The organism is Aquitalea sp. ASV15 (assembly GCF_016429115.1).
GTDB lineage: Bacteria > Pseudomonadota > Gammaproteobacteria > Burkholderiales > Chromobacteriaceae > Aquitalea > Aquitalea magnusonii.
In genome coordinates this window covers 1-57,047 of sequence record NZ_JAELTZ010000027.1, presented here as the reverse complement: position 1 = coordinate 57,047, position 57,047 = coordinate 1, and the positions used below count along the sequence as shown (strand labels likewise).

The 57,047-nt window shown below is 62.0% G+C and carries 54 protein-coding genes (1 of these 54 running past the window's edge); 19 read left to right on the top strand and 35 right to left on the bottom strand.

Annotation, left to right across the window (positions count from 1 at the left end; translation table 11 throughout):
- A protein-coding gene (locus JHD64_RS13230) for a CoA transferase subunit B (RefSeq protein ID WP_199053517.1) crosses the window boundary here: on the top strand, positions 1–302 show its end. It extends 379 nt beyond the left edge of the window; the window shows 302 of its 681 coding nt (coding positions 380–681); the start codon falls outside the window, past its left edge; its stop codon occupies positions 300–302.
- Between the two features lie 120 nt (positions 303–422).
- Here the strand turns inward: JHD64_RS13230 and ubiB are convergent, their stop codons facing one another.
- The 6 genes from ubiB to queA form a co-directional block, all read right to left on the bottom strand.
- Complete coding sequence (gene ubiB / locus JHD64_RS13225; protein ID WP_059285356.1) at positions 423–1,949, bottom strand: ubiquinone biosynthesis regulatory protein kinase UbiB; 1,527 nt, start codon at positions 1,947–1,949, stop codon at positions 423–425.
- A gap of 17 nt (positions 1,950–1,966) precedes the next feature.
- Entirely contained in the window at positions 1,967–2,545 is a 579-nt protein-coding gene (locus JHD64_RS13220) for an SCP2 domain-containing protein (RefSeq protein WP_110313385.1), read from the bottom strand.
- A 31-nt stretch (positions 2,546–2,576) separates the two neighbouring features.
- The gene (locus JHD64_RS13215) at positions 2,577–3,206 is read right to left on the bottom strand and encodes a LysE family translocator (RefSeq protein WP_199053516.1); all 630 of its coding nucleotides are present in this window, start codon (positions 3,204–3,206) and stop codon (positions 2,577–2,579) included.
- Positions 3,207–3,278: 72 nt separating this feature from the next.
- Positions 3,279–4,013, bottom strand: coding sequence for a bifunctional demethylmenaquinone methyltransferase/2-methoxy-6-polyprenyl-1,4-benzoquinol methylase UbiE (ubiE, locus tag JHD64_RS13210; protein WP_059287048.1), 735 nt, complete (start codon positions 4,011–4,013; stop codon positions 3,279–3,281).
- 2 nt (positions 4,014–4,015) lie between these two features.
- Positions 4,016–4,387, bottom strand: coding sequence for a gamma-butyrobetaine hydroxylase-like domain-containing protein (locus tag JHD64_RS13205; protein WP_059287047.1), 372 nt, complete (start codon positions 4,385–4,387; stop codon positions 4,016–4,018).
- Positions 4,388–4,412: 25 nt separating this feature from the next.
- Positions 4,413–5,444: a tRNA preQ1(34) S-adenosylmethionine ribosyltransferase-isomerase QueA gene (gene queA / locus JHD64_RS13200; RefSeq protein ID WP_199053515.1), complete on the bottom strand. Its 1,032-nt coding sequence runs from the start codon at positions 5,442–5,444 to the stop codon at positions 4,413–4,415.
- 300 nt (positions 5,445–5,744) lie between these two features.
- Here queA and aroQ point away from each other — a divergent pair, with 300 nt between their 5' ends.
- From aroQ to JHD64_RS13165, 7 genes are all read left to right on the top strand, one after another.
- The gene (gene aroQ / locus JHD64_RS13195; RefSeq protein WP_059287045.1) at positions 5,745–6,194 is read left to right on the top strand and encodes a type II 3-dehydroquinate dehydratase; all 450 of its coding nucleotides are present in this window, start codon (positions 5,745–5,747) and stop codon (positions 6,192–6,194) included.
- Positions 6,195–6,228: 34 nt separating this feature from the next.
- Entirely contained in the window at positions 6,229–6,690 is a 462-nt protein-coding gene (accB, locus tag JHD64_RS13190; RefSeq protein ID WP_199053514.1) for an acetyl-CoA carboxylase biotin carboxyl carrier protein, read from the top strand.
- A gap of 97 nt (positions 6,691–6,787) precedes the next feature.
- Complete coding sequence (gene accC / locus JHD64_RS13185; protein WP_059287043.1) at positions 6,788–8,146, top strand: acetyl-CoA carboxylase biotin carboxylase subunit; 1,359 nt, start codon at positions 6,788–6,790, stop codon at positions 8,144–8,146.
- Positions 8,146–9,042: a 50S ribosomal protein L11 methyltransferase gene (gene prmA, locus JHD64_RS13180; protein ID WP_199053513.1), complete on the top strand. Its 897-nt coding sequence runs from the start codon at positions 8,146–8,148 to the stop codon at positions 9,040–9,042. The genes accC and prmA overlap by 1 nt, the downstream gene beginning before the upstream one ends.
- The gene (locus tag JHD64_RS13175) at positions 9,039–10,199 is read left to right on the top strand and encodes a DUF3426 domain-containing protein (RefSeq protein ID WP_199053512.1); all 1,161 of its coding nucleotides are present in this window, start codon (positions 9,039–9,041) and stop codon (positions 10,197–10,199) included. The genes prmA and JHD64_RS13175 overlap by 4 nt, the downstream gene beginning before the upstream one ends.
- 124 nt (positions 10,200–10,323) lie before the next feature.
- Positions 10,324–10,899, top strand: coding sequence for a redoxin domain-containing protein (locus JHD64_RS13170; RefSeq protein ID WP_199053511.1), 576 nt, complete (start codon positions 10,324–10,326; stop codon positions 10,897–10,899).
- A 196-nt stretch (positions 10,900–11,095) separates the two neighbouring features.
- Positions 11,096–11,326: a hypothetical protein gene (locus JHD64_RS13165; RefSeq protein ID WP_199053510.1), complete on the top strand. Its 231-nt coding sequence runs from the start codon at positions 11,096–11,098 to the stop codon at positions 11,324–11,326.
- Between the two features lie 70 nt (positions 11,327–11,396).
- On the opposite strand, the gene JHD64_RS13160 is transcribed toward JHD64_RS13165, so the two are convergent.
- The 10 genes from JHD64_RS13160 to JHD64_RS13115 all read right to left on the bottom strand — a co-directional run bounded on the left by JHD64_RS13160 (position 11,397) and on the right by JHD64_RS13115 (position 21,037).
- Positions 11,397–12,401, bottom strand: a complete 1,005-nt coding sequence (locus JHD64_RS13160; RefSeq protein ID WP_110313370.1) for an NAD(P)H-dependent glycerol-3-phosphate dehydrogenase — start codon at positions 12,399–12,401, stop codon at positions 11,397–11,399.
- 3 nt (positions 12,402–12,404) lie between these two features.
- Entirely contained in the window at positions 12,405–12,851 is a 447-nt protein-coding gene (locus JHD64_RS13155) for an SH3 domain-containing protein (protein WP_199053509.1), read from the bottom strand.
- Positions 12,851–13,303 carry a protein-export chaperone SecB gene (secB, locus tag JHD64_RS13150; protein WP_059287677.1) on the bottom strand — a complete coding sequence of 151 codons (453 nt, stop codon included), beginning with the start codon at positions 13,301–13,303 and terminating at the stop codon, positions 12,851–12,853. Before secB ends, JHD64_RS13155 begins: the two co-directional genes overlap by 1 nt.
- Positions 13,304–13,451: 148 nt before the next feature.
- Positions 13,452–13,709: a glutaredoxin 3 gene (gene grxC / locus JHD64_RS13145; protein WP_110313372.1), complete on the bottom strand. Its 258-nt coding sequence runs from the start codon at positions 13,707–13,709 to the stop codon at positions 13,452–13,454.
- A gap of 29 nt (positions 13,710–13,738) precedes the next feature.
- The gene (gene dacB / locus JHD64_RS13140; RefSeq protein WP_199053508.1) at positions 13,739–15,160 is read right to left on the bottom strand and encodes a D-alanyl-D-alanine carboxypeptidase/D-alanyl-D-alanine-endopeptidase; all 1,422 of its coding nucleotides are present in this window, start codon (positions 15,158–15,160) and stop codon (positions 13,739–13,741) included.
- A complete protein-coding gene (locus JHD64_RS13135; RefSeq protein WP_199053507.1) occupies positions 15,160–17,334 on the bottom strand; it encodes a primosomal protein N' in 2,175 nt (724 codons plus the stop codon). The genes dacB and JHD64_RS13135 overlap by 1 nt, the downstream gene beginning before the upstream one ends.
- 489 nt (positions 17,335–17,823) lie before the next feature.
- Entirely contained in the window at positions 17,824–18,885 is a 1,062-nt protein-coding gene (gene hemE, locus JHD64_RS13130) for a uroporphyrinogen decarboxylase (RefSeq protein WP_199053506.1), read from the bottom strand.
- Between the two features lie 15 nt (positions 18,886–18,900).
- The gene (locus JHD64_RS13125) at positions 18,901–19,866 is read right to left on the bottom strand and encodes a fatty acid desaturase (RefSeq protein WP_110313376.1); all 966 of its coding nucleotides are present in this window, start codon (positions 19,864–19,866) and stop codon (positions 18,901–18,903) included.
- A gap of 89 nt (positions 19,867–19,955) precedes the next feature.
- Complete coding sequence (locus JHD64_RS13120; protein WP_233170484.1) at positions 19,956–20,480, bottom strand: chromate transporter; 525 nt, start codon at positions 20,478–20,480, stop codon at positions 19,956–19,958.
- On the bottom strand, positions 20,477–21,037 hold the full coding sequence (locus tag JHD64_RS13115; protein ID WP_059287455.1) for a chromate transporter: 561 nt from the start codon (positions 21,035–21,037) through the stop codon (positions 20,477–20,479). The genes JHD64_RS13120 and JHD64_RS13115 overlap by 4 nt, the downstream gene beginning before the upstream one ends.
- 76 nt (positions 21,038–21,113) lie before the next feature.
- Between JHD64_RS13115 and gcvA the strand changes: the two genes are divergently transcribed.
- On the top strand, positions 21,114–22,001 hold the full coding sequence (gcvA, locus tag JHD64_RS13110; protein WP_059287454.1) for a transcriptional regulator GcvA: 888 nt from the start codon (positions 21,114–21,116) through the stop codon (positions 21,999–22,001).
- Between the two features lie 12 nt (positions 22,002–22,013).
- Here the strand turns inward: gcvA and JHD64_RS13105 are convergent, their stop codons facing one another.
- From JHD64_RS13105 to JHD64_RS13090, 4 genes are all read right to left on the bottom strand, one after another.
- Positions 22,014–22,868 (bottom strand): hypothetical protein, encoded by an 855-nt coding sequence (locus JHD64_RS13105; RefSeq protein WP_199053505.1) that lies wholly within the window; start codon positions 22,866–22,868, stop codon positions 22,014–22,016.
- A gap of 135 nt (positions 22,869–23,003) precedes the next feature.
- Positions 23,004–26,120, bottom strand: coding sequence for an efflux RND transporter permease subunit (locus JHD64_RS13100; protein WP_199053504.1), 3,117 nt, complete (start codon positions 26,118–26,120; stop codon positions 23,004–23,006).
- Positions 26,121–26,129: 9 nt separating this feature from the next.
- A complete protein-coding gene (locus JHD64_RS13095) occupies positions 26,130–27,212 on the bottom strand; it encodes an efflux RND transporter periplasmic adaptor subunit (protein ID WP_199053503.1) in 1,083 nt (360 codons plus the stop codon).
- A gap of 51 nt (positions 27,213–27,263) precedes the next feature.
- Entirely contained in the window at positions 27,264–28,514 is a 1,251-nt protein-coding gene (locus JHD64_RS13090; RefSeq protein WP_199053502.1) for a murein transglycosylase A, read from the bottom strand.
- Positions 28,515–28,779: 265 nt separating this feature from the next.
- On the opposite strand from JHD64_RS13090, the gene JHD64_RS13085 reads away from it, so the two are divergent.
- Both JHD64_RS13085 and JHD64_RS13080 read left to right on the top strand, forming a co-directional pair.
- The gene (locus tag JHD64_RS13085) at positions 28,780–29,079 is read left to right on the top strand and encodes a BON domain-containing protein (RefSeq protein ID WP_233170483.1); all 300 of its coding nucleotides are present in this window, start codon (positions 28,780–28,782) and stop codon (positions 29,077–29,079) included.
- A gap of 416 nt (positions 29,080–29,495) precedes the next feature.
- Positions 29,496–30,611, top strand: coding sequence for a porin (locus JHD64_RS13080; RefSeq protein ID WP_199053501.1), 1,116 nt, complete (start codon positions 29,496–29,498; stop codon positions 30,609–30,611).
- 66 nt (positions 30,612–30,677) lie between these two features.
- Here the strand turns inward: JHD64_RS13080 and lysA are convergent, their stop codons facing one another.
- The gene (gene lysA, locus JHD64_RS13075) at positions 30,678–31,913 is read right to left on the bottom strand and encodes a diaminopimelate decarboxylase (RefSeq protein WP_059286818.1); all 1,236 of its coding nucleotides are present in this window, start codon (positions 31,911–31,913) and stop codon (positions 30,678–30,680) included.
- 118 nt (positions 31,914–32,031) lie between these two features.
- Here lysA and JHD64_RS13070 point away from each other — a divergent pair, with 118 nt between their 5' ends.
- The 4 genes from JHD64_RS13070 (at position 32,032) to JHD64_RS13055 (ending at position 38,162) form a co-directional block, all read left to right on the top strand.
- Positions 32,032–32,937 (top strand): LysR family transcriptional regulator, encoded by a 906-nt coding sequence (locus tag JHD64_RS13070; protein WP_199053500.1) that lies wholly within the window; start codon positions 32,032–32,034, stop codon positions 32,935–32,937.
- Between the two features lie 204 nt (positions 32,938–33,141).
- Positions 33,142–34,731: a PAS domain-containing methyl-accepting chemotaxis protein gene (locus JHD64_RS13065; protein ID WP_199053499.1), complete on the top strand. Its 1,590-nt coding sequence runs from the start codon at positions 33,142–33,144 to the stop codon at positions 34,729–34,731.
- 247 nt (positions 34,732–34,978) lie between these two features.
- Complete coding sequence (locus JHD64_RS13060) at positions 34,979–36,838, top strand: ATP-binding protein (protein WP_199053498.1); 1,860 nt, start codon at positions 34,979–34,981, stop codon at positions 36,836–36,838.
- On the top strand, positions 36,831–38,162 hold the full coding sequence (locus JHD64_RS13055; RefSeq protein ID WP_199053497.1) for a sigma-54 dependent transcriptional regulator: 1,332 nt from the start codon (positions 36,831–36,833) through the stop codon (positions 38,160–38,162). Before JHD64_RS13060 ends, JHD64_RS13055 begins: the two co-directional genes overlap by 8 nt.
- Positions 38,163–38,368: 206 nt before the next feature.
- Here the strand turns inward: JHD64_RS13055 and JHD64_RS13050 are convergent, their stop codons facing one another.
- Complete coding sequence (locus tag JHD64_RS13050) at positions 38,369–39,445, bottom strand: type II asparaginase (protein WP_110313380.1); 1,077 nt, start codon at positions 39,443–39,445, stop codon at positions 38,369–38,371.
- A 166-nt stretch (positions 39,446–39,611) separates the two neighbouring features.
- Entirely contained in the window at positions 39,612–40,880 is a 1,269-nt protein-coding gene (locus JHD64_RS13045; RefSeq protein WP_199053496.1) for a dicarboxylate/amino acid:cation symporter, read from the bottom strand.
- Positions 40,881–41,347: 467 nt separating this feature from the next.
- Here JHD64_RS13045 and JHD64_RS13040 point away from each other — a divergent pair, with 467 nt between their 5' ends.
- Positions 41,348–42,109, top strand: a complete 762-nt coding sequence (locus JHD64_RS13040; RefSeq protein WP_199053495.1) for a tyrosine-protein phosphatase — start codon at positions 41,348–41,350, stop codon at positions 42,107–42,109.
- Positions 42,110–42,615: 506 nt separating this feature from the next.
- Here JHD64_RS13040 and rpoD read toward each other — a convergent pair.
- From rpoD to gmk, 9 genes are all read right to left on the bottom strand, one after another.
- Positions 42,616–44,544, bottom strand: coding sequence for an RNA polymerase sigma factor RpoD (gene rpoD / locus JHD64_RS13035; protein ID WP_059284942.1), 1,929 nt, complete (start codon positions 44,542–44,544; stop codon positions 42,616–42,618).
- Between the two features lie 71 nt (positions 44,545–44,615).
- Complete coding sequence (gene dnaG, locus JHD64_RS13030; RefSeq protein WP_199053494.1) at positions 44,616–46,397, bottom strand: DNA primase; 1,782 nt, start codon at positions 46,395–46,397, stop codon at positions 44,616–44,618.
- 63 nt (positions 46,398–46,460) lie between these two features.
- Positions 46,461–46,907, bottom strand: a complete 447-nt coding sequence (locus JHD64_RS13025) for a GatB/YqeY domain-containing protein (protein ID WP_059284940.1) — start codon at positions 46,905–46,907, stop codon at positions 46,461–46,463.
- A 108-nt stretch (positions 46,908–47,015) separates the two neighbouring features.
- A complete protein-coding gene (rpsU, locus tag JHD64_RS13020; protein WP_059284939.1) occupies positions 47,016–47,228 on the bottom strand; it encodes a 30S ribosomal protein S21 in 213 nt (70 codons plus the stop codon).
- 130 nt (positions 47,229–47,358) lie between these two features.
- Positions 47,359–48,153, bottom strand: a complete 795-nt coding sequence (locus JHD64_RS13015) for a thiazole synthase (RefSeq protein ID WP_059284938.1) — start codon at positions 48,151–48,153, stop codon at positions 47,359–47,361.
- Positions 48,154–48,177: 24 nt separating this feature from the next.
- A complete protein-coding gene (thiS, locus tag JHD64_RS13010; protein ID WP_059284937.1) occupies positions 48,178–48,378 on the bottom strand; it encodes a sulfur carrier protein ThiS in 201 nt (66 codons plus the stop codon).
- Positions 48,379–48,381: 3 nt separating this feature from the next.
- Entirely contained in the window at positions 48,382–50,538 is a 2,157-nt protein-coding gene (locus JHD64_RS13005; protein ID WP_199053493.1) for a bifunctional (p)ppGpp synthetase/guanosine-3',5'-bis(diphosphate) 3'-pyrophosphohydrolase, read from the bottom strand.
- Positions 50,539–50,561: 23 nt separating this feature from the next.
- A complete protein-coding gene (gene rpoZ, locus JHD64_RS13000) occupies positions 50,562–50,768 on the bottom strand; it encodes a DNA-directed RNA polymerase subunit omega (RefSeq protein ID WP_059284935.1) in 207 nt (68 codons plus the stop codon).
- 68 nt (positions 50,769–50,836) lie between these two features.
- A complete protein-coding gene (gmk, locus tag JHD64_RS12995) occupies positions 50,837–51,466 on the bottom strand; it encodes a guanylate kinase (RefSeq protein ID WP_059284934.1) in 630 nt (209 codons plus the stop codon).
- Between the two features lie 167 nt (positions 51,467–51,633).
- Between gmk and JHD64_RS12990 the strand changes: the two genes are divergently transcribed.
- On the top strand, positions 51,634–52,932 hold the full coding sequence (locus tag JHD64_RS12990) for an NCS2 family permease (RefSeq protein ID WP_059284933.1): 1,299 nt from the start codon (positions 51,634–51,636) through the stop codon (positions 52,930–52,932).
- 99 nt (positions 52,933–53,031) lie between these two features.
- The gene (locus JHD64_RS12985; RefSeq protein ID WP_059284932.1) at positions 53,032–53,589 is read left to right on the top strand and encodes an adenine phosphoribosyltransferase; all 558 of its coding nucleotides are present in this window, start codon (positions 53,032–53,034) and stop codon (positions 53,587–53,589) included.
- Between the two features lie 139 nt (positions 53,590–53,728).
- On the opposite strand, the gene JHD64_RS12980 is transcribed toward JHD64_RS12985, so the two are convergent.
- The 3 genes from JHD64_RS12980 to JHD64_RS12970 form a co-directional block, all read right to left on the bottom strand.
- Positions 53,729–54,325 carry a hypothetical protein gene (locus tag JHD64_RS12980; protein WP_199053492.1) on the bottom strand — a complete coding sequence of 199 codons (597 nt, stop codon included), beginning with the start codon at positions 54,323–54,325 and terminating at the stop codon, positions 53,729–53,731.
- 129 nt (positions 54,326–54,454) lie between these two features.
- Entirely contained in the window at positions 54,455–55,285 is an 831-nt protein-coding gene (locus JHD64_RS12975; protein ID WP_199053491.1) for a DUF1700 domain-containing protein, read from the bottom strand.
- Positions 55,282–55,620, bottom strand: a complete 339-nt coding sequence (locus tag JHD64_RS12970) for a PadR family transcriptional regulator (RefSeq protein ID WP_059284929.1) — start codon at positions 55,618–55,620, stop codon at positions 55,282–55,284. Before JHD64_RS12970 ends, JHD64_RS12975 begins: the two co-directional genes overlap by 4 nt.
- 226 nt (positions 55,621–55,846) lie before the next feature.
- Between JHD64_RS12970 and JHD64_RS12965 the strand changes: the two genes are divergently transcribed.
- Positions 55,847–56,884 carry a patatin-like phospholipase family protein gene (locus JHD64_RS12965; protein WP_110313381.1) on the top strand — a complete coding sequence of 346 codons (1,038 nt, stop codon included), beginning with the start codon at positions 55,847–55,849 and terminating at the stop codon, positions 56,882–56,884.
- Positions 56,885–57,047: the final 163 nt, after the last annotated feature.

The window sequence follows — 57,047 nt, the reverse complement described above, 5'->3', positions numbered from 1 at the left end:
GTGGCGCCATGGACCTGGTGGCCGGCGTGGGCAAGGTGGTGGTGCTGATGGAGCACACCGCCAAGAAAAAGGACGGCAGCGAGGAAGCCAAGCTGCTGGAGCGCTGCAGCCTGCCGCTGACCGGCGTGGGGGTGGTCAGCCTGATCATCACCGACCTGGGCGTCATCCGGGTGGAGGCCGACGGCCTGCATCTGCAGGAGCTGGCGCCGGGTGTCAGCCTGCATGACATCTGCTCGCGCACCGCTGCGCCGCTGAAGCTGTCGGCCATGGTCAGCAGCGGACAGCCCGCCTTGGCCTGCTGAGCGGTATCAGCCGCGCCAGGCGACCGGCGCAGAAAAAAAGCACGCCGTCGGCAAAACGGGCGTGCTTTTTCTTGGCTGGAGCGGCGGGCAACAGCGCCGCAGGAGCTTGGTGAGTGGCGCTTACAACAAGGACTTGGCCAGCAAGACCGTCAGCAGGATGGCAATCAGCGTCAGCAGGAAGTTCTGCCGTTTCTGCTCGCGCATCAGCTGGATATAGCCTTCCACCAGCAGATCGCTCTTGGCCGCCGACAGCGCCTCGTTCAGCTTGCGCGGCAGCGTGGGCAGGGTGGTGGCCCATTGCGGAGCCTCCTGCTTGAGCGTGCGCAACATGCCGCGCCAGCCCATCTGCTCGTTCATCCACTTGGTAAGGAAGGGTTTGGCGGTGACCCACAAGTCCAGATTGGGGTCAAGCTGGCGGCCCAGGCCCTCGATATTGAGCAGGGTTTTCTGCAGCAATACCAGCTGCGGCTGGATTTCCACATTGAAGCGACGACTGGTTTCAAACAGGCGCAGCAACACCAGACCGAAGGAAATCTCCGACAAGGGCTTTTCGAAAATCGGCTCGCACACCGTGCGTACCGCCGCCTCCAGCTCCTCGGCGCGGGTTTCTTTCGGCACCCAGCCGGATTCGATATGCGCGGTGGCCACGCGGTGGTAATCGCGATTGAAGAAGGCCAGGAAATTCACTGCCAGATAATGCTTGTCCTCGTCGGTGAGGCTGCCGACGATGCCGAAGTCCAGCGCGATATAACGGCCATCCTCCGCCACGAAGATATTGCCCGGGTGCATGTCGGCATGGAAAAAACCATGGCGGAACACCTGGGTAAAGAAGATCTCCACGCCAAAGCGCGACAGCTTGCTCAAGTCCACACCCTGCTCGCGCAGGCGCTCGATCTGCCCCACCGGCGTGCCATGCATCCACTCCAGCGTCAGTACCTGACGGTTGGTGTAGTCGTAAAACACTTCCGGCACGATCAGCATGTCCGAACCGATAAAGTTGCGGCGCAGCTGCGAGGCATTGGCCGCCTCGTGCATCATGTCCAGTTCGTCGTGCAGGTATTTGTCGAACTCGGCCACCACCTCGCGCGGCTTCAGCCGTTTGCCGTCGATGAAGAAGCGCTCCACCCAGCGGGCCAGCGTGGCCATCAAGGCCAGATCCTGCTCGATCACCGGCTGGATGCCGGGACGCAATACCTTGACCGCCACTTCGCGGCCACGGCTGCCATCCGGCTGTTTCAGCCAGGCCTTGTGCACCTGTGCCACCGAGGCACTGGCCACCGGGGTGATCTCAAAATCCACATACAGGTTTTCCACCGGCTGGCCAAAGCTCTGTTCGATCACCTGCCGCGCCAGTGCGCCGTCAAACGGGGCCACGCGGTCCTGCAACTGCGCCAGCGCGTCGGCATAGTCCGGCGGCAGCAGATCGCGCCGGGTGGACAATACCTGGCCGAACTTGACGAAAATCGGCCCCAGGCTTTCCAGCGCCAGCCGGACACGCTCGGGTAGCGGTGCGCTGACATCACGCGGCAGCGGACACAGCTTCAGCAGCGTATGGACAAAACCCAGCCGCGAATGGCCTTCGAAAAAATCATCCAGACCATAACGGTACAGCGTGGAAACAATCTTGAAAAAACGCGAAATCCGCATAATGACCGGGCTAGCCCTTATTCCTTTGGTTTCACCAGCGCCGCTTCCAGCCGCGCCAGTCTTTTTTCGCTACGCGCCACATCGTCACGCAGGCTGTCCACGGCGGCCACAAAGCCGCCCACCGCCTGACGGCTGGCCAGCATGGGTGCTTCTTCGCGCAGGTGCTCCACCCAGTTTTCCAGCAGGCGCCAGGCAATTTCGCCCTTGAAGCCGAGCGAGGCGCGTGCCACGCGCTGCAAGCGGTGGGCCGCCGCATCGCCCATCACCCGCGACAGGTCTTCGCCGGCATCCCAGCGCAGACGCGCAATCAGCCGGCCGATGGCCGCGGCCAGCTCGGCGTCGCCTTCCAGGCTGACATCGCTCAGCGCCGGGTCGCGACCGCTCACCGCCGCCAGCGCGGCGGCATGCTGCAAGCGGATGGTGGCCTCCGGCTCGCCGGCGCAGGCGGCCAGCCAGCCTTCATCGGTAATCACTCCGCGCACCGTCAGCGGAGCCAGCACGATGCCGACACGACGGCCGGCGTGGGCCGCCAGCTCGGCCCGCACGGCAGGCTGCTGGTTCAGCAGATGATTGAATACGGCAATCTGGATACGCATCAGCAATGCTCCACAAACAAGCGGCCCGGCTTCAGGGTTTCAAGCGGGCAAACAAGAGATTGATACCCAGCAGGATAAACAGACCGCCACACAGCTGGTCCAGCCGCTGCGCCACACCCTTGCGCCGCAGCCACTCACCCAGCCGCGCCGACAGCAAGGCCAGCGCCGCACACCACAGCAGGCCGGTTGCCACGAAGGTAAGGCCAAGAATCACAAAGGACACGGCAGTGGCCCCCGGCTTGACGAACTGCGGCAGAAAGGCGAGGAAGAACAGCGCCACCTTGGGATTGAACAGATTGGTGAAAAAAGCCTCGCACAGGATCTTGCCGGGCCGTGCGGCTTGCAGCCGGGCGGCATCGCCAGCCACGCTGCTGCCGGGCTGGCGCAGCATCTTCACACCCAGGTACAGCAAATAGCCTGCGCCCAGCAGCTTGACCGCCAGAAAGGCCATGGCCGAGGCGGCCAGCAGCGCCGACAGGCCAAAGGCCGCCAGCAGGGTATGGCCAACACTGCCCAGGCCGATGCCCAGGGCCGACAGCAGGCCGACACGACTGCCCTGGGCCGTGCTGCGCCCCAGAATGTAAAAGGTGTCCGGGCCGGGCGTCAGGTTGAGCAACAAGCCTGCCGCCATGAAGGCCCACAGATTGGTGATGCCATCCATGGCGCTTTCCTTGTCATTGCCTTGCTCTGGTGAGCGGGGGAGCGCTGCCCGCGGGCAGCCTCCGCTGCCGGATCAGAGTTTGTAGCCCTTGTGCAGCGCTACCACGCCGCCGGTCATATTGTGATAGTCCACCTTGCCGAAGCCGGCTTCCTGCATCATGGCTTTCAGGGTTTCCTGGTCCGGATGCATGCGGATGGATTCGGCCAGATACTGGTAGCTGTCGGCATCGCCGGCCACCATCTTGCCCATCACCGGCAGCGCCTTGAAGGAGTAGAAGTCATAGAAGGGCGACAGCGGTTTCCAAACCTTGGAAAATTCCAGCACCATCAGCTTGCCGCCCGGCTTGAGCACGCGGCACATTTCCTTGAGCGCGGCGTCCTTGTGCGTCATGTTGCGCAGGCCAAAGGCCACCGACACCGCATCGAAGTAGTTGTCCGGGAACGGCAGCTTTTCCGCATCGGCCAGCGATACCGGCAGGATCAGGCCCTCGTCCAGCAGGCGGTCACGGCCCACGGTCAGCATGGAGCTGTTGATGTCGGTCAGCCACACTTCGCCCTTCTTGCCCACGCGCTTGGACCAGCCACGCGCCAGGTCGCCGGTGCCACCGGCGATGTCCAGCACCTTGTCGCCGGGCTTGACGCCGGAGGTGGTGAGGGTGAAATGCTTCCACACGCGATGCAGGCCACCGGACATCAGGTCGTTCATCACGTCGTACTTCTTGGCGACAGAGTGGAAAACTTCGGCCACCTTGCCGGCTTTTTCACTCTCGGCCACCGTCTTGAAGCCAAAATGCGTTTCTTGATCCATATTCACTCCCTGCTCGCGCCTGCGGCGGCGAGGCGATTCAGATAATCCTGCCAGTATGCCTGTTGCTGCGCACCCAGCTCGTAAAGATAAGTCCAGCTGTAAAGGCCGCTGTCGTGGCCATCATCAAAAGTGATCTTCAAGGCGTAGTGGCCCACCGGCTCCAGCGCGGTGATGCCGACATGGCGCTTGCCCACCTGCAGCACTTCCTGACCGGCACCGTGGCCACGTACCTCGGCCGAGGGCGAATACACCCGCAGATATTCGGCCGGCAGCTGGAAGCACGCACCATCATCAAAGCTGATTTCCAGCGTACGCGAAACGGCGTGCAGGGTGATTTCCTGCACCTGGGCACTATTGGGACTGATTCCTGCCATGTCTGCCTCGTCGTGTAATGGGGCCTTAGCCCTGCTCGTCCTTGCGTTCCAGCAGCATGGCATCGCCATAACTGAAGAAGCGGTATTCCTGCTGCACCGCATGGGCGTAGGCCGCACGCATTTCCGGGTAGCCGGCAAAGGCCGACACCAGCATCAGCAAGGTGGATTTGGGCAGGTGGAAATTGGTCAGCAAACGGTCCACCACGCGGAAACGATAACCCGGCGTGATAAAGATGTCGGTTTCGCCACGACCAGCCACCAGTTCGCCACTGCGTGCGGCGGATTCCAGTGCGCGCATGCTGGTGGTGCCCACCGCCAGTACCTTGTTGCCTCGCGCACGGGCGGCCTGGATCAGCTCGTAAGTGCGTTGCGGCACATCGTAGATTTCGCTGTGCATCTTGTGATCGGCAATGTTTTCCACCCGCACCGGCTGGAAGGTGCCTGCGCCCACATGCAGGGTGACATAGGCCAGTTCCACGCCCTTGGCCTGCAAGGCCGCCAGCATGTCTTCGGTAAAGTGCAGGCCGGCGGTGGGTGCTGCCACCGCGCCCTGTTCACGGGCATAGACGGTCTGGTAGCGCTCGTCGTCATCGCCTTCGGCACTTCTCTCTATATAGGGAGGCAGTGGCAGCTTGCCCGAGGCTTCCAGAATGTCGAAGACATTGTCTTCGGCCAGAAAGCGCAGCTTGAACAGCGCGTCGTCGCGCTCGACCATTTCCGCTTCCCAGCGTTCGGCAAAAATCAGCCGCGTGCCGGGCTTGGGCGATTTGGAAGAGCGCACATGAGCCAGCACGGTATGGGCATCCAGCACGCGCTCGACCAGGGCTTCTATCTTGCCGCCGCTGGCTTTTTCGCCAAATAGCCTGGCCTTGATGACGCGGGTATCGTTGAATACCATCACGTCACCGGCGCTGACGTGGGCGGCAAAATCGGCAAACTGCCCGTCGCTCAGGCTAGTGCCGGCAACATGCAGCAAACGGCTGGCACCGCGCACCGCGGGCGGATGCTGGGCAATCAGGTGTTCTGGCAGGTGGTAATCGAAATCAGACAGCAGCATGGCGTGAAGCTCGAATCAAAACCGGCAAATTATACCCGCGCCAGCCAGCCCCGGCACGGACTTGTTCTGCCAGACGCCGAATTTGAGCTTGATCAAGAGTGTGGCGCAAGGAACTGTAAAAAATTTGCCACCGTTTAAAATGCGGTTCACTGTAGTGTATTCGCTCGAAATGGCGGGCTTTCCGGCCAAATCCGGCGCAGCGGCCAAACATCAAACAACCGTTTGAAATACTGGAAAAGCTAGACATCGTGTCGCCATTTGCGGCAAACTCGCGCCCATGTTGAACTCAGGAGCAAAGCTTTGACCGGAAAAATCCTTGTGCTGCACGGCCCCAACCTCAATCTGCTCGGAACACGGGAACCACAGCACTATGGCCGGGATACGCTTGCCTCCATCAACCAGCGGCTGACCGAACAGGCCAGCGCCGCCGGTTTCGAGCTTGAGGCGCTGCAAAGCAACGCCGAACACCTCTTGATTGACCGCGTCCACGCCTGCATGACAGACGGAACGTCGTTCATCATCATCAATCCAGCGGCCTTCACCCACACCAGCGTTGCCCTGCGTGACGCCATTTCCGGGGTGAAGGTGCCATTCATAGAAGTCCACCTGTCCAACGTCCACGCCCGTGAACCCTTCCGCCAGCATTCGTATTTTTCCGATCTGGCGGTCGGCGTGATCTGCGGCCTGGGCGCGCAGGGCTATGAGCTGGCACTTGCGCACGCCATCCGGCGTCTGTCCGCGCAAGCCTGAGCATAATAAAGTACATCCCATCCGAAGGATTACCATGGATCTGCGTAAACTGAAGAAACTGATCGATCTCGTCGAAGAATCCGGCATTGCCGAGCTCGAGGTGACCGAAGGGGAAGAGAAAGTCCGCATCACCCGCGTATCGGCCAACACCCAGATCGCCTACGCCCAGCCGATGATGCAGATGCCGATGCAACAGCAAATGGCCGCACCGGCCGCCGCACCGGTCGCTGCCGCAGCCGAAGCACCGGCTGCCGCCAACAACGCCAATGCGCTGAAGTCGCCGATGGTCGGCACCTTCTACCGTTCGGCCAGCCCGGGCTCCAAGCCTTTTGTCGAAGTGGGCCAGAGCGTGAATGCCGGGGATACCCTGTGCATCATCGAAGCCATGAAACTGATGAACGAAATCGAAGCGGATCGTTCCGGCGTGGTGAAGGCCGTACTGGCCGAAGACGGCCAGCCGGTTGAATACGGCGAGCCGCTGTTCATCATCGAATAATTCTCTCTGCTTCGCTAATAGACGCCAGAGATGACAGGGCACGACGCAGCGTCTGTGCCCTTGTCGTTTGACGCGCCACTCAACGGACGTCCCTACCATGTTTGAAAAAATCCTGATTGCAAACCGCGGCGAAATCGCCCTGCGCATCCAGCGCGCCTGCCGCGAAATGGGCATCAAGACCGTGGTCGTGCATTCCGAAGCCGACCGCGAAGCCAAATACGTCAAGCTGGCCGATGAATCGGTCTGCATTGGCCCGGCCCCGTCGACCAAGAGCTATCTGAATGTGCCGGCGCTGATTGCCGCTGCAGAAGTGACCGACGCCCAGGCCATCCACCCCGGTTACGGCTTTCTGTCGGAAAACGCCGACTTTGCCGAACGGGTGGAACAGTCCGGTTTCGTGTTCATCGGCCCGCGCCCGGAAACCATCCGCCTGATGGGCGACAAGGTCTCCGCCAAGGATGCGATGATTGCCGCCGGCGTGCCCTGCGTGCCGGGTTCCGAAGGTGCCTTGCCGGATGATCCGGCCGAGATCGTCAAGATCGCCAAGAAAATCGGCTTCCCGGTCATCATCAAGGCAGCAGGCGGCGGCGGTGGCCGTGGCATGCGCGTGGTGCATACCGAAGGTGCGCTGATCAACTCGGTACAGATGACCCGCACCGAAGCCGGCGCCGCATTCGGCAACCCGACTGTCTACATGGAGAAATACCTGCAGCAGCCGCGCCATATCGAAATCCAGATCCTGGCCGACGAATACGGCAATGCCATCTACCTGGGCGAACGCGATTGCTCGATGCAGCGCCGTCACCAGAAAATCATCGAAGAAGCACCGGCTCCGGGCATCACCGACGAGCAGCGCCAGCGCATTGGCACCGCCTGCGCCGAAGCCTGCAGCCGCATCGGCTACCGTGGCGCCGGCACCTTTGAATTCCTGTTCGAAAACGGCGAGTTCTACTTCATCGAAATGAACACCCGCGTACAGGTGGAACACCCGGTGACCGAGATGATCACCGGCGTGGACATCGTGCAGGAGCAGATCCGCATTGCCGCCGGCGAAAAGCTGCGCTACAAGCAAAGCGACATCGTACTGCGCGGTCATGCCATGGAATGCCGTATCAACGCCGAAGACCCGTTTACCTTCGTGCCCTCGCCGGGCAAGATCGAAAGCTACCACCCGGCCGGTGGCCCAGGCATCCGCATTGATTCGCATATCTACCAGGGCTATACCGTGCCGTCGCACTACGACTCCATGGTCGGCAAGCTGATTTCCTACGGCGACACCCGCGAACAGGCCATGGCGCGCATGCGCGTGGCCCTGTCGGAAATCTCCATCTCCGGCATCAAGACCAATATCCCGCTGCACCAGGAATTGTTCATGGATGCCGCCTTCCAGCGTGGCAGCACCAGCATTCACTATCTGGAAGAACGCCTGTCGCAGATGAAAAAGGGAGAGGCATAATGGCCTGGCTGCAAGCCACCATCGACACCGATTCGGCGGTGGCCGAACGCCTGGCCGATGCCTTGATGGACGCCGGCGCACTGTCGACCGCCATTGAAGATGCGCTGGCCGGCACCGAGCTGGAACAGCCCATTTTCGGCGAACCCGGCATGCCGGTGGACAAGCTGTGGAATCACAGCCGCATCATCACCCTGTTTGCCGAAGATGCAGATGTCGCGCTGCTGATCGCCGCTGCCTGCACCGCCTGCAAGCTGGCCATGCCGGCCTACAAGACCGAACGCGTGGAAGAGCAGGACTGGGTGCGCCTGACGCAATCCCAGTTCGAGCCCATCCGCATTTCGGACCGCCTGTGGATCACCCCCACCTGGCACGATGCACCGTCGCCGGACGCCATCAACCTGCAACTGGACCCGGGCCTCGCCTTCGGTACTGGCAGCCATCCCACCACGCGGCTGTGCCTGCAATGGCTGGATGCGCACATTGCCGGTGGTGAAAGCGTGCTGGATTACGGCTGCGGCTCCGGCATTCTGGCCATTGCCGCCCTCAAGCTGGGCGCAGGCGCGGCGCTGGGGGTGGATATCGATGCCCAGGCGGTGCGTTCCAGCCGCGACAATGCAGAACAGAACCAGGTCAGCGCCACCTTCTGCCTGCCGGATGCCAATCCGGCCGAACAGTATGATGTGGTACTGGCCAATATTCTGGCCAATCCGCTGCGCATGCTCGGCCAGCTGTTGGCAAGCCATGTAAAAACCGGTGGTAGAATCGTGCTTTCCGGTATTCTTGCCGAACAGGCTGATGAACTGTCTGCCATTTATGCGCAATGGTTCACCATGGATACGCCCGTGTTCGACGAGGGTTGGACACGATTGACAGGAACCCGACGCCCAAGCGTATGAGCTATACGACACAGTGCCCCAGTTGCCAGACCCGTTTCAAGGTTAACGACAAGCAGTTATCTGCCGCCAACGGACTCGTCCGCTGCGGGCGCTGTTCGCATGTATTCAACGCCACCGAGCATTTTGTCAGCACCGACACCCCGCCGCCGGTACTGACGCCGCCACCGCTGGCTCCGCAGCCCGCGCCGGCCCCGCCGCCGGCAGCCGCCCGCACGCCACAGCCACCAGCCGATCCGATGGACGATTTCGAGCTGGAACTGCCCGACTTCGACCCGCAAACTGCGGCCGGACCGGCTCCAGCCGCGGATTTCGAGCTGGAAGCTGCCCCCGCGCTGGCACCTGCCACCGAACTGCAGCAGCCCGACGGCGCCAGCAGCCGCGAGGCAGAAGAATTCCAGCGGGCACTGGCCGAAGCCCTGCAAACCCGCAAAAACAGTCCGCCACCCAGCCAGAATTACGTCGCCGAACTGGATGAGCCAGAACAATCCGCTCCGCTGCCCGATGTATTCGGCAACAAACGTCGCCGTGGCGAACAGGCCGATGATGTCCCGCCGCCGGCAGCTGCGCCCAGCAGCGAGCAGGCTGACATTCCGGCTCCACCGCCGCGCCCGCCCCACCCCTATGGCGATCTGGGCGAAACAGATGAGGACAGCAGCAAGGACGAACAGCGGCGCAATCCGCTACTGACCGTGGCCATGGTCTTGCTGGCCATCATCGGCAGCGTGCTGCTGGCCGGCCAGCTGGTTTACTTCAACCGCACCCGCATTGCCGCCGAAGTACCGGAAGCGCGGCCGGCGCTGGAGGCTTTCTGCCATATTGCCGGTTGCAGTGTGCCCTGGCCCACCGATATCGCGCAGATCCGCACCGAATGGTCGGAGCTGGCCTTCGTGCCGGAACATGCCAACCTGATCCAGCTGTCCGCCACGTTGAAAAACCATGCCGCCTTTGCCCAGAACTATCCGATGCTGGAAGTTTCGCTCAAGGATGCCGACGACCAGGTGCTGATCCGCAAGGTGTTCTCGCCCAAGGAATACCTGAAGGCCGACGACTTCAAGCTGCAGCGCTTCAATGCCAACAGCGAGGTGAAAGTCACCATGCGGCTGGATGCCGGCAAGGTGCGCGCCATGGGCTACAGCCTGTACTGGTTCTATCCCTGAGCGGCAGCTCGCCCGTCACAAGCGGCCTCGGCCGCTTTTTTTGTGCCCGCAGGTCAACAGAATGGCGAATCGGCCTTGTATTTGGCGCCCTGCTGTCCACCATGAAAGGATAAGGAGGCAGCACATGGACGATTTCATACTGCAGTATGGTGACGAGGCCATTCCGGTGAGCGGCGATTTCCCGCGGCCGGACAGTTATCTGCCCAGCTTCATGCTGGTGGATGAATACAAACGCGATATTGCGCTGGAGGCGTTTGCCGGCCAGCCCAAGGTGATTCTGACCTTGCTGTCGCTGGACGAGGAAGAACACGGCGGCCTGGCACTGCTGCGCGACACCCGGCGCTTTCTCGAAAGCTGGCCGGCACTGCAGCTGATCATGGTCTGTGTCGATTCGCCCTCTTCCCTGCTGCGCAGCCGGCACGAACATGGCCTGCCCGGCGTCACCCTGCTGTCCACCCTGCGTGGTCGCGATTTTCACAAGCAATACGGGGTACTGGCCAGTGGCTATCCGCTTAGCGGCTATACCGCCCCGGCCATCCTGATTGCCGACGGCGACAATATCATTCTCTATGCTGAGCGCCTGCGCCACAGTAATGGCCGTTTCAATCAGCACGAGATTGCCCTGCGCCTGCAACAGGCCGCACCGGCGGAAGAGCACGCCACCACGGCCGGCACAGACGAGGCCGGCAGCCCGCCCTGAAGCCGCGGCGGAATCAGCCAGCACAGCATGGGTGGCCGGTGATGACGATGCGCACCGGCCAAAGTTCCGCGCCATTAAACACCAATAGTAAACAAATGATTTAAATAACCAGTATTTATTGAATCAATCGCCAAAAATATACTGTCACCAAGCTGCAGAACACAGCAGACCCCCTCTCTTCAGCAAGGAATACAGTATGAAAACCCTGGCCATCGCCCTGATTACCCTGATCAGCAGCAGCACCGTTTTTGCCCACGGCCGCGAGCACAACCCACCGCCAGCCGCCACGGTAAGCGCCTGGCAGGCCGAGCAGCAAGCCATCAACAATGATTTCGCCAGACTGCCGGCCTCCGAACAGCAGCGTATCCAGAAAATCCATGCCTACTGGGATGCGCAAAGCCTGCGCGAGAACCAGCACACGCACTAGGCAGCCGATATACGCAGCACACAAAAAAGCCTCCATTCCGGAGGCTTTGTTGACTGGCATGGCCGCACCGTCAATCCAGCGCGCCACCACCTTCCGACTTGGGCGCACGGCTCAGCAAGCCCTCCACCACCCGGTGCGGATCATTGCCCTGATACAGCAGGCCACATACGGCGGCGGTGATCGGCATTTCCACTTCCAGTCTTTCCGCCATGGTCAGCACTTCGCGGGCAGTGCTCACCCCTTCGGCCACATGGCCCAGTTCGGCCAGAATGGTTTCCAGCGATTTGCCTTCGGCCAGTTTCAAGCCTACCTGGCGGTTGCGCGACAGCGCACCGGTGCAGGTGAGAATGAGATCGCCCATGCCGGACAAACCCATCATGGTCTGCTGGCTGGCACCCAGCGCACTGGCCAGCCGGGTGATTTCTGCCAGGCCACGGGTGATGAGCGCGGCGCGGGCATTCATGCCAAAACCCAGGCCATCGGCCACACCGGTGGCAATGGCCATCACGTTCTTGACGGCGCCGCCCACTTCCACCCCCACCAGATCATCATTGGCATACAGCCGCAGCAAGGGGCTGTGCAGCTCGCGCGCCATGCGCCGGGCAAACTCGGCATCATCGGCGGCAATGGTGACGGCAGCCGGCAGGCCCTCGGCCACTTCACGGGCAAAGCTGGGGCCGGACAATACTCCGCAGGGGTGATCCGGCGGCAATTCTTCGGCCACCACCTGATGCGGCAACAGGCTGGAACCGGCTTCGAAGCCTTTGCACGCCCACAGGATGGGCGGCAGCGACGAGGACAGTGCCGTCAGGGCGCGCAAGGTCGGCCGCAGGCCGACGATGGGGGTGACGATAAGGATCAGCTCGGCACCATGGATGGCGCGCGGCAATTCTGCGGTCAGCGTGATGCTGGCGGGAAAGGGGCTGTCGGGCAGATAGCGACGGTTGACGCGTTCGGCAGCCATTTCCGACATCTGGGCGGCATCGCGGCCCCACAGGCTGACGTCATGATGACGGGCAAAAGCCAGCGCCAGGGCGCTACCCCAGGCTCCACTCCCCAGAATGGCCAGTTTCATGGTTTACAGGCCCCACAGATCGGTAATGCGGGCAAAGCCGCTGCTGCCATCGCGATGCTTGACCTTGACCCAGCCATCCTTGGGCGCTTCCTGCCATTGCAGCACACCATCGCGGGCCACGCTGAACAGGGGCTGGCCATCGGCCGAGGCCGTGGCGCGCACCACGGCCTGGTCGGCCGTCACCAGCAGCCAGCGCTGGCCGGACAGCGCCGCCTGCGGAATCCAGGCAATGCCGCCGGTGGCATCACGCACGCGTGCCCAGTCTTTCTGGCTGGACAACACTTCCACCGGATAATAACGGCTGACCAGGAACAGCTTTTTGGCACTCAATGCGGGCGCCTCGTACAGCGCCACACCGGTTTCCTTGACCGAACGGAATTCCAGCGCCTGCGCCGGCAGGGCATGCAGCCCGGCCAGCACGGCAGCAGCAGTGACGAGGCGGCGCAGCATCAGGCGTTGCCGGCTTCGGCTTGCTGGGCGCGCTGCTGCATGTACAGCGCTTCGAAGTTGATCGGCGACAGCAGCACCGGCGGGAAGCCGGCACGGTTCACCAGATTGGAAACGGTTTCACGGGCGTAGGGGAACAGGATGTTCGGGCAGGCCACGCCGAGAATCGGCTCGATGTCTTCAACCGGTACGTTTTCGATGCGGAAGATGCCGGCTTCGGTCACTTCGCACAGGAACATGGTTTTTTCCGGCAGCTTGGCGGTCACGGTCACGGTCAGCGCCACTTCGTAAAAGCCTTCATCGACCTGCTTGCCTTCGCTGGCCAGCTGCATGTCGATTTCCGGCTGGGCCGCTTCCAGATAGACCTGCGGTGCATTCGGCACTTCCAGGGACAGATCTTTTACGTAGATTTTTTCGATGGAGAATACCGGTTGCAGCTCTTGTTGCTCGCTCATGTCTCAGTCTCGCTGATGGCCGCCAATGGCAGCCGGTTGCAAAGGAAAATCAGGTTTGCATCATCGCATGAAAGCACGGTGTGCGGCCAGTGTGTCCCGGCGGGAATGGGCCGCTGCGGCGCAGGACTCCGTGCTTGCTTGATTGGCGTCAATCCGCCAGCAGCACATCCAGCTTGCCGGCCTGGTTCAGGGCCACCAGGTCATCGCAGCCGCCGACGTGGGTGTCGCCGATGAAGATTTGCGGCACGGTGCGCCGACCGGTGCTGCTCATCATGCGCTCGCGCGCCGCATCGTCCAGATCGATGCGGATTTCTTCGATGCCGGTCACACCCTTGCTGGCCAGCACTTGCTTGGCGCGGATGCAATAGGGGCAGACCGCCGTGGTATACATGGTGACGTGTTTCATGACAAAACCTGTTTGATGCGTGGTGGGATTCAGGGCTGCATTATAGCTTCTGCCGGCGCCAACTGGCTGCTATCCGGCGCGCTGCGGTCGAAGCGGTGAATCAGATCCGCCACGATGCCGTCCAGTGCCGGCCCCATCGCCAGCGCCCGCGGGCTGTTGATGATGGCGACGATGGCCAGCCGCCGCCCGTCGGCAGCCTGCCAGTAACCGGCCAGCGCCTTGACGTCCTTCAGCGTGCCGGTTTTCATGCGCAGCCGCGGGCCGATGGCGGCAAAGCGGCGTTTGAGCGTGCCGTCCTCGCTGGCGACAGGCAGGCTGGCCAGCAGCTCAGCCGCATAGGGACCGCGCGCCGCATTCAGCAGCACCTGGCCTAGCAGGCGGGCGGATACGCGCTCGCGCCGCGACAGGCCACAGCCGTTTTCCAGCACCAGTGCTTCGTCGGAAATATGCTGCTCGGCCAGCAGGCGGCGTACTGCGCGCTGGGCGGCGGCCGGGGTATCGCTGCCGCCCTCCTCCTTCCCCAGCGTGAGGTAAACGGTGCGGGCCATGGTGTTGTTGCTGTATTTGTTGATATCGTTCAGCGCCACGGTCAGCGGCTCGGACTGGAATTGCGCCAGCGTGCGCGCCCCTGCCGGGGTCGCTGCAACAGCCACCCCCTGCGGACCGCTGCCGCCCAGTTCGGCCCACAGCGCGGCAAACGACTGGGCAGCAAAGTCATTGTGTTCCAGTACATTCACATAAGCCTGACTGCCATCGCAGGTTGCGGGCAGTTTGCCGCTGACTTCGATCTGCCCGGCTTGCTGGCGGATCTGCACCCATTGCCGGACATCCGGGCAAGCAGCGGAACCGCCGGCACTGCTCAGCCTGGCCTGCAGGCTGATGCCGGCCAGTGGCGGGTCCAGCACCACCCTGGCGCCATTGGCATCATTGAAAAAGCGCAGCCAGGCCACTTTCAGGCCGGTGAGATGGGTATCCGGTTCGACCGTGAAAGACCTGCCCTCGTCGCCTGCGAAATTTTCCGCCGTGCCGATGCTGCTGAAAGCGCTTTTGTCCAGCAGCAGCCGGCCGTCGATGCGCTGCACCCCGCGCTGGCGCAGGCCACGCAGCAGCTCTTGCAGATTGGTCGTGCTGAAGCGTGGATCGCCCGCGCCCACCCAGACCAGATCGCCCTTCAATACGCCGTTTTCCAGCGGTGCGTCCGACAGCAGCCGTGTGGTCCAGCGGTAGCCGGGCTTGAGCCGGTTGAGCGCCGTCCAGCTGGTCAGCAGCTTCATGGTGGATGCCGGATTGACCGCTGCATCGGCACGCAGGCTGGCCAATTCGGCGCCGCCTTCGACCGGCGCCGCCCAGATGGCGACTTCATCCGCTTTCAGGCCGTGCAGGTCCAGCGTGGCGCCCGCCGCAGTGGCGGCAAGCATGAGCAGTGCGATAGCGGGTAAAACAGGCTTCATTACATCTCCTGCGGGTCGACATCCAGCGACCAGCGCAAGCCACGGCCGTACTGGCGCGCCTGGGCATCCAGCAGCGGGGGCAGTTGATCAAGAAAACGGTGCAGGGCCTGGCGATTGGCCGACTCCAGCACCAGTTGCGCGCGTTCGCGATTGGCCAGCCGCACCATCAAGGCGGGGGCCGGGCCGGAGATCAGCACCTCGGCGGCCAGCGGCTGTACCTGCTGGCGCACCTGGGTGAGAAAGGCGCTGGCGCTGGCCAGTTCCGCGGCATCGGCCCGCAGCAGCGCCTGATACACCGCGGGCGGAAAGGCCGCCTGCCGGCGTTCCTGCAGCAGGCTGGCGGCAAAGCCATCGAAATCATGTGCCACCAGCGCCTGATACAGCGGGTGTTCCGGCCATTGCGTCTGCACCAGCACTTCACCCGGCGCATCGGCGCGGCCGGCGCGGCCCGCCACCTGGGTGAGCTGGGCAAACAGCCGCTCGGACGCACGATAATCCGCCGAGTACAGCCCGCCGTCGGCATTGAGCACCGTCACCAGCGACAGGGTGCCAAAGTCATGCCCCTTGGCCAGCATCTGGGTGCCGACCAGCATGTCCACCTCGCCGGCATGCACCTTGCGATAGATGTCGTCCCAAGCTTGCTTGCGCTGGGTGGTGTCGCGGTCGATGCGCAGGATGCGCGCTGTCGGGAACAAACGGCCCAGTGCGGATTCCAGCCGCTGTGTGCCCTCGCCCAGCGGCTTGATGTCGGGCGCGCCACACTCCGGGCAGGCATGCGGGACGTTTTCCTCCCAGCCGCAATGATGGCAGCGCAGCTTGCGCTCCAGCAAATGCAGTACCAGCCGGGTGGAGCAGCGCGGGCAACCGCTGGTCCAGCCGCAATCGGTACAGGCCAGCACCGGGGCATAGCCGCGGCGGTTGATGAACACCAGGCTCATTTCCTGACGTTCCAGCCGTGCCGCCAGCGCCTTGATCACCGGCTCGGACAAGCCCTCGACCAGCTTGGCGCGCCGGGTGTCCACCAGCCGCACCTGCGGCAGTTTGGCCGCGCCATGCGCCCGCTGGCTGAGCTTGAGCTGGCGGTAGCGGCCGGCCTCGACATTGGCCACGGTTTCCAGGCTGGGCGTGGCACTGCCCAGCACGATGGGAATGCCGGCCCGGTGTGCCCGCCAGATCGCCAGATCGCGTGCATGGTAGCGCAGGCCGTCCTGCTGCTTGAAGGAGCCGTCATGTTCTTCATCCACCACGATCATGCCCAGCCGCGGCATGGGGGTGAATACCGACAAGCGGGTGCCGATGATGATGTCGGCCCGCCCCTGCCAGGCATCCAGCCAGTTGCGCAGGCGCTCGCCCTCGGCCAACTGGCTGTGCTGCACGGCGATGCGGCTGGCGGGAAAGCGCTGGATGAAGCGCTCGATCAGTTGTGGGGTCAGGTTGATTTCCGGCACCAGCACCAGTACCTGCTGCCGCTGTGCCAGGCAGCGCGCGATGCGCTGCAGATAGACTTCGGTCTTGCCGCTGCCGGTGATGCCATGCAAGAGCCAGGGCTGGAAACCAGCCGGCCCACTGCTCAAGGCATCCAGTGCCGCCTGCTGGTCGGCATTCAGCTGCGGGCTGGGGCCCAGTTGCAAGGGCTGGAGGTCCGGCTCCACTCTGTGCACCAGGCCCTCGGCCAGCCAGTCGGCCAGGATCTTGCCGGCCTGCGGCGTGAGCTGACGGGCTTGCGTCTGCGTGAGCGGGCCATCGCCCAGCGCCTGCCACAAGGCCAGCCGCGCCCGTTGCCGTGCAGCCGGCATCGCAGCCAGGCCCGCATCAGTCAGGCCATAGGGACGCTCGTCCGGCGGCGTGATGTCGCGCGCCTCGCGCAATGCCGTTGGCAGGGCGGTAAACAGGGTCTGGCCCAGCGGGAAGTGATAGTAGGCGGCGGCGAATTCGGCCAGGGCGAGGAAATCGGCTGACAAGGGGGGCAGGCTGTCGAATACCTGTTCCACCTGCTTGAGCTGGCTGTCCGGCAAACCCTCCGGGGGTATGCCAGTGACAACCACGCCACACAACTGGCGATTGCCAAAGGGAACCGCCACCCGCTGACCGGGGCTGACTGGAAAATGAGACAGGTAGGTAAATGCGCCAAATAGGGGCAGATCGACCACCACCTGAACTCTCTGAAGACCCACGGAAATTTTCCCTTTTACATCAAACCCAATTCTGACAAGGCTTTGCGCGATCTATGCACAGAAGCTGTGGATATCTTTGTGCACAACTCGCTTGCCGGCCGGGGAAAGGCTATTAAATCAGCATTTCCGCTAGATTGCACAAAAATTAATCAGAAGAATAAGTGTTTATTTTTCAATGACTTACAATCAGCGCACTAATATTGCCCAGTGGGCTTGACAAGTCTGCACAGCCACAGTTCCCGGTGTGAATAACTCTGAGAACACCACCGGGCAAAGCTGTCAACACCCCTTTGATCAGCCGGGCAAAAAAGCCTGTGCCGGCAGCGCAAAGTCCGCCGCGGCTGGGGCTATACCCCACGACCCGAACTGGATGAAACAGCTGACAGACCCGCTTATTTTGCCAAACACCCTGCTAATAAAGCGGGGATTGATCAGGTCAGGCTGGCCAATAGCGGCATGGCCGGGGCGCATACCCCGGCCATGGCAGGCTTACTGGTGGAAGGGACGGGACAGGCGATGCACGGCCGCTACCAGGGCGGCGGCATGCTCGGGATCGGCATGCTGGGAGATGCCGTGGCCCAGATTGAAGACATGGCCGGAGCCCTGGCCATAAGCCGTCAGGATACGTCCGGCCTCGGCCTCGATGGCTGCCGGCGAGCCAAACAGCGCGTTCGGGTCGAAATTGCCTTGCAGGGCAACCTTGTCACCGACGCGGGCACGCGCCAGGCCGATGTCGGTGGTCCAGTCCAGGCCCACACAGTCGGCACCGATGGCGGCAATGTCTTCCAGCCACTGGCCACCGTTCTTGGTGAACACGATGACCGGCACGCGCCGGCCATCGGCCTCGCGCTTGAGGCCGGCGACGATGCGCTGCATATAGGCCAGCGAGAATTCCTTATAGGCGGCATGGCTGAGCGCGCCGCCCCAGGTGTCGAAAATCTGCACGGCCTGGGCGCCGGCATCGATCTGGGCGTTCAGGTAATCGGTCACGGTCTGGGCGTTCACCGCCAGGATGTGATGCAGCAGCTCAGGGCGGCTGTACAGCATGGCTTTGACATGGCGGAAATCATCCGAGCCACCGCCTTCGATCATGTAGCAGGCCAGGGTGAAGGGGCTGCCGGAAAAGCCGATCAGCGGCACGCGGCCGTCCAGCGCCTTGCGGATGCTGGAGACGGCATCGAATACGTATTGCAGCTTGTCCAGCGCCGGAACGCTCAGTGCGCGGATGGCGCTTTCATCACGCAGCGGGCGCGCAAACTTGGGGCCTTCGCCTTCGGCGAAATACAGGCCCAGACCCATGGCGTCCGGTACGGTGAGGATGTCGGAGAACAGGATGGCTGCATCCAGCGGGAAACGCTCCAGCGGCTGCAGGGTGACTTCGGTGGCGAAGTCCGGGCTGGTGCACAAGCCCATGAAGCTGCCGGCGCGGGCGCGGGTGGCGCGGTATTCCGGCAGGTAGCGTCCAGCCTGGCGCATCATCCAGATGGGGGTATATTCAACCGGCTCCTTCAGGAGCGCGCGCAGGAAAGTGTCGTTCTTGAGCTGGGTCATGATGGTATGGGCTTGCTAGCTTGGCGTAATGGAATCAGCCGGCATTATACCCGTCCCTGCCTTGCGCAGGGGTATTACCGGCAGGGCGGTGGCGGGAGTGGCACGCCACTGGCGCTGCCAGATTACCTGGCCGAAACGGCCATCCCAGTCCAGCCGGGCCGTGGCAAAACGCTGTGGCAAGGCCTGCCAGCACAGCCCCGGCCACAGGTGGTGCACACCGCGCAAATGGCTGTTGAGCAGGCACAGTCCCAGCCAGCGCGGCAGGGCCAGGTTGGCGGCGCGGCGGGCATCGCCCAGCGGCTGGCCGGCAAAGCAGACATGGTCGGTCAGCGAGATCAGCAGCGCGCGCGCCAGCAAGGCCAGCCACAGCATCCAGTCATGCGCGCCGTAGATCAGCAAGGATAGGCCGGGCAAGAGCCAGGCCAGCAGCGCATCCAGCCGCGCGCCATGTCGCTGCGGGCTGCGCCACAGACGGCGCTGCAGCAAGGGGAACAAGGGGGCGCGTCCGGCCAGCCAGCGCCAGCGGCTGCACGCCGGGCAGAACAGCAGCAACAGGCTGCCGGCCAGCGCCATCAGATAGGCCGCCCCACACAGTCGCAGCCACAGGTAAAGCCGGCGCTGCCAGCCCGCCTCCTCGCCCGGTTCATACACCTCCACCCGGCAGGCCGCACTACGGCTGTAGCGGTGATGCAGATGATGCGCCTGCCGCCATACCTCGAAGGGAATGCCCAGGCTGATGCCCAGCAACCGTCCGGCCAGCCGGTTGTAACGCACCGAGGGCAGCAGCAGGCCGTGCACGGCTTCGTGCAGCAGCTGCCAGCGCAGCGGAATCAGCAGCACCGCCGCCACCAGCAACAGGCCATAGGCCGGATGAAACCAGGCCACGGCCAGCGGCACGGCCACCAGTTCAACCAGCCACAAGCGCAGCGCCAGCAGCAGCAACACCAGGTTGAGGCGGACGGGAATGGCAGAGGAAGACATGCGGGCTCCGGCGGCGGCAGTAGCGCGCAGTGTGACGGTTCAGCATGAAACACAGATGACGCTGGCCGCCACCGCCAGCAGAGAGGCGTTCAGATCCAGCCGGCAAAACCCAGCAGCGCGCCGCCGGCCAGCAGCCACAGCGGATTGACGCAGGTACGCCAGGCCAGCACGGTACTGGCGGCACACAACAGCCAGCCGCTCCAATGCTGGTTGGCCGCCTCGCTCATCAGCATGGCACTGCCGGCCACCAGGCCGATGGTCAATGGCGCCAGACCGCGCTCGATGGCGCGCCGCCATGGCGAGGCATGCCAGCGTTGCCACAGCCTGGCCACGTAATAACACAGCAGGGACGAGGGGCCGCACATGCCCACGGTGGCGACGCAGGCCCCGGCCAGACCGGCCACCTTCCAGCCGATCAGGCTCACCACCAGCACATTCGGCCCGGGCGCGGCCTGGGCAATGGCAAACAGCGCGGCGAATTCCTGGCCGCTCATCCAGTGGTGGCTTTCCACCACGTAATGATGCATTTCCGGAATCAGGGTAATGGCTCCCCCCACCGCCATCAGCGAAAACAGCGCGAAACTGCCCAGCAGCGACAGCAGTAGCAGGATCATGAGCGCGCTCCCGTCCGCCCACGCTGCCACGCCAGCAGCACCGAAACGGGAGCCAGCACCAGCAACACCAGCAGCAGCGGCCAGCGCAGCACTCCCACGGCGATAAAGGTCAACACGGCCAGCAAGGCGGCCACCGCATGGCGCTCTATTTTCGTTCCCATGCGCAAGGCCATGGCCAGCAGCAAACCGGCCGCCGTGGAGGCCAGGCCATGCAAGGTGCCCTGCACATCCGGCAGGCTCTGGTAATGGTCGTACAGCACCGCCATGCTCAGCACGATGACCAGCGGCGCCAGCATCAGGCCGGCCACCGCCAGCCAGGCACCGGCCACACCGTGGCAGCGTGAGCCGATGGCGATGGACATGTTGACGATATTGGGTCCGGGCAGAATCTGCCCCAGGCCCAGCAGTTCGGTGAATTCTTCTTCGCTCAGCCAGCGGCGCTGCTGCACCAGCATGCGATGCGCCTGTGGCAGCACACCGCCGAAACCGCTGAGTCCTATGCTGAAAAAGCCCAGGAACAGCTGGCGGCGGCTTGGAATGATCAGGGATGGAGTCATATTGCAAGCCTAGCCCGCTCCGGCCCGATCAACAAACGAGTTTTTATGGCTTTCCATGTGAGCTAAACTCACCAGCATGAACCGACGCCTGCCTCCGCTGAATGCCCTGAAAGCCTTTGAAGCCGCTGCCCGCCACGGTAGTTTCAGCGCCGCAGCCAGCGCGCTGTATGTGACACATGGTGCCATCAGCCGCCAGATCCAGCAGCTGGAGCAGTGGCTGGGGGTGGTGCTGTTCGAGCGCCACGGCCGGCGCGTGCGGCTGTCGGCGGCCGGCCAGTCCTACCTGCCGGCGATTCAGGCGGCACTGGACAGCATTGCCGCTGCCACCGAAAAGCTGACCGCACGCAAGCAGGGGCGGCGGCTGAACATCAATGTCACCCCCACCCTGGCCATGCACTGGCTGCTGCCGCGGCTCACCCGCTTCCAGCTGCGCTATCCCGGCGTCGAACTGCGGCTGGCGACCTCCGATGCCAGCATCAACAATCAGAACGCCGATTTCGACATCGCCATCCGCCGCGGCAAGGATCACTGGCATGGCTTTGTCTCGCATGCCTTTCTCACCGAACGGGAGATTCCGGTATGCAGCCCGTCCCTGCTGCAACGCCTGCCCATCCACCAGCCGGCCGATCTTGCCGTCCACACCCTGCTGCATGCGGAAACCCGCCCGGTCGCCTGGGCGCGCTGGCTGGCCGCCGCCGGCGTACCGGCCCTGCAATCGGCAGCCGATCAGCATTTTGATCATTACTACCTGGCCTTGCAGGCGGCGGTGGACGGGCTGGGGGTAACACTGGGGGCCTTGCCGGTCATCGAAAGCGAGCTGGCCAGCGGCAAGCTGGTGGCGCCGCTGGCCGGGCCGGAAATCAGCGTGCGCGGCTATTCCTGGGCGGTACCGCAAGCCCTGGTGGGCGATGAACTGGTGACAGCCTTCTGCCACTGGCTGGAAGAGGAAGGCAGCCAGCACTGAGGCCGGCAGCCTTCAGGGGCGATACCACAGCCGGGCATCCTGCAAGGGCGTGGCCGGTGGCAACAGCGGATTGTCCAGCGGGATCAGCGTGCGCTGGGCCAGCGCCAGCCCGGCCAGGTCCTGGGCGTTATAGCGCAGGAACAGCTGGTTGAAACGGCCGTCCTGCAAGGCCATGCGCAAGCCCTGTTCCAGGCGGGCCGCCAGCTGCGGCTGATGCGGGCTGACAAAGAAATACATGGCCGTGGGATAACGCAGCAGCAGGTGGTGATCGATCACCAGCCCTTTTGCCACGGGCATGGCCGCTTCGCGCTGCACTTCCATCACGCTGCGCGGGAAATAGTCGAAACGCTTGCGCTGCAACATGGGAAAGAGATTGCCATAGTCCTGGCTGGTCAGTACCTTCAGGCCGGCACTGCGCAGGATGGTGGTATCCGGCCAGTCGTCCACCTGCCCGGCCACCAGGCGCGCCAGTTGCTGACGAGTGCGGATGCCGGCCAGCAAATCGGGCTGGTCGGCCGGCACCAGTGCCACCCGCCAGCCGATCAGCCCCTTGTCCAGCGGAATGCGGATGGGCAGGGCCTTTTGCTCACGCTCATTGCTGGTCATGCCCCAGAACAGGTCGATGCCGCCATCCGGCTTGCCCAACTGCACCAGGGCGCGCGACTGGTTCATGGCGCTGGCGGCCAGCAGCTGGCAACGCAGCCGCGCCTCGTCACAGGCCAGTTGCAACAAGGCCAGCATATAGGGCCGATGCGGATCGCTCAGCCCGGAAACCAGGGCATAGCGCACCGGCTGTACCGGTACTGCAGCCAGGCTGTGGGCACTCAGCAGCAAGGACAACAACAGGGTGGCAAGTGGCTTGAACATGGCGGCGACCTTGGTGTGTATTGATACTGTTATAACAGATGCATCAAACCATCACTGCCTCGCTAGCAGCAGGCTACTGCAGTGTAGACAGCCACCTGGCCGCTCACCGTGCCATCCTGATCGAATGACCAGTGGCTAAGCCACGTGCTTGCTGTTCCCGGTTGGCGCCAGCCACCGCCGCAGCCACTGGCGCACACCATCCAGATAGCTGTAGACCACCGGCAGCACAATCAGCGTCAGCAGGGTGGAGGTGATCATGCCGCCGATGATGGCATGCGCCATCGGCGCGCGGGTTTCCGCCCCTTCGCCGCCGCCCAGCGCCATCGGCAGCATGCCGAAGATCATCGCCAGGCTGGTCATCATGATGGGCCGCAGCCGGACCCGGCCGGCTTCGATGATGGCCGCGCTGCGCTCCAGGCCCTCGCGCCGAGCCTGATTGATGAAATCCACCAGCAGAATGCCGTTCTTGGCCGACAAGCCCATCAGCATGATGATGCCGATGACCGAGAACATGTTGAGGGTGGAGCCGGTCAGCCACAAAGCGAGGAAGACGCCGACAAAGGCCAGCGGCAGTGCCACCATGATGGCCAGCGGCTGGGTAAAGCTGCGGAACTGCGCCGCCAGGATCATGTAGATGAAGATCACCCCCATCGCCAGCGCCTGCAAGGCATAGCCCAGTGATTCCTCCATGTCGCGGCGCTCGCCCTCCTCGGCCAGCACCACGCCGGGCGGCAGCTTGAGGGCGGCGGTGATCTTGCTGATGTCGGCAAATACCGAACCCGGGTCGCGCCCGGCGATATTGCCGGTGACAGTCACCTGGCGCAGCAGGTCGACCCGGTCGATCTGGCGCGGGCTGAGGCCGGGGCTGAGCCGGGTCACGGTGGACAGCGGCACCATGCTGGCTGCGCCATTGGCATCCGGCCGCCCGGCCACGGTGATGATGTCCAGCAACTCATTGCGCCGCTCGCTGCGCGGCACTTGCAGCAATACATCGTAGTTCTCGCCATCCGGCGCTTCCCAGCTGCCCACCACGTCGCCCGCCAGCAACTGCGACAGGGTGCTGCCCACCCGGCTGAGATCCACCCCCAGGCTGGCGGCGGCATCGCGGCGGACTTCCAGCTTGAGCGCCGGGTCGGCGTCGGCCAGGCTGCTTTGCAGATCGCCCACGCCCTGCACGCTGCCCAGCTGCTTGATCAGGGCCGTGGCCGCGGCATCCAGCTCGCTCAGATTGCTGCCGCGCAAGCCGATATTGATGGGTTTGCCACCCGGGCCTTCCTTGCCCATTTCTTCCAGCGACAGGATTTCCACCCCGGCCACCCGGCTGACGGCAGTGCGCGCCTGCTGCATCACGCTGAACAGGCTGTGATGGCGCGTGCTTTTGCTGCCCAGATCCACCACCAGCTGGCCATCGCTCTTGCCCGCGCCAAAGCTGCCGCTGCCGGCGGTCAGCTGGATGGACTGCACCGCCGGCAGACGGCGCAGCAAGGCTTCCAGTTCGCGTCCCTTGCTGGCGGTGTAATCCAGCGAAGAGCCGGGAGCCGTTTTGTACGATAGCGAAAACTTGCCCTTGTCCGCGCGTGGCATGAATTCGCCACCGATGAAGGGCAGCAGCAGGCAGCTGCCAACGAGCAGCAGCAGCGCGCCGCTCAGCACCGTCTTGCGATGGCGCAGCGTCCAGCCGATGGCGGTCACATAGTGTGCGGCCAGCTGGTCCAGCGAGCGTTCACAGCCGTCCAGCAGCCGGCCAAGCGGCCCGCGATGGCGGTCGCCATGCTGGTGCGGATCGGGCCAGACCGAGGACAACATGGGGTCGAGGGTAAAGCTGACCAGCATGGAAATCAGCACGGCCACGGTGACGGTAAGGCCGAACTGGTGGAAAAACTTGCCGATGATGCCGCTCATGAAACCGACCGGCAAAAACACCGCCACCACCGTCAGCGTGGTGGCCAGCACGGCCAGGCCGATTTCATTGGTGCCATCCAGCGCCGCCTGATAATGGCTCTTGCCCAGATGGCGGTGACGCACGATGTTTTCGCGCACCACGATGGCGTCATCAATCAGCAGGCCGATGGACAAGGACAGTGCCATCAGCGTCATCAGGTTAAGCGTGAAGCCGAGCGCTTGCAGCGCAAACAGGGTGCCGATCAGCGCCACCGGCAGGGTAAGGCCGGTAATCACCGTGCTGCGCCAGCTGCCCAGAAACAGGAAGACGATCAGCACGGTCAGCGCCGCGCCCTCCAGCAAGCTGGCTTCGACATTGGCCAGCGATTTCCTGACGTCTTCCGACTTGTCATAGGTAAAGCGCACCTGGGTGCCGGGCGGCAGCTGGGCTTGCAAGTGATGAATCACCTGCTTGACGCCATCGGCCACCTCCACCACGTTGGCGCCGCGTGCCGCACGGATGTCCATGCCCACGCCGGGCTTGCCGTCGATCAGCGCCAGGCTGTCCGCTTCGGCCTCGGCATCGCTGACACTGGCGATGTCGGACAGGCGAATGGGGCTGCCATTGCGATAGCCGGTGACCAGGCTGGCAAAGTCGTCCGGCGACTTGAGCTTGCCGCTGACGCGCACGCTCAGCTCATTGCTGGCGGTGCTGACGGCGCCGGCCGGGTAGTCGCGGTTACCGGCGCGGATGGCATCGGCCACTTCCTGCAGCGACAGCCCGCTGGCTTCCAGCCGGTAGGGGTCGACATCGATGCGGATCTGCCGCTTCACCCCGCCCACCACCTTGGCCTCGCCCACACCGGATACCGTCTGCAGCCGTTTTTTCAGCGTATTTTCCAGCCAGGTGGTCAGGGTGCGTTGCGACACCTGGCTGGAGCTGAAGGTGAGCGACAGCAGCGGCTGATCATTGGGATTGAATTGTGATACCGATGGCGTGCTGATTTCACGGCGGAAGCGGCCCTGCACCCCGCCCACCCGGTCGCGCACATCCTGCACGCCGACATTGGGGTCTACCGTCAGGGCGAACTCCACCACGATGGTGGAGCTGCCCTCGAAGGAGTAGGAGCGGATGTGCTTGACGCCATTGATGGTATTGATGGCCTCTTCCAGCGGGCGGGTGACCTCGCTTTCCACCACTTCGGGCGAGGCGCCGCTGTACTGGGTGGTGATGACGGCGACCGGGAAGCGGATGTCCGGCAGTTCCTCCACCGGCAGCCGCGACCAGGCAAACAGGCCGAGCACCAGCAAGGCCAGCATCAACACGGTGGCAAAGTAGGGATTGCGCACGCTGACACGGGTCAACCACATGGCAGCTCCTTACTTGAGGCCGGCCGGCAGGCTGACGGCATCACCGGCCGCCACCCCCAGCAGCGCAGCGGACAGGACCAGCTGGCCCGGCTTCACCCCCAGCAGCGCCACCTTGCGCTCGGTCTGCGACCATAACAGCACCTGCACCGGCCGCCGCTGCAGCCGGCCCTGCTCCACCAGCATCACCCAGGGCTTGCCTTGCAAGTCCTGCACCGCGGTCTGCGGCAACACCACCTGCCCTTCCAGCTGGCGCAATACCACGCCGCCCTTGGCAAACTGGCCGGCCTTGAGCCGGCCGTCATGATTGTCGACACGGATGTAAATCAGAAAACTGCGGGTGCCGCTCTGCGCCACCGGATTGACGCGCACCACGGCACCGCTCAGCTCATCCGGCAGGCCCTCCACGCTGAAGCGTGCCTGCTGGCCGGGCTGGATGCGGCCTATCCATTGTGCCGGCACTGTCGCGCTCAACTCCAGCACCCCCAGATCGGCAATGGAAAACAGCCGCGCATTCTTGGCGGCGATTTCACCGGGGTTGATCTTGCGCTCGTAGACCACGCCGGCAATCGGCGCGCGCACCACGCTGTCTGCCTGCAGCCGCCGCGCCCGGGCCAGCTGGCTGCTCTGCGCCTGCAACTCGCCCTGGCGCACGGTGAATTCGCTCTCGGCCTCGTCGTAGGCCAGCTGGGAAATGAAACCTTTCTGCAGCAGCTCGTGCTGCTTGTCCAGCTTGATGCGCGCCAGCTTCAGCCGCGACTGGTTGCCGGCCAGCTGGGCCTGCTGCTCGCTCACCGACTGGTCCAGCGATTCCGAGTCCAGCCGCGCCAGCTCCTGTCCCTGCCGCACCGTCTCGCCTTCGCGCACCAGCACATCCTTGACCCTGGCCTCCACCTCGGCGGCGATGCTGCTGCTTTTCAGTGCGGCCAGCGTGCCGGTAAACGGCAGCGCATCCCGCAAGCCCGACAGCTGCGCCACTTCGACATCGGCACGCGCCAGTTCGCGTGCGCCGGCCACGGCAGCGGAGGCAACCGTCTTGCCGCTGGCCGCCTCCTCCGCGTGCTTGCCACACCCGGCCAGCAGCGCCAACAGCATCCCCCATCCCAGCCAGCTTGCTTTCATCCGTTCTTGTCGTCCGTGTTCATGTCAAGGCGCAGCCGCCATCGACGGCGTCATGCCCTTGGGCAGCAGCATCCACATGCTGCCGCTCTGCTTCATGCGGCCCGCATACATGCCGGCCTCGCTGCCATACCCCCAGAACAGGTCGGCACGCACCGCTCCGCGGATGGCGCTGCCAGTATCCTGCGCATGCACCAGCCGCGTCAGTGGTTGCTGGCTGAGCGGCCAGGTGGTGGCCAGATAGACCGGCGTGCCCAGCGGAATGTAATGCGGATCCACCGCAATGCTGTAACCACCAGTCAGCGGCACCCCCAGCGCACCGGCCGGGCCACTGTCTCCACCGGGCAGCGTCTTGAAGAAGACATAGCTGGGGTTGACCGCAAACAGCTCCTGCTGCCGGCCGGGGTGGGCCTTGATCCAGCCCTGTATGCCCTGCATCGAGGCGGCAGACAAGGTCAGCTCCCCTTTTTCCACCAGCCATTTGCCAATCGACTGATAGGCATAGCCATTCTGCTCGGCATAGCCGACATGCAGGAAACTGCCGTCCTCCAGCTGGATGCGGCCGGAGCCTTGCACCTGCAGGAAGAACAGTTCCACCGGGTCTTCCACCCAGGCCAGCACCGGCGCGCTGGCCACGCCCTTGCCCTGGGCGATCTCGGCCCGGGTGTAATACGGCAGCAGACGATTGCCTGCCAGCCGGCCCTTGAGCTTGTTGCTGCGCGGGTCGACGGGGAAATCCGCCGGATGGATTTCAATCTCGCCCGGCGCGGCTTCATTCTTGCCCGGCAGTAACTGCAAGCGATTGCCAGCCGCCTTGCGAGCCACCAGCACGCTGCGGCCATGCAGGGCGGGCGGGTAATCCAGCACCAGCAGGTCGGCCGGCACGCCATAGACCGGATACGGCGTGCGCTCGCTGCGGCTGCGGCTGCCATTGAGCAGGGGTTCGTAATAACCGGTAATCAAGCCGCCGCTGCCGGCGCTATCGCGTACCGCCCAGGCATTGAAGTGGCTTTCAAAGAACAGCCGCGCCCGGGTGTCATCGCCAGATGGAATGCGTGCGGCATCGGCACAGACCGCCTGCCAGCCCGGCTTGCGTGCCGTCACCTTGCAGCTTTGCTGCAGGGCCGACAGGGTGTCGCCCATATTCTGCTGCTGCCAGGCCGGCAAGGCTGCCGGACTCAGCACACCGCCATCGCCCGGACGCGGCATGGGGGGGGAAGTAGTGGAACAGGCGGCCAGCCACAACAGTGGCAGCAGCAATAACAATCGTTTCAGCATGGACGGGAACTTGCGTAATTGAGAATCAGGGTGGTGCGGACTGCTGGCAGCCAGCTGCCATGTTACCGTGCACAGCGCAGCGCTGCACGGTGAGGACTGGCGTCTGACCCGGAGCTGGCCGGCGAGTTCGCCAGATGCATCATTTCATCGAGCCGCAACAAAACTGCAAACAAAGCTGGATAACATGTCGCCACAACACAGTCCACTGGCGATCCATCGCAATGGTCGGCCAGGCCATCACGCTGCTTGAAGCAAGGAGATAACCATGAAGCACCTTTTCGCTCGTTCCGCCCTGTTGGCAACCCTGGCCCTGAACATTGGCTTCGCCCCGCTCATGGCACATGCCGAAGATGCGGTTCCCAGCGACGAACAGCTGGCCACCAATGTCAAGAACGCTCTGGATGCTGATCCGGAACTGAAAGCGCTGAACCTGCACGTTGTCAGCAAAAAGCAGGAAGTGACCATCGACGGCAAGATGACCGATGACCAGCAGATGTTCAAGGCCGGCGTCATCGCCGAAAAGGTGCCGGGCGTCAAGTTCGTCATCAACAATATGAATATGTAACTGCCTGGCCCGGCAACGGGCCGGTCGCGCTCCACGCCTCCGCCAGCCGGAGGCGTTTTCCTTTGTGGCCCCACCCAGACGCCTCCCAAACAGGGCCGGAATCACCCTGGCAAACGGCTGAATCAGCCTACACCCTCCCCATCCTGCTCCTGGTCAACTGTCGGACAAGTATAACCATCCCGACATTCAGTACAGCCACACCCCAACCCTGCGTAGCAGTCAGCCCGCCCAGTACGCGCATCTTGCCTGCAATTAAAAGAAAATACGCAAAAATAAACGCAAATTTACGTAAATAACTGCCAATTTCCCGCTACACACTGATGCATTGACGCTGCCGCGCCCGCCTTAGCACACTCTGCCCGCCCAAGCCCTCCGCCACGGCGCAAGGGCTATCCCGTCAATGATCAGGAAAACTCATGAACCCACGCATTCTGGCCACCGTCCTGGCCTGCACCCTGCCCGCACTGGCCCAGGCCGATGTCACCGTCTACGGCTCGCTGCGCGTTGGCATCAACAGCATGAAAAGTGCCGATACCAATTACCGTCACAGCAGCGGCATCGATGACTATGGCAGCCGGATTGGTTTCAAGGGCCGCGAAGACCTGGGCAGCGGGCTGCAGGCGATCTGGCAGGTGGAGACCGGCATGGCGCTGGATGGCGTGCCCAACAATGGCACCGGCAGCGGCCAGCTGGCCAACCGCATGAGCTTTGTCGGGCTGGAAGGCGGCTGGGGCACAGTACGTGCCGGGTATCTCGATGATGTCCTCACCAATACCCAGGCCACCGACATCATGGCCAGCCCGCGCCGCGACGTGAAAGGCGGCATCGCCTACCCGCTGTATGAAGCACGCGACATCTTCGGCAGCAACAACTATGGCGACAGCCGCGCCAAGAACAGCCTGCGCTACGACAGCCCGCGCCTGTCCGGCGTACAGGGCAGCCTGCAATACGGTGCCGGCGAAAAGCAGGAGGATGGCAAGAGCAGCGGCGATACCTGGGGCCTGCGCCTGTCTTACGCCGATGCCGCCTACTTCGCCACCTACGCCTACATGACCAGGCTGAACAGCATTGCCAGCAACAACAGCGGCATACACCGGCTGGAATTCGGCTACAACGCCAATAATCTGTCACTGGCCGCCACCCTGCAAAAAATCACGCTGTACGGCAATGCCCACAAGAATCTGGACAATAGCAACGACTTCGAGATACCGGGCATCCTGGAAACCAGCATCGCCAAAACCGGCAACAACAAGCTCACCAGTCAGGTGTATGCGCTGAGCGCCGCTTACCGCATGGGCAACTTCAAGCCGATGGCGCTGTACTCGCACCGCCGCCAGGTGAAGGTCGATGGCCAGAGCCTGAACTGGGGCGCCAACCAGTGGGCCATCGGCGCCGAGTACTACCTGAGCAAAACCAGCTGGCTGCAAGCCGGCTATGGCCAGGTCAGGCAAAACGCTGGCGGCCAGCGCGCGCTGAAACTGCAGCAGCCCGATGCCAACGCCACCTGGCTGATGATGCGCAAGGACTTCTGAGCATTCCACTGCTGCGCAGCAAAAAGCCCGCCGTGACGGCGGGCTGTGCTGGCCGGATATCGCGGCTTACACCGCTTCCAGCGCCAGCAATTCCGCCATGGTCTGCCGGCGACGGATCAGCCGCGGGCCAGCCTCATCCAGCAATACCTCGGCCAGCAGCGGACGGCTATTGTAGTTGGACGACATGGTGGCGCCATAAGCACCGGCATCGTGGAACACCAGCCAGTCACCCACTGCCGCCGGCGGCAGGTCGCGGCTTTCCACCACGCCGCCTTCCTGCTGGGTGAACACATCACCCGACTCGCACAGGGGGCCGGCCACTACCGTGGCCACCTGGCCGGTTTTCTCCTGACCACTGCGCTCCAGCACGGAAATTTCGTGGTAGCTGCCATACAGCGAAGGACGCATCAGGTCATTGAACCCGGCATCCACCAGCACGAAATGACGGCTGCCCATGTCCTTGACCGCACGCACCTCGGCCACCAGCGCACCGGCTTCGGCCACCAGGAAGCGGCCCGGTTCGATCTCCAGCCGCACCGCGTGGCCCAGCAGTTGTTCCACTTGCTTGCGCGCGCTATCCCACAGCTGGAAATAATGTTCGGTATCGATGCGGCCATCACCGTCGCGATAGGGAATGGACAGGCCACCGCCGGCCGAAATGGCCTCGATATCCTGCCCCAGGCTGCGCACCAGCTCCACCATGGCACCGCATACCTGCTGCAGATGGCCATAATCGACACCCGAACCGATATGCATGTGGATGCCCACCAGCTTGAGGCCGCACTCGGCGATCACCGCCAGCGCCTGTGGCAGATCGGCATGCCAGATGCCGTGCTTGCTGTTTTCACCACCGGTATTGGTCTTGTGGCTGTGACCATGGCCAAAACCGGGATTGATGCGCAGCCACACCCGATGACCCGGCGAGCGTTCGCCCAGCTGGCGCAGCATGTCGATGCTGCCGGCGTTGACCACGATGCGCTCGGCCACCACCTGCTCCAGCGTGGCGCGGTCCAGCACATCGGCGGTAAATACCACCTCGGACGGCTCGGCCGACGACAAGTCGTAACCGGCCTGGCGCGCACGTTCGATCTCGCCCAGCGACACCGCATCCACCATCACGCCCTGCGCACGCATCAGGCGCAGGATATGGGTATTGGAATTGGCCTTCTGCGCATAGCGGATGACATCGAACTGCTTGAGCTGGGCGATGCGGGCGCGAATCACCGCGGCATCGTATACCCACAGCGGGGCGCCGAATTGTTGGGCCAGGGAGGCAAGTTGGGAGGCAGCGAAAGTTTTCATGGCATTCCATTCAATGATTGCCATGATACTGCCGCAGCCTGCGACTAAAATAAAATATCAATTTATCGCCATGTCTTTCATTTATGATATGGCCTGCCCGAGCCAAGCGAGTCCTGCCATGTCCTTCAATCTGCGCCATGTGGAAATCTTCCACGCCATCATGACCACCGGCAGCGTCACCGAGGCGGCGACCCTGCTCAACAGCTCGCAGCCCACAGTCAGCCGCGAACTGGCCAGGCTGGAACAACTGAGCGGACTCACCCTGTTTGAACGGGTAAGGGGGCGGCTGCGCCCCACCCTGCAGGCCTTGCAGCTGTTCGAAGAAGTCGAGCGCTCCTATCTGGGACTGGAACGCATCGTCAGTACCGCCCAGGCCCTGCGCCAGTTCGACCATGGCCAGCTGTCGATTGCCTGTCTGCCGATGTTCTCGCAGGCGGTGCTGCCCACCGTCTGCCAGCGCTTTCTGGCCCGTTATCCCAAGGTCAGGCTGAATATCACGCCGCAGGAGTCGCCGCTGCTGGAAGAGTGGCTGGCCGCGCAGCGCCATGATCTGGGCTTGACCGAAAGCCAGCGCCAGCCTGCCGGCACCAGTCAGCAACAGGTGTTCTGCGCCGATGAAGTGGCAGTACTGCCCAGCGGCCACGCCCTGTGCAACAAGCCGGTACTGGAATTGGCCGACTTCGCCGGCCAGCCCTTTATCAGCCTGTCGGTCAGCGACATCTATCGCCAGCAGCTGGACAGCCTGTTTGCCGAACAGCAAGTGCAGCGGCAACTGGTGCTGGAAACCCACAGCGCTGCCTCGGTGTGCAGCATGGTGCGCCAGGGCATCGGCATCGCCGTGGTCAATCCGCTCACCGCGCTGGAGTTTGCCTCCCAAGGCGTGGTGGTCAGACAGCTGGCGGTTTCCCTGCCTTTTCGCGTGCATCTGGTGCGACCCTTGCACCGGCCGGCCTCCGCCCTGGTCGACAGCTTTGCGCTATTGCTGCAGCAGGTACTGCAAGAGGCCAGTCAGCAGAGCGGCTGACAACAGGCCGCTGCGGCGTGGCAGCGCCCATGCGCCACAGCGCTTTGTCAGAGATCAAACCGCGACAAAAGAAAAATATGGCATGCGGATTTTTCGCCTATACCGCTAGAGCAACAATACCGTACGGTATCGGTTTGCGGCCCTGCCCTTGCCCATCGTCGCCGCACGACACGCCGGACGGAAACCTTGCTCAGGGAGCCCGTCATGCGCAACAACCAGCCAGTCACCCACCACGAGTTATTCCTGCATCCGCAGCGCCCCATCGTCACCAAGACCGACCTCAAGGGGGTGATCACCTATGCCAACCGTGCCTTTATCGAGATCAGCGGTTTTACCGAAGCAGAGCTGATCGGCCAGCCACACAGCGTGGTACGCCACCCGGACATGCCCGCCGAAGCCTTTGCCGATCTGTGGCATACCGTGGAAGCCGGCCATCCCTGGCGCGGACTGGTCAAGAACCGCAGCAAGCAGGGCGACTTTTACTGGGTGGATGCCTATGTCACCCCCTTGCGCGAAAACGGGCAGGTCACCGGCTATATGTCGGTACGCAGCGCCCCGGACCCGGAGCAGTGCCGGCAGGCCGAACAGCTCTATGCCGAGGTGCGTGCCCGGCGTGCCAGCTTTCCGACCACACGCCAGCAGCAGGCACTCAGCATGCAGGCCCTGTTGCTGCTGGCCATGCTGCCACCCGTCCTCGCCTTGCTGCTGGAATACATCCTGCCGCAAAGCATGCTGCACCACATCCTGAACAGCGCCAGCATCATCTGGCTGCTTGGCGCAGCGCTGCTGATTCACCAGCGCCTGGCCACGCCACTGCAACAGGCCAGGCAGGGGCTGGCCAGATTGGCCGAGGGCAATTTCAAGCAAGCCATTCCCCAATCCGGTTGCCAGGACATGCGGCAGATGCTGGAAATGCTGGAAACCATGCGCATCAATACCCGTGCCGTACTGGCCGACGTGGTGGCCGGTGCACACGACATCAGCCAGGCCGCCACCGCCACCCATGCCGAGGCCAGTCAACTGCAGCAGCGCGGCGAGCATACTCTGGCCGGCATCACGCGGGTGGCGGCGGCGCTGGAGCAGCTATCGGTATCGGTCAATGAAATCTCCATCACCACCCGCAGCGGTGCCGAGCATGCCGGCACCGCCAACCAGCTGGCCGATCAGGGCGAGGACAGGATGCAGCAGACCCGCGCAGTGACCCGTCAGGTGATGGGAGAATTCCAGATTACGCGCGATGCCATTCTGGTGCTGGAAAAATCAGCCGAGGAAATCGGCTCGGTCACCTCGGTCATCAAGGAAATCGCCAACCAGACCAATCTATTGGCGCTGAATGCCGCCATCGAAGCCGCCCGCGCCGGCGAGCAGGGACGTGGCTTCGCCGTGGTGGCCGACGAAGTGCGCAAACTGGCCGAGCGCACCGCCGGCAATACCCTGGAAATCGAACAATCCATCAATGTGCTACACCAGCGCACGCACCAGGTATTGCAGAATGTGCATGGCGCGCTGGAGCGGGTGCAGGGCGTGGAAAACGCCATCGGCACCGCCAGTACCAGCCTGGCGGCCATCCGCGAGGCCAACCAGGGCGTGGCGCAATCGGCGGCCAACGTAGCGGAAATGCTGCAGCAGCAGTCCTCTGCCTCCACCGAAGTGGCACAGAACATGGAAACCATGAGTGCGCTCACCGAGCAGAACAGCCACAGCATCGCCACCACCCGCGAGGTCGCCCAGCAACTGCACACCACGGCCCACGACCTGAAGCGGCTGGTCAGCCACTTCGAACGCTATCTGTAAGCGCCGCTTACCCGGCGCAAGCGGGCCTGCCGCAGCACTTGCCGATGCCGTCCCGGCGCCGCGCCGCACCGGATGTCGCGCGTCCCAGGCAGGGAAGCATCACCGCGAAGGCAAAGGCATTTGCTACAATAGCCGGCTGCCGCCATGCGCTGCGGCCAGACCCTGATCACCGCAGGCGGCCAACGGCCGCCTTTCTGCTGGCCGCCGGCACCGTCCGGCACAGCCCACTCCGAGGATTGGATTTCGCTTGAAACTGCGTACCGTACTCCGCATAGCGCTATTGCTGGTGCTGATGGACATTGCCGCCGTCGCCGCCTTTCGCGCCAGCGTGGACGGTTCGCTGGACGAGCTGCGGGCCGCCAACACCCAGCGGCTGGAGCTGTACGCCAACAGCCTCAACAGCGAGATCGGCCACTACGCCCGCCTGCCCAGCCTGCTCGGCCTGTCGCCCTATGTGGAGCGGCTGCTGCACGCTCCGCAAGACCGCCAGCGCCAGCAAGCGGCCAATGACTACCTGGAACGGCTGAGCCAGCGCACCGGTGCCAGCGCCATTTACATCATGGACAGCAGCGGCATCGTGCGCGCCACCAGCAACTGGCGGCAGCCGGACAGCTACCTGGGCGAAAACGATGCCTTCCGTGCCTATTTCACCGATGCCATCAACGGCCAGCCCGGCCGCTTTTTCGGCGTGGGCACCACCCGCAGCGAAGCCGGCTACTATCTGTCCGAGCCGCTGAGCAGCCACGGCCGCATCATCGGCGTGGCCGTGGTCAAGATCAACATGGAATACCTGGAAAAGCTGTGGCGCGAAAACAAGACCATGGTGATGGTGTCCGACCAGAATGAAGTGGTCATCCTGGCCACCGAACCGGGCTGGAAATTCAGCACCCTCAAGCCCTTCAGCAAGGCCCTGCAGGATGCCTTCGACCGCAACCGCCAATACAACCGCAAACCGCTGCCGCCACTGGGGCTGGAAGAGCGCCGCAGCCTGGGCAACGGCAGCCACATCTACCGGCTGGACCAGAGCGGCCGGCGCACGCTGAGCCGGCTGGCCTACCCGCGCGACATGCTGGGGCAGTCGCTGCAACTGCCGCTGTCCAACTGGCGGCTTACCGTGCTGTCCAGCCTGGAGCCGGTGTACCAGCTGGCCTATAACCGTGCGGCGCTGGCCGCCCTGCTCACCCTGCTCAGCCTCACCGGCATTCTGTGGCTGAACGAACGGCGCCGCCGCCTGCGTGACAAGCTGGCCGCCCGTGAAGCCCTGCAGCAGGCTTATCGCGAGCTGGAACGCAAGGTCGAAGAGCGCACCGCCGACCTGTCGCGTGCCAACCAGCAATTGCAGGAAGAAGTCAGCGAACGCATCCGCGCCGAACAGCATCTGCGCCAGACCCAGGACAACCTGGTGCAGGCCGGCAAACTGGCGGTGCTGGGCCAGCTGGCCACCGGCATCGCGCACGAACTGAACCAGCCGCTGGCCGCCCTGCGCACCCTGTCCGGCAATGCCATCAAGTTTATCGAACGCCAGCAAACCGACACCGCCCGCACCAATCTGCAAACCATCTGCCAGCTGGTGGATAAAATGGGCGAAATCACCAGCGCGCTCAAAGGCTATGCGCGCAAGTCCACCAGCAGCCTGGGCACGGTGGACATCAGCCTGGCCATCGACAGCGCGGTGCTGCTGCTGCGCAACCGGCTGGAGGGCAGCCAGGTACGCATTCTCCGCCCCAATGCGCCGGAGCCGTGGCAGGCACGCTGCGACCCCAACCGCTTCGAACAGGTACTGGTCAACCTGCTGGCCAACGCCCTGGACGAGCTGCAAGGCCAGCCCCAGCCCATCATCGAAATCAGCGGCCATCGCACCACAGAACACCTACAATTGCAGATTCGCGATAACGGCCCCGGTTTGCAGGAATCCGTACGCGCCCAGCTGTTCGAGCCCTTTGTCACCACCAAGCCCGCCGGCATCGGCCTGGGGCTGGGGCTGACACTCAGCGCCGGCATCATTGCCGAAGCCGGCGGCAGCCTGAGCGCCGACAACCACCCGCAGGGTGGTGCGGTATTCACCATCACCCTGCCGCTTGCCACAAAGGAAAACCGCCATGTTTGATGGCATGAAAGTGTTGATTGTCGAAGATGATCCGGATGTCCGGCTGGGCTGCGAACAGGCACTGGCGCTGGAAGGACTGGAAGCGCGCGGCGTGGCCAGCGCCGAGCAGGCACTGGCGCTGCTGCTGCCCGGCTTCCCCGGCGTGGTGGTGAGTGACATCCATCTGCAAGGCCAGGACGGCATGGCGCTGCTGCGCCAGCTCAAGGCCCGCGACAGCGGCCTGCCGGTCATCCTGATCACCGGCCATGGCGATGTCAGCCTGGCAGTCCAGGCGATGAAGGATGGGGCCTACGACTTTATCGAAAAACCGTTTTCCTCGGAGCGGCTGCATGAAGTGGTATGCCGCGCCATGGAACAGCGCCGCCTCAGCCTGGAGGTGGAAAGCCTGCGCCGGCAATTGCATGACAAGCAAAGCCTGGAGGCACGGCTGATCGGCCGTTCGCCAGCCATGGAAAAAGTGCGGCGCATGATCGCCGATCTGGCCGATACCTCGGCCAATGTGCTGATCCTGGGCGAAACCGGCACCGGCAAGGAGCTGGTGGCGCGCTGCCTGCATGAAATCAGCCGCCGCCAGAAAAACAATTTCGTCGCGGTCAACTGCGGCGGGCTGGCGGAAAACCTGTTCGAGAGCGAGATCTTCGGCCACGAAGCCCATGCTTTCACCGGCGCGGCCAAGCGCCGCATCGGCCGCATCGAATACGCCAATGGCGGCACCCTGTTCCTCGATGAAATCGAAAGCATGCCGCTACCGCTGCAGATCAAGATGCTGCGCGTGCTGCAGGAACGCACGCTGGAGCGGCTGGGCTCCAATACCCCCATTCCGGTGGACTGCCGCGTGGTATCAGCCACCAAGGCCGACCTGAAAGCCATGGGCAATAACGGCAGCTTCCGCAGCGACCTCTACTACCGCCTGAACGTGGTCACCCTGCAATTGCCACCGCTGCGCGAGCGGCGCGAGGACATTCCGCTGCTGTTCGAATACTTTCTGCTGCAGGCTGCCAGCCGCTTCGACCGCCCCACCCCGCAACTGGAAGCGCACGAACAAGCCGAGCTGCTGGCCTACGACTGGCCGGGCAATGTGCGTGAGCTGCGCAATGTAGCCGAGCGCTATGTACTGGGCATCCGCAGCCCGCTGTCCGAATCCGGCGAGCTGAGCCAGAGCCTGCCGCTGGCGGAAACCGTGGAAGCCTTCGAGCGCGCACTGATTGCCGAAGAGTTCCGCCGCCACGGCTACAGCCTGAGCCGCACCAGCGAAGCCCTGAAAGTGGCCAAGACCACCTTGTTCGACAAATTGAAAAAGTACGGCCTGAATCAATCGGGTTGATGGCCCGGCTGATGACCGGGCTGATGAGCAGCCTGCCGTCCCGGTCGGCAGCAGGCTGCGGGCACAAAAAAAGCGGCCACCGGGGCCGCTTGCCAAAGGCTGCATGAGCAGACACTGCGCCATGCTGCCGTTGCAGGGGGATCACGCCGGGTCGACACCGGCATCACAACAGGCAGACAGGCCGGCACAGTGCCCGGCCCTGCGGCTCAATAGGTGTAGAACATGCGTTGCAGTTCTTTGGTGTCGTGGGTCTTGGTCAGACCCAGCATCAGCAGGATGCGGGCTTTTTGCGCATTCAGCGTGTCGCTGACCACCAGATCTTCCTGATCGTCATTGGCCTCACCGTTACGGGCCACGATGCCGTTACCCACGCGCGAGCTGCGTACCACGATCACACCCTTTTTACGGGCGTCGCGGAAGGCCGGCATCATCTGCGCGGCAATGCTGCCATCACCCACACCAGCCTGCACGATACCCTGGGCACCGGCAGCGATGTCGGCATCCATGGCCACACGGTCCATATTGGCGTAGCCGTACACGATGTCGACGCGCGGCAGGCTGTTCAGCTTGCTCACGTCAAACTCGGTATCCGCAGTGTTCTTGCGGGTGGACATGCGGTAGAAGTGCGGCTTGTTGTCCTGCATGTAACCCAGGTAACCCAGTTCCGGCGTCTTGAAGGTGTCGGTGGTGGAGGTATTGGTCTTGGTCACTTCGCGGGCAGCGTTGATCTGATCGTTCAGCGATACCAGCACACCCTTGCCAACGGCTTCCTTGCTACCGGCCAGGATCACGGCGTTGTACAGGTTGATCGGGCCGTCAGCACTGATGGCGGTAGACGGGCGCATGGAGCCCACCACCACCACCGGCTTCTTGCTCTTGACCACCAGGTCCAGGAAGTAAGCGGTTTCTTCGATGGTATCGGTACCGTGGGTAATCACCACGCCGTCGACATCCTTCTGCGCCAGCAGCTCGTTCACGCGCTTCGCCAGCTTCAGCCACACTTCGTTGGTCATGCTTTCACTGGCGATCTGGGCCACCTGCTCGCCACGTACCTCGGCCACCTTGGACAGCTCGGGCACGGCGGCAATCATCTTGTCCACGCCCAGCTTGGCTGCGGTGTAACCGATGGTGGTGGTGCTGGTAGCGCCAGTACCGGCAATGGTGCCACCGGTCGCCAGAATCACCACATGCGGCTTGGCTGCGTCGGCAGCTTGGGCGGATTGACCACACAGGGCAGCCATCACGGCCGCGCTGGACAACAGCAGTTTGAAGGTTTTTTTCATGTCTCTTCTCTTTGTAGAAAGACTAGTGGGGATGTCGTTGCCGGGGAGCAACTCACTGCAGCGATCAGCCCCGCGTCCTGCCTGTCCGCCTGTATCGGCGGCTTGGGCAGGCCGGGTCTGTCACTGGATTTTTATAAGGTAAAACGGTGGCAGGGCCTTGGGGCGCTCAGGCCTGGTCTTCTGCCAGTGCCGGATTGCTCTGCGCTGCGCCAGCATCGATATCGCCTTCGGATGCAGCCACCACGGTGGTGGCAATCGCATTACCCAGCACATTGGTCGCGGTGCGGCCCATATCCAGGAAGTGGTCGATACCCAGGATCAGCAGAATGCCGGTTTCCGGCAGGTTGAACATCGGCAGTACCGCAGCCACCACCACCAGCGAGGCACGCGGCACGCCGGCAATGCCCTTGCTGGTGATCAGCAGGATCAGCAGCATGGTGATCTGCTGGCCCAGGCTCAGGTGGATGTTGGCTACCTGCGAGATAAACAGGGCGGCAAACGAGGTGTACATGATGGAGCCGTCCAGGTTAAACGAGTAACCCAGCGGCAGCACAAAGCCGGAAATGCGCTCCTTGATGCCAAAACGCTCCAGCTGTTCCAGCAGGGTCGGATAGGCAGCTTCACTGCTGGCGGTGGCAAAGCCCAGCATCAGCGGCATGCGGATGGTTTTCAGCAGACCAAAGATCTTCTTGCCGATAAAGCCATAAGCAGCAGCAATCATCAGCAGCCACAGGCAGGTCAGTGCCAGGTAGAAGCTGCCCATGAACTTGGCATACATCGACAGTACGCCCAGGCCATCGGCGGTAATGGTGGCAGCAACGGCACCAAACACACCCACCGGCGCAAACATCATCACGATGTTGGTGACGCGCAGCATGATGTTGGCCAGTTGTTCCAGACCCTTCATCAGGATGTCAGGCTTCGGACCCTTGTAGGAAGCGATGGCCACACCGAAGAACACCGAGAACACCACCACTTGCAGCACTTCGTTTTTCGCCATGGCGTCAAAGAAGCTGGTGGGGAACATATGGGTGATGAAGTCCTTCAGGTTCAGTGCCGTGGCTTTCACGACCGGAGCCGAAGCATCAGCCATCGGCAGGGTGTAACCCAGGCCCGGCTGCAGGGTATTGGCGAAAATCAGGCCCAGGAACAGGGAAACCAGCGAGGCCCCCATAAACCAGCCCATGGCTTTCAGGCCAACACGACCAATCGAACGGGAATCACTGCTGCCAATGCCATGCACCAGCGTGGACATCACCAGCGGGGCGATGATCATCTTGATCAGACGCATGAACACGTCGGTCAGGATGGAGAAGTAACCGGCAACGTCTTTCAGTTGCTTGGGATCGGTAATCGAGGTGTGACAGCCGTAGCCGACTGCGATGCCCAATACCAGGGCGATCAAGACCCACAGGGTAATCTTGTTGGTTTTCACGAGCGTTTCTCCAGAGTAACCCGGCTTTAAGACCGGTGTTGAGTCCGCTCGTATCAGCAGTAATCATGCCAGGAAAAATTCACGAAACAGCATGGCAAGCATTTGTTTTTAAACAATAAAATAAAAAATACAATGACATGCATTCGGAAATCCGAACAGGGCAGTGGAACAGCGTTTGGAAACCCGACCAAACAGACAGGAGAAAGCGGCATGCCGGCCGGCATGCCAGCGAGCTAGACCCGCGCGCAAGGAAAAAGTTTCCGCAATGCAGCATGAACTTGCGGCCAGTGCGCCAGCTCACCGCCAGCCGTTGGGTTGCGCACGGGAATCACCGACAATCATGTCGTCCCGCACATACCACACAGGGGACAGCGCATTCGACCAAGGGCGGCAGAGCAGAGCAGCTCCACGCTCCGGCCGCGGCACACCTCCTCACCACATGATGAAACCATACAAGGAACCCTAGCTTGCTCACCCTCACCAATTTTCGCGATCTGGGCGGCATTCCAAACAAGCATGGCAAACAACTGATCGACAAGCGGCTATTGCGCTCTGCCGAGCTGTCCCACCTCAGCCCGGAACAAGCACGACAACTGGCAGGACGATACCAGCTCGGCAAGATCATCGACTTCAGAAGTGCGGCAGAAACCCTGGAACGGCCTGATGTCAGCATTGCCCAAGCCCGCTATGTCCACATCGATCTGCTGGCCGAAGCACAACAGCAGGCGCAGGCCTCTATCGCGGCCTTCAGCCAGCTTGATAGCGTGAGCAAAACCACAGAATACATGCAGATGCTGTATCAGGAACTGGCGCTCTCCCCTGCTGCACAAGCGGGTTACCGGCAGTTTTTTCAGGAAGTGCTGGCCAATGATGCGGATAAAAGCGTGCTGTTTCATTGCGCTGCCGGCAAAGACCGCACCGGCATCGCCGCCATGCTGATGCTGGAAGTACTGGAGGTCTCCAGAACCCTGATTTATCACGACTACCTGAAAACCAACCACATGCGCAGCCAGGAGAATGCACGACTTGTTGCCCAGGCCGCCGCCGCGGGGGCTGACAAAGCCCAGCAAGCGGCCTTCGCCATTGCCCTACAGGTGGACAGCCGCTATCTGGACCGTTTTTACGCAACGGTAGAACAACATTACGCGGGAGTGGAAAACTATCTGCACACGGTGCTGCACATCGACCCGGCCAGCAGACAGCAATTGCAGCAGCGCTTGTTACGCTAAGCCCCGGACAAGCCGGCAGCAGCGCATGGCCATCCTGTCGCGGCAGATATGAAAAAGCCGCTGTGTGGATACACAGCGGCTTTTGATATTTGGTGGGCCCCCCGGGAGTCGAACCCGGCACCAACGGATTATGCTTACCAACTATGGCTTTCGCCACCCCTTTCGGGTTTGTGGTCTGGACTGTCTCTTGTCTTTACGACCTGCCCGTACAGTCTCTACACGTTCTCTCTTGCGAGAGCTTCGCTCGGGATTGCCACGCTGCCAAGGCAACAGAGGTTTCCCCGAATTTGAGCAGTTCTACCAAGGAGCAGAGTCAACTTGCGCCAAGGCAACCCAATTAGCGCGCTCCGTCCTCTGTCGAGTCTTAGGAGATCACTTGTTAAGTCCGCTGCTCTAACCAAGCATGAGCTAGAGGCCCGAAGGGGGGCATTATAGCAGAGACAAATAAAAATCCCCAAGCCCGGATGCAAGCGGCTTGGGGATGTTTTCCTGCCTACAAGGCCAGCTTACTGACCGCCCGGCTCATTATCCAGGAAGCTGCGCAGACGTTCCGAACGGGTCGGGTGACGCAGCTTGCGCAGGGCCTTGGCTTCGATCTGACGAATCCGCTCGCGCGTCACGTCAAACTGCTTGCCCACTTCTTCCAGGGTGTGGTCGGTATTCATGTCGATACCAAAACGCATGCGCAACACCTTGGCCTCACGCGGGGTCAGGGTGTCCAGCACTTCCTTGGTGGCGTCCTTCAGGCTGGAGTACATCGCCGCATCAGACGGTGCCAGGTTGTTCTGGTCCTCGATGAAGTCACCCAGATGGGAATCGTCGTCATCGCCGATCGGGGTTTCCATGGAGATGGGCTCCTTGGAAATCTTCATGATCTTGCGAATCTTCTCTTCCGGCATTTCCATCTTTTCCGCCAGTTCGGCCGGGTCCGGCTCACGGCCGGTTTCCTGCAGGATCTGACGCGAAATGCGGTTCATCTTGTTGATGGTTTCGATCATGTGCACCGGGATACGGATGGTGCGGGCCTGGTCCGCAATGGAGCGGGTGATGGCCTGACGAATCCACCAGGTGGCATAGGTCGAGAACTTGTAACCACGACGGTATTCGAACTTGTCCACCGCCTTCATCAAGCCGATATTGCCTTCCTGGATCAAATCGAGGAACTGCAGGCCACGGTTGGTGTACTTCTTGGCAATGGAAATCACCAGACGCAGGTTGGCCTCGATCATTTCCTTCTTGGCGCGGCGTGCCTTGGACTCACCCGCCGACATCTGGCGGTTGATTTCCTTGAGCTCCTTGATCGGCAGCATGGCGCGATCCTGCAGCTCGGACAGCTTGGTCTGCTTCTCGATGATGGCGTACTTGAAGCGGGTCAGCGCCTCGCTCCAGGCCTTGCCGGAATCGATTTCGGTTTCCACCCAGGCGGTATTGATTTCGTTGCCGGGGAAGACCTTGATGAAGTGGGTGCGGTCCATGCGTACGCGCGTCACGCAGATATCCTGGATATCACGCTCGAAGGTACGGATTTCATTGACACGACGACGCAGCGATTCGCACAGCGATTCGATCTGGCGGGTGGAGAAGCGCACCATCATGAATTCGGTGGTGATGGCGTCTTGCAGCTCCAGATAAGCCTTGGACTTGGAGCCTTCCTTTTCCAGCACCTTGACCATCTTGTCGAACATCATGCGAACGCCGGCAAAGTGCTCCAGCGTTTGCTGCTTCAGTTCTTCCAGATTGGCCAGGTTGGCGGCTTCGGCACTGGCTTCGTCGTCTTCAGCGTCGGCTTCCTCGTCTTCGAGCAGGGCGTCTTCCTCGATTTCCGGTTCGGCAAACGGCAGGGCCGCTTCAGCCGTATCGGCGTTCGGATCGATGAAACCATCCACTACTTCGTCAACGCGGATTTCTTCCTTGCTGATGCGCTCGACCAGTTCCAGCACCTCGGCCACGGTTCCCGGACAAGCCGAGATGGCCAGGATCATGTGCTTGAGGCCGTCTTCGATGCGCTTGGCGATTTCGATTTCGCCTTCGCGGGTCAACAGCTCGACCGAGCCCATTTCGCGCATGTACATGCGCACCGGGTCGGTGGTGCGGCCGAACTCGGAGTCGACCGAGGACAAGGCTGCCTCGGCTTCTTCCACCGCGTCTTCATCCGCCACGGCCGGGGTGGCATCGGACATCAGCAGGGTTTCTGCGTCCGGGGCTTCGTCGTAAACCTGGATGCCCAGGCCGGAAATCATCGTGACGATGTTTTCGATCTGTTCGGCATCGGAGACATCTTCCGGAAGGTGGTCGTTGATCTCAGCATAGGTGAGATAGCCACGTTCCTTGCCCAGGGCAATCAGCTGGCGCAGGCGTTTACGCTGCTCTTCCAGGCTCATTACCTGTTCTTCGTTGTCCTGCACGTCTTTTTGATTTTCGGGAGAGGCCGCCATTTTGCTTCCTGCTTAAAATAAGCCGAAAAAAACAGTTGATTATAACACAACTACGTCACTTCTGCCCTGGCTCACGGGGATGAGCCGAGCAGGTCTCGGAGCAGTTCCCTGAATAATGCTTTCTCTTCCGGCGTTAGACCTTCGTTGCGGTCTTTCAGTTTTAGCCTTTCCACCTGGGCTTCACGCAGCATTTTCAACAGCTTGGCGTTGCCGTGCTGAAACTGGATGCGATCATCCTCGCCGGGGTCGGCAAACTCGTCCGGATCCTGCATGGCCTGGTGCAGCACACTGTCGATCAGCCCTTCGTAGGGGGTGCCGCGCAGCCCCTCTATCAATTGCGCCGTATTGGGCGGCTGTTCGTGTCCCTGCACACTTTCGGCCAACATCGCAAAGCAGGCCAGTTCGTCGGACAGCGGCAGGCTGTCCGGCAATGTCACATCACCGGCCCACGCCGGATTCATCAGCAGCCACTTGATCTGCTTGTGGACGATGGGCGTGTTGATCTGGCGATATGATTCTTCCGGCAAGCGGTATTCGCGCTTGCCCTTGCGCTCCGGCGCCTTCTTGCCCGTGGTCAGCATGTCGAAATCGTCGACATCCATGCCGGCGAGTTCCGCCAGCCTTTTTCTGATCATGAAGCCCAGCGCCGGTGCGGCAATCTGTGCCAGTAGCGGGCTGGCCTGCTTGATCAGGTCGGCCCGCCCTTCCGGCGTATTCATGTCCACGCGGCCAGTCAGCTCGCGGGTAAAGTAAACCGACAGCGGCAGGCTGTGCTCTGCCAGCTGCTGTTCAAATGCTTCGCTGCCGAATTCCCGGATATAGCTGTCCGGGTCGTGTTCCTGCGGCAAAAACAGGAAATTCAGCGCCTTGCCATCCTGCAATTGCGGCAGGCTGTTTTCCAGTGCACGCCAGGCGGCTTTCTGCCCGGCCTTGTCGCCATCAAAACAGAAATACACCTGGTCGGCATGGCGCATCAGCTTGCGCACATGCTCACCAGTGGTGGCGGTGCCCAGCGTGGCCACCGCATAGCCGATGCCATATTGCGCCAGCGCCACCACGTCCATATAACCTTCCACCACCAGTACGCGGTTCTTTTCGCGGATGGCCTGGCGGGCTTCATACAGGCCGTACAGTTCGCGGCCTTTTTCGAACAGCACCGTTTCCGGCGAGTTCAGATACTTGGGTTCCCCCTTGCCCAGCACCCGGCCACCAAAACCGATGATGGCGCCGCGCTGGTTGCGGATGGGAAACATCACCCGCTCACGGAAGCGGTCGTAACGCTTGCCGCTTTCTTCATTCAGGATCACCAGGCCGGCATCCACCAGCTTGTCGTCCTGGTACTGCGGGAACACAGCCTGCAGGTTCTGCCATTCGCCCGGTGCATACCCCAGACCGAAGCGGCCGGCAATTTCACCACTGACGCCGCGGCCTTTCAGATAGCTGATGGCAAGCGGCGCGGATTTGAGTTGCTGCTTGAAATAGCCTGCTGCCAGCTGCATCACTTCTTCCAGCGACAACTGACGCTCGCGCGCTGCCCGGCTGGCTTCCGGATTGCTGCTGCGCACTTCCGGCACTTGCATGCCGATGCTTTCCGCCAGCATCTTCACCGCGTCGACAAAACCCAGCCCCTGGTATTCCATGACGAAACCGATGGCCGAGCCATGCGCGCCACAACCAAAGCAGTGATAGAACTGCTTGCTGGGACTGACAGTGAAGGAAGGGGATTTTTCCTTGTGGAAAGGACAGCAGGCCAGATAATTCTGGCCGGCCTTCTTCAGCGGGACATAGCGATCCACCACGTCGACCAGATCGACACGGGACAGCAACTGATCAACAAAGTCCTGTGGAATCAACGGCGAATACCTGCCTTAACACGAGGGAACAAAATACCGGGCCTGACCGCGCCCGGCCACAGCTCAGGCGGTCAGCCTGGCCTTGATGCGGGCTGACACCAGCGCCATATCGGCACGGCCAGCCAGTTGCGGGCGCAGCAGGCCCATGACCTTGCCCATGTCCTGCATGGAGGCAGCACCGCTATCGACCACGGCCTTGGCGACCAGCTCGTCGATTTCCGCCTCGGACAGCTGCTGCGGCATATAGGCCATCAGCACGGTCATTTCGGCCTTTTCCTTGTCGGCCAGATCCTGGCGCTGGGCGGCTTCGTACTGGGAGATGGAGTCACGACGCTGCTTGAGCATCTTGTCGATCACCACCACGATGGCTGCATCATCCAGCTCGATACGCTCGTCCACTTCCTTTTGCTTGATGGCGGCCATCAACAGGCGGATGGCGGCCAGACGCTCGGTGTCCTTTGCCTTCATGGCGGACTTCATGTCATCGCTGATGCGAACTTTGAGGCTCATGTCGTGCTCACGCAAGGGCCATGTCGAGACATGGCAGTAGAATTCTGGAGTACAAATGGCAAAACCGCAGGCCATGCCTGCGGTCCCGCTTTATTGCCGGAGCAACTCTTAGAAGAGTTTCGGCGGCAGCATCTGGCTGCGAATGCGCTTGTAGTGGCGCTTTACGGCAGCAGCGTGCTTGCGCTTGCGTTCGGTGGTCGGCTTTTCGTAGAACTCACGGGCGCGCAGTTCGGTCAGCAGACCGGTTTTTTCTACAGCGCGCTTGAAGCGACGCATGGCGACTTCGAACGGCTCGTTTTCTTTAACGCGAATATTCGGCATTGACTCAAGTATCCTTAGATCCGTAGGTATGGACGTACCGCTACCTATAAAAAACAGCATTTTAACAACAATACGCGGTTTGGAAAAGTCTGAAGCATTCCCGGCAAGCTTTTTGTGGCGCTTTTGTGCATCACGGCTTGCGAGAAGAAATCACCCCCTCACTAGGAGAACTTGGTACAGCGCTATAAAAACGTTTCGGCATGCGCTCCGCACAATAGGCGGCGCGGCCTGCTTCGACAGCCAGTTTCATGGCATGTGCCATCAATACGGGATTGCCGGCAGCGGCAATCGCGGTATTCATCAGCACGCCATCACAACCCAGTTCCATGGCGATGGCCGCATCGGAGGCGGTACCCACCCCGGCATCCACCAGCACCGGAACACTGGATTGCTCGATGATCAGTTTCAGATTCCACGGATTGAGAATGCCCATGCCAGAGCCGATCAGACTGGCCAGCGGCATGATGGCGCAGCAGCCGATCTGTTCCAGCTCGCGGGCGATGATCGGGTCATCCGAGGTGTACACCATGACGTCAAAGCCCTCGGCGACCAGCACTTCGGCGGCTTTCAGGGTTTCCTTGACATTGGGGAACAGGTTGCCGGAGTCGCCCAGCACCTCCAGCTTGACCAGACGGTGGTCATCCAGCAGCTCGCGCGCCAGGCGCAAGGTACGGATGGCATCCTCGGCGGAATAACAGCCCGCCGTATTGGGGAGCAGAGTGTAACGGTTCTGCGGCAAAAAATCGAGCAGATTGGGCTCGCCGGCGTTTTGACCCAGATTCACGCGCCGAATCGCCACGGTGACGATGTCGCAACCAGAGGCATCCAGCGCCTGGGCGGTTTGTTCGAAATCGCGATATTTGCCGGTTCCGACCAGCAAACGGGAATTATATGCCTTGCCTGCGATGACCAGTTGATCCTGCACTGTCTACTCCTTGCTACGGTGTTATCAGCCGCCGCCAACGGCAACGACGATTTCCAGTTCATCCCCGTCAGCCAGCGCGGCCAGGCCGTGTTGGCTGCGAGGTACGATCTCGCCATTGAGCTCGACGGCAACCCGCTTGCCGACCAGTTCCAGCGCCTGCACCAGCTCCGCCACGGTAGCCAGCGCGGCAAATTCCTTCACTTCGCCATTGATGCGCAACTGCATGGCTTATCTCCTCTCCGCTCGCTGCACCACCACCAGATTCTGGACCTCGTTCAGCACCCGCGACAGATGCTCGACGCTTTCCACCTGCAGGCGGAAATGGATGTGAATGAAGCCGTCGCCCACATGGGTATCCTGGGTATCGACGCTTTCGATATTGGCCGAGGCCTGCGAGATGGCGGCGGCGATATCGGCCAGCGCACCGCGCTCATTGCGCGCCAGCACGCTGACGCTGACGCCGAACATGCGGTCGCGCTGGGTTTCCCAGTTGACGTTAAGCAGCTTGTCGTGATCGACACGCTGCACATTCGGACAGCTTATCCGGTGAATCACCAGACCCTGGCCCTTGGTGATGACGCCAAGGATTTCATCTCCCGGCAAGGGATTGCAACAGCTGGACAGCTGCACCGTGCCGCCTTCGTTGCCACGGATGGTGACCGGGCCCACCTTGACGTCCTCGCCCAGGCGCTCGCCGGCCAGCTCGACCAGACGCCGCGCCACGGCAATCGGCAGCAGCTTGCCGGCACCGATTTCCGCCAGCACTTCCTGGAAGCCCTGCAGCTTGTCGCCATGCACGGCCATGTATTCGGCCTTGAGCGCGTCGTCCAGCAGCAGCGGCGACACCGCCAGCGCACCAATCGCCTGCTTGAGCAGCTTTTCGCCCAGCGTGGATGCTTCTTCGCGCTGCAGGCTCTTCAGATAGTTACGAATGCCGGAGCGCGCACGCCCACTCTGCACAAAGGTCAGCCAGGACGGATTGGGCTTGGCCTGGGTGGAGGTAATGACTTCAACGGTATCGCCATTGCGCAGCACGGTACGCAAGGGCATCAGCACATGATTGACCCGTGCGGCAATACAGCGATGGCCGACATCGGTATGCACGGCATAGGCAAAGTCGACCGGGGTGGAGCCCTGCGGCAGCACCATGATCTTGCCCTTGGGGGTGAACACGTACACTTCGTCGGGGAACAGGTCGATCTTGATGTGCTCGAGGAATTCAACGGCGTCGTCACTCTCCTCCTGCATGTCCAGCAGGCTTTGCAGCCACTGGTGCGTGCGCTGCTGGGCGGTATTGATGCCGGCGTCGCCACTCTTGTACATCCAGTGCGAAGCCACACCGGCTTCGGCCACGCCATTCATTTCGCGGGTACGGATCTGCATTTCCACCGGCGTGCCATAAGGGCCGAACAGGGTGGTATGCAGGCTTTGATAGCCATTGCCCTTGGGGATGGCGATGTAATCCTTGAATTTGCCCGGAATGGGCTTGTACAGGCTGTGCAGGGCCCCCAGCGCCAGATAACAGCTGGGAATGTCGTTGACCACCACACGGAAGCCGTAGATATCCAGCACCTCGGAAAACGACAGGTGCTTTTCCTGCATTTTCTTGTAGATGCTGTAGAGGTTTTTCTCGCGCCCCTTGATGGTGGCTTCGATATTGCTTTCCACCAGCCGCTGGCTGACGGTTTTCAGAATCTTGTTGACCACCTCGCGGCGATTGCCACGGGCGGCGCGCACCGCCTTGGACAGTACGCTGTAGCGGTGCGGATGCAGGTGCTTGAAGGCCAGGTCCTGCAGCTCGCGGTACACCTTGTTCTGGCCGATGCGGTTGGCAATCGGTGCGTAAATTTCCAGCGTTTCCAGCGCGATGCGCTGGCGCTTGTCCTCGCGCATGGAGTCCAGCGTCCGCATATTGTGCAGGCGGTCGGCCAGCTTGACGATGATGACGCGGATGTCGCGCGCCATGGCCAGCACCATCTTGCGGAAGTTTTCCGCCTGGGCGGTTTCCTTGGTCTGGTATTCCAGCCTTTCCAGCTTGGACAGGCCATCCACCAGATCCGCCACCACCTTGCCGAATTTCTCGGCCAGGGTGGGCTTGGTGACGCCGGTATCTTCCAGCACATCATGCAGCAAGGCAGCAGCCAGCCCCTGCACATCCAGCCGCCAGTCGGTCAGCATGGTAGCGACCGCCAGCGGATGGGTGATGTAGGGCTCGCCACTCTTGCGGGTCTGGCCTTCGTGCGCCTCGCGGCTGACATCGAAGGCCTGGCGCAGCAACTGTACGTCTTCCGGTTTGAGATAACGGGCGGCTGCCTCGAAAAATGCCGCCGCTTCGCGTTCGATCAGTGCCTTGTAATCGATGGCGATATCAAGCCCGGTCTCCATGTGTCGCTCCGCCTGCACCCTGATCAGCTCTTGCTACGGGTGAGAACTTCCTTGCCTACATGGCCGGCGGCGATTTCGCGCAGCGCAACGACCGTGGGCTTGTGACGGCCGGCATCCACAAAGGAAGTCGCGCCGGAGGCAACCTGACGGGCGCGATAGGCTGCAGCCAGAGTCAGGTCAAAACGGTTCTGGATGCGATCCAGGCAATCATCTACGGTAATACGTGCCATGTGATTTCTTTCGTAAATTGCGCGATGTGGATAACTATATCGAGTTTTGCCGGAGCAACCAATGCGTGCTAGTCGCGCTGCACGCCCATGCGGGCCAGTGCCGGCGCCAGTCGCTGGGTTTGCACCGATGCACGCAGGCGGCGTGCGCGGAAAATGCTGACCAGATCGCCCTTGGCACGTTCGAAATCGTCATTGACCACGATGTAGTCGTATTCGGCTACCTTGTCGATTTCCGAACGGGCCGAAGCCAGACGGCGCAGAATCACTTCTTCGCTGTCGGTACCGCGGCCGCGCAGGCGGCGTTCCAGTTCTTCGATGGAAGGCGGCAGAATGAAAATGCCGACCGCCTCCGGGAATACCTTGCGCACCTGCTCTGCCCCCTGCCAGTCGATTTCCAGCAGGATGTCACGGCCCTGTTCCAGCCGGCTTTGCAGCCAGCGCACACTGGTGCCGTAAAAATTGCCGTATACCTCGGCATACTCCAGAAAATCCTGACCCTCGATCATGGCCTGGAATTCGGCATGCCCGACAAAGTGATAGTGCTGGCCATCCACTTCACCGGCGCGCGCAGGGCGCGTGGTGTAGGAAACGGACAGTTCGACAGTGGGCTCTGCCTGCAGCAAAGCCGCCACCAGCGAGGTTTTGCCTGCACCGGAAGGTGCCACCACGATATAGATGTTCCCGACTGCTTTGCTCATCAATTGAGCTTCCTGCCAAAGAAAGGGTAATTTTTCAGAATACCACAGAGTGCATTTCCGGTTAAGAGCAAAAGTATCTTCATGTCAAGATTTAGGTGTTTGTCTTCACACCGAAGTAAAATCCCGCGTCTTCACCAAACCATAACAAGGCTCGGAGCATCTCTGTCATGCAACTACTGGAAAGCTTTTTCAAGCTGAGGGAACACGGCACTTCGGTCAAGACCGAAGTGATCGCCGGCTTCACCACCTTTCTGACCATGGCTTACATCATTCTGGTCAATCCGCTGATTCTGTCCGCCACCGGCATGGACCTGAACGCAGTATTTGTCGCAACCTGCCTGGCCGCTGCGCTGGGTACCGCCATCATGGGCCTGGTGGCCAATTATCCGATGGCTCTGGCGCCGGGCATGGGCCTGAACGCCTACTTCACCTTCAGCGTGGTCAAGGGCATGGGGATCCCCTGGCAGGCGGCACTGGGTGCGGTATTCATTTCCGGCATCGTCTTTCTGGCCGTCAGCCTGTTCAAGGTGCGTGAGGCCATTGTCAATGCCATTCCGCGTTCGCTCAAGTTTGCCATTTCTGCCGGCGTCGGCATGTTCCTGGCCATTATCGCGCTGAAAGATGCCGGTGTGATCGCCGCCCATCCGGCTACCTACCTGACGCTGGGCAATATCCACAACCCGACCACCCTGCTGGCCATTCTGGGCTTCTTCCTGATCGTGGCGCTGGAATACCGCAAGGTGCCGGGCTCCATCATCATCGGCATCCTGGTGGTGACTGCGCTGTCCATCGCGCTGGGCCTGTCCAAGTTCGAAGGTATCTTCGCTCCGGTACCGAGCATGGAGCCCACCTTCATGAAGATGGACCTGCATGGTGCCATGAGCGCCGGCCTGGTGGGGGTGATCTTCGTGTTCTTCTTTGTCGACTTGTTTGACACCACCGGCACCCTGGTGGGTGTGTCGCACCGTGCCGGCCTGCTGGACAAGGATGGCAAGCTGCCGCGCCTGAAGCGCGCCCTGCTGGCCGATTCGGTGGCCATTACCGCCGGTGCCATCATGGGCACCTCGTCCACCACGGCCTATATCGAATCCGCCGCCGGCACCGCCGTGGGTGGCCGTACCGGCCTGACCGCCACCGTGGTGGCCATCCTGTTCCTGGCCTGCCTGTGGATTTCGCCGCTGGCCAAGACCGTTCCGGCCTACGCCACCGCTCCGGCACTGTGCTATGTGGCCGTGCTGATGGCTCGCGGCCTGGCGGAAATCGACTGGAACGACCTGACCGAATCCGCCCCGGCGGTAATGACCGCGCTGGCCATGCCGTTTACCTTCTCGATTGCCGACGGTATCGCTTTCGGCTTCATCAGCTATGCTGTGATCAAGATTCTGGCTGGCCGTTTTGCCGACCTGAAACCGGCCGTGGTGGTGATTGCCGCGCTGTGGATCTTCAAGCTGGCCTTCTTCGCCTGATCGACATCAGACACACGGGGCCTGCCGCTTATTGCGGCGGGCCTTTTTACTTTCAGCGCCGCCAGACACGATCGCTTCATTTGAAAGTACAATAGCGCCATGGAAAATCTCAGCAATCTCGACTATGCCAGCTACCTCAAGGGCTGGATCCGCACCGTACCCAACTGGCCCAGCCAGGGCGTGATGTTCCGCGACATCACCCCACTGCTGCAAAACCCCAAAACCTTCCGCATGCTGATCGACATCTATGTCCATCGCTACATGCAAGAGGAAGTGGACCTGATTGCCGGCCTGGATGCCCGCGGCTTCATCATCGGTTCGGTACTGGCTTACGAACTGAATGTCGGCTTCGTGCCCATCCGCAAGAAAGGCAAGCTGCCCTTCACCACGGTGGCGGAAGAATACGAACTGGAATACGGCAACGCCACCGTGGAGATTCATACCGACGCCTGCAAGGCGGGGGACCGGGTGATTCTGATTGACGACCTCATCGCCACCGGCGGCACCATGATGGCTGGCTACAATCTGCTGAAAAAGCTGGGCGCCAATGTACTGGAAGCAGCCACCATCATCGAACTGCCCGAACTGGGTGGCGGCCAGCTGATTCGCGATGCCGGCCTGGATGTATTCACCGTGTGCTCTTACGAAGGCCACTAGCCACAGCCGCGCCGGTTCACGCTGCGTGACCCTGCAGTAGCGGATCGAGCGGAACAGACAGGAAGCAGCCTGCGCCTTCTCCAGGCTGCCGCCTGGCTGACATCAAGCGACTGCGCTCTTTCGCGCTAGCACGCACCGCTCAGCGCTGCTCATATTCTGCAGGTGGACGTAGCATGCAGAAAAAGGACAGCGCTGAGTCGTCCCCAAGCCGCAGGCCATTCCCGGCAAGCTCAATACTGCCGTTTAGCAGCAAATAGAACTGCCGGTCGGTGCCAGCCCAGTAACGCGGCATGGAAGCTGGCATGGGCAATGCCGCTAGCGCTGGCGGCAACTTGCCACCATGGAGCGCCACGCCGATCTTGCGCAATTCCCGTACGAAATCATCGATGCCCGGTTGGCACACCTGCCCACTGACCCAGAATGATCCTGCGGCACCACCCAAATGCACGTTCTGCAAGCATGCACGCCCAAGGAGGAGTGGCCCGGCAATGGTTTTATCGCCCACGCCCCCTGCCGCAGCCGACTTTCCCAATGCCTCCATACGCTGTACGGCCAGGCCGACCGGCACACTCGGGCTGACCACCTCCGCCCATGGCAGCTGACAAGAGAGCAAGCGCAGCAGCAGCCTATCCTGCTCCAGGGCAGCATCAGCCGGCTGTGCCATACCAGGCAGACCATACAGGCTGGCGCCCAGCAGCAGTACACCGCATACCATGCGGGTGAGAACACGGACCATGTCAAAGCTCCTTGAACAGCCGCAATACCGGTTAGCGACACAGGCCGCAGTGTAGGACCTCTTGCCTGCCACGCCCACTGGCCGTCCCGCCCTCATCCCGTCCACTCCTGCCGTTGCGCTCATGCAAAGCTAGACTGGAGCACCACGCGCCCTGTCCAGAACAGCCAGCTGGTAACGGCCATAGGACAGCAGACCGCGCCAGGTCCAGCGCGCCAGCAAGTAGCACAGAAACACGCCGCCGCCACCCAGCGCCATCAATAGCAAGCCGGTCAGCAGCATGCCATGGCGACTCAAGCCCCAGTCCAGGCCAGCGATATCCACCTGCCCGGTTTCATCCTTGATCTGCAGCCGGCCAAGCGCCTCACTGGCATTGCGCTCCAGGCTGACCGTGCCATCTCTGGACTGGATATGGATGCTGGCCCGGCCGGACGACGCCTCCCGCACCACATCAACCGTTTCGCCGCGACTGCCCCGGATATGAATGTTCCCCGCCGGGCCGCCCTGGGCAAAATCGGACCAGATGGCCCGTACATCACGCGATTCATGAATGGCCGGCCAGCCAAACAGTTCATTGCACGCCAGGGTGCCAAACAGCAGCAGGCCGCCAATCAGGATGCCGGTGGAAGCCAGCGCCGCCATGGTCAGCAGCCACAGATAAAACAGGAAGGGAATGGCCAGCATGAAATTGAGAAAGCCCAGGCCGGCAATGGCGCCCACCACGGCAAACAGGTTGCCGAAGCTCTTGCGGCTCTCCCAGCGTGCCATGTGATGACGTGCCATCAGTTCGCGCGCCAACTGCTGCGGCTCGCCCAGGGCAGCTGCAATATCCGCTTCGCTGCGGCCTGCCGCCAGACCATCGCGGAAGTATTCCTGATAATCCGCAATGATGTCTTGCCTCTCCCCTTCCGGCAGCCGAGACAAAGCATCCTGCAATTGTTTGATGAATTCCTGCTGCTTCATGCTGATTCTCCCTTGGCCCGCCCTGCGGCCAGTTGCAACACACTGTTCACATCGCCGACGAACTCTTGCCATTCCTGCTGCATCAGCACCAACTGTTGCCGCCCTGCAGCAGTCAGGGTGTAGTACTTGCGTGAAGGTCCGCTGGCCGACTCCACCAGGTAGGTCGACACCCAGGCTTCCGCCTGCAGCCGGCGCATCAGCGGGTACATGGTGCCTTCGCTCACCTCCATGCTGCGCGACAGAATGCTCACCAGTTCGTAGGCATAGCTGTCTCCCGCCGCCAGTGCGGCCAGCACGCACATATCCAGCGTGCCCTTTTTCAACTGCGTTTTCATACTCGGACTCCCATACCTTGCATTACACGGTAGAGGGCCGTGCACTGCACAAGGACAAGCCGCATATTATTCCCATCTACAGTGCATTACAAGGTACATGGTAAAACCACGTAGATCGGCCCACTCAGCCGCAGCGCTTTTTATCTGAAATTTCTTCCAATAAAAAAAGTAATTTCACAATCCATAACGCATAATTTCAGATATCTCCCCAATCGGAAGTACACGCATGAGCTCCAACAAGAAAACTCTGGCACTGGTGCTGGGTGGCGGTGCGCCCAATGCCACGCTGATGGCTGGTTCGCTGGTGGCCTTTATCGAAGCAGGCGTCGAGTTCGACATCATCTCCACCTCGGGCGCAGGCGCGATTGTCGGCCTGCTGTATACCGCGGCCAAAGGACAGGACCCCAAGGCTGCACTGGAAAAACTGGCCGACATGGGCGTGGCCGATGCGCTGTATGCCGCCTTCCCGGTCAATTTCAAGGTGTTCAACAAACCCGGCCCGCTGGCCGACATCTGGCGGCAATGGCAGCAGGCCAATCCGCTACTGCAGGCCATCCAGGCCCAGGCCGACCAGGGCCCCTTGCAACGGCTGGCTGCCGACTGGAGCAGCTACTTGATGGCCAGCCTCTGCCCCAGCAATCTGAACGCCCAAAGCCAGGGCTTGTGCGCCCATGTGCCCTTCATCGACCAGGTGGTGGACTTTGCCAGACTGGCCGACATCAAGCCGCAGTTTTACCTGAATGCCTACAACCTCAGCCAAAAGCGCATGGACTGCTGGAACAAGCAGCAGATCAACCATGAACACTTTCTGGCCGCGCTGTCCTTCCCGTTGATCTACCCGCCTTATCTGCTGGATGGCGATTACTTCATCGAAGGCGCGGCCATTGACACCCTCAACTTCAAGCGCCTGTTCCAGGATCACCCTTATATCGATACCACCGTGGTGTTCGATGTATTGGGCAGCGAACAGCTGCTGCACCCACCGCGCGATCTGTACGATGCCTGGGTGCAGTCCATCATTACCCCGCTGACCGAAATTGCCCGTGATGACCTGAAGCTGTTCGAGGCCCTGCATAACAAGGATGCCGAGGGCAAGCCGCGTACCAAGTTGCTGCGCGTGGCTTACGACCAGTTCATCCGTCCGGAGCAGCGTGAGCAGGAGCTGGATTGGTCTTACTCCAACCTGTCGCAGATGTATCAGGCCGGCTATGCTGCCGGCCAGGCATTGTGCCGCGACCATGCCGCCGAACTGGGCCTGGCCTGATTCTGCCGCCACCATGCAACAAGGGCTGCCATGGCCGCCCTTGTTCACAACACCGCAATACCTCTACCCGCTCAGTACCACTCAATCCCGGCCTTCTCGGTGGAGATGATGGTGCCGGCTTCGCCCTTCACGATCTTCTCGATGTCTTCCAGCGCGCCAATCA

Bases quoted from the DNA above. Each gene is read 5' to 3' on its own strand.
- ubiB (WP_059285356.1), bottom strand. From the start codon at position 1,949: ATGCGGATTTCGCGTTTTTTCAAGATTGTTTCCACGCTGTACCGTTAT.
- JHD64_RS13220 (WP_110313385.1), bottom strand. From the start codon at position 2,545: ATGCGTATCCAGATTGCCGTATTCAATCATCTGCTGAACCAGCAGCCT.
- JHD64_RS13215 (WP_199053516.1), bottom strand. From the start codon at position 3,206: ATGGATGGCATCACCAATCTGTGGGCCTTCATGGCGGCAGGCTTGTTG.
- ubiE (WP_059287048.1), bottom strand. From the start codon at position 4,013: ATGGATCAAGAAACGCATTTTGGCTTCAAGACGGTGGCCGAGAGTGAA.
- JHD64_RS13205 (WP_059287047.1), bottom strand. From the start codon at position 4,387: ATGGCAGGAATCAGTCCCAATAGTGCCCAGGTGCAGGAAATCACCCTG.
- queA (WP_199053515.1), bottom strand. From the start codon at position 5,444: ATGCTGCTGTCTGATTTCGATTACCACCTGCCAGAACACCTGATTGCC.
- accB (WP_199053514.1), top strand. From the start codon at position 6,229: ATGGATCTGCGTAAACTGAAGAAACTGATCGATCTCGTCGAAGAATCC.
- accC (WP_059287043.1), top strand. From the start codon at position 6,788: ATGTTTGAAAAAATCCTGATTGCAAACCGCGGCGAAATCGCCCTGCGC.
- prmA (WP_199053513.1), top strand. From the start codon at position 8,146: ATGGCCTGGCTGCAAGCCACCATCGACACCGATTCGGCGGTGGCCGAA.
- JHD64_RS13175 (WP_199053512.1), top strand. From the start codon at position 9,039: ATGAGCTATACGACACAGTGCCCCAGTTGCCAGACCCGTTTCAAGGTT.
- JHD64_RS13170 (WP_199053511.1), top strand. From the start codon at position 10,324: ATGGACGATTTCATACTGCAGTATGGTGACGAGGCCATTCCGGTGAGC.
- JHD64_RS13165 (WP_199053510.1), top strand. From the start codon at position 11,096: ATGAAAACCCTGGCCATCGCCCTGATTACCCTGATCAGCAGCAGCACC.
- JHD64_RS13160 (WP_110313370.1), bottom strand. From the start codon at position 12,401: ATGAAACTGGCCATTCTGGGGAGTGGAGCCTGGGGTAGCGCCCTGGCG.
- JHD64_RS13155 (WP_199053509.1), bottom strand. From the start codon at position 12,851: ATGCTGCGCCGCCTCGTCACTGCTGCTGCCGTGCTGGCCGGGCTGCAT.
- secB (WP_059287677.1), bottom strand. From the start codon at position 13,303: ATGAGCGAGCAACAAGAGCTGCAACCGGTATTCTCCATCGAAAAAATC.
- grxC (WP_110313372.1), bottom strand. From the start codon at position 13,709: ATGAAACACGTCACCATGTATACCACGGCGGTCTGCCCCTATTGCATC.
- dacB (WP_199053508.1), bottom strand. From the start codon at position 15,160: ATGAAGCCTGTTTTACCCGCTATCGCACTGCTCATGCTTGCCGCCACT.
- hemE (WP_199053506.1), bottom strand. From the start codon at position 18,885: ATGACCCAGCTCAAGAACGACACTTTCCTGCGCGCGCTCCTGAAGGAG.
- JHD64_RS13125 (WP_110313376.1), bottom strand. From the start codon at position 19,866: ATGTCTTCCTCTGCCATTCCCGTCCGCCTCAACCTGGTGTTGCTGCTG.
- JHD64_RS13120 (WP_233170484.1), bottom strand. From the start codon at position 20,480: ATGATCCTGCTACTGCTGTCGCTGCTGGGCAGTTTCGCGCTGTTTTCG.
- JHD64_RS13115 (WP_059287455.1), bottom strand. From the start codon at position 21,037: ATGACTCCATCCCTGATCATTCCAAGCCGCCGCCAGCTGTTCCTGGGC.
- gcvA (WP_059287454.1), top strand. From the start codon at position 21,114: ATGAACCGACGCCTGCCTCCGCTGAATGCCCTGAAAGCCTTTGAAGCC.
- JHD64_RS13105 (WP_199053505.1), bottom strand. From the start codon at position 22,868: ATGTTCAAGCCACTTGCCACCCTGTTGTTGTCCTTGCTGCTGAGTGCC.
- JHD64_RS13100 (WP_199053504.1), bottom strand. From the start codon at position 26,120: ATGTGGTTGACCCGTGTCAGCGTGCGCAATCCCTACTTTGCCACCGTG.
- JHD64_RS13095 (WP_199053503.1), bottom strand. From the start codon at position 27,212: ATGCTGTTGGCGCTGCTGGCCGGGTGTGGCAAGCACGCGGAGGAGGCG.
- JHD64_RS13090 (WP_199053502.1), bottom strand. From the start codon at position 28,514: ATGCTGAAACGATTGTTATTGCTGCTGCCACTGTTGTGGCTGGCCGCC.
- JHD64_RS13085 (WP_233170483.1), top strand. From the start codon at position 28,780: ATGAAGCACCTTTTCGCTCGTTCCGCCCTGTTGGCAACCCTGGCCCTG.
- JHD64_RS13080 (WP_199053501.1), top strand. From the start codon at position 29,496: ATGAACCCACGCATTCTGGCCACCGTCCTGGCCTGCACCCTGCCCGCA.
- lysA (WP_059286818.1), bottom strand. From the start codon at position 31,913: ATGAAAACTTTCGCTGCCTCCCAACTTGCCTCCCTGGCCCAACAATTC.
- JHD64_RS13070 (WP_199053500.1), top strand. From the start codon at position 32,032: ATGTCCTTCAATCTGCGCCATGTGGAAATCTTCCACGCCATCATGACC.
- JHD64_RS13065 (WP_199053499.1), top strand. From the start codon at position 33,142: ATGCGCAACAACCAGCCAGTCACCCACCACGAGTTATTCCTGCATCCG.
- JHD64_RS13055 (WP_199053497.1), top strand. From the start codon at position 36,831: ATGTTTGATGGCATGAAAGTGTTGATTGTCGAAGATGATCCGGATGTC.
- JHD64_RS13050 (WP_110313380.1), bottom strand. From the start codon at position 39,445: ATGAAAAAAACCTTCAAACTGCTGTTGTCCAGCGCGGCCGTGATGGCT.
- rpoD (WP_059284942.1), bottom strand. From the start codon at position 44,544: ATGGCGGCCTCTCCCGAAAATCAAAAAGACGTGCAGGACAACGAAGAA.
- JHD64_RS13025 (WP_059284940.1), bottom strand. From the start codon at position 46,907: ATGAGCCTCAAAGTTCGCATCAGCGATGACATGAAGTCCGCCATGAAG.
- rpsU (WP_059284939.1), bottom strand. From the start codon at position 47,228: ATGCCGAATATTCGCGTTAAAGAAAACGAGCCGTTCGAAGTCGCCATG.
- thiS (WP_059284937.1), bottom strand. From the start codon at position 48,378: ATGCAGTTGCGCATCAATGGCGAAGTGAAGGAATTTGCCGCGCTGGCT.
- JHD64_RS13005 (WP_199053493.1), bottom strand. From the start codon at position 50,538: ATGGAGACCGGGCTTGATATCGCCATCGATTACAAGGCACTGATCGAA.
- rpoZ (WP_059284935.1), bottom strand. From the start codon at position 50,768: ATGGCACGTATTACCGTAGATGATTGCCTGGATCGCATCCAGAACCGT.
- gmk (WP_059284934.1), bottom strand. From the start codon at position 51,466: ATGAGCAAAGCAGTCGGGAACATCTATATCGTGGTGGCACCTTCCGGT.
- JHD64_RS12990 (WP_059284933.1), top strand. From the start codon at position 51,634: ATGCAACTACTGGAAAGCTTTTTCAAGCTGAGGGAACACGGCACTTCG.
- JHD64_RS12985 (WP_059284932.1), top strand. From the start codon at position 53,032: ATGGAAAATCTCAGCAATCTCGACTATGCCAGCTACCTCAAGGGCTGG.
- JHD64_RS12980 (WP_199053492.1), bottom strand. From the start codon at position 54,325: ATGGTCCGTGTTCTCACCCGCATGGTATGCGGTGTACTGCTGCTGGGC.
- JHD64_RS12975 (WP_199053491.1), bottom strand. From the start codon at position 55,285: ATGAAGCAGCAGGAATTCATCAAACAATTGCAGGATGCTTTGTCTCGG.
- JHD64_RS12970 (WP_059284929.1), bottom strand. From the start codon at position 55,620: ATGAAAACGCAGTTGAAAAAGGGCACGCTGGATATGTGCGTGCTGGCC.
- JHD64_RS12965 (WP_110313381.1), top strand. From the start codon at position 55,847: ATGAGCTCCAACAAGAAAACTCTGGCACTGGTGCTGGGTGGCGGTGCG.